The sequence below is a fragment of the Streptomyces sp. NPDC037410 genome, from assembly GCF_055602235.1.
Genome location: NZ_JBVJWR010000009.1, coordinates 219165 through 264699, shown reverse-complemented (window position 1 = coordinate 264699; position 45535 = coordinate 219165). Strand labels below are relative to the sequence as shown.

Annotated in this window: 41 protein-coding genes, 1 tRNA gene and 1 pseudogene (1 of these 43 running past the window's edge); 13 read left to right on the top strand and 30 right to left on the bottom strand. The window is 71.7% G+C overall.

Annotated elements, in window-relative coordinates; genetic code table 11:
• Nucleotides 1–136 precede the first annotated feature (136 nt).
• From ACZ7HT_RS17895 to sigE, 5 genes are all read right to left on the bottom strand, one after another.
• On the bottom strand, nt 137–742 hold the full coding sequence (locus ACZ7HT_RS17895; RefSeq protein WP_471166357.1) for a hypothetical protein: 606 nt from the start codon (nt 740–742) through the stop codon (nt 137–139).
• 73 nt (nt 743–815) lie between these two features.
• The gene (locus ACZ7HT_RS17890) at nt 816–1277 is read right to left on the bottom strand and encodes a sec-independent translocase (RefSeq protein ID WP_471166355.1); all 462 of its coding nucleotides are present in this window, start codon (nt 1275–1277) and stop codon (nt 816–818) included.
• 91 nt (nt 1278–1368) lie between these two features.
• A complete protein-coding gene (locus tag ACZ7HT_RS17885; protein ID WP_471166497.1) occupies nt 1369–3162 on the bottom strand; it encodes a S1C family serine protease in 1794 nt (597 codons plus the stop codon).
• A gap of 282 nt (nt 3163–3444) precedes the next feature.
• Nucleotides 3445–4353, bottom strand: a complete 909-nt coding sequence (locus tag ACZ7HT_RS17880; RefSeq protein ID WP_471166352.1) for an anti-sigma factor family protein — start codon at nt 4351–4353, stop codon at nt 3445–3447.
• Nucleotides 4350–5108, bottom strand: a complete 759-nt coding sequence (sigE, locus tag ACZ7HT_RS17875) for an RNA polymerase sigma factor SigE (protein WP_352028124.1) — start codon at nt 5106–5108, stop codon at nt 4350–4352. The genes ACZ7HT_RS17880 and sigE overlap by 4 nt, the downstream gene beginning before the upstream one ends.
• A 141-nt stretch (nt 5109–5249) precedes the next feature.
• Here sigE and ACZ7HT_RS17870 point away from each other — a divergent pair, with 141 nt between their 5' ends.
• Nucleotides 5250–5915, top strand: a complete 666-nt coding sequence (locus ACZ7HT_RS17870; RefSeq protein ID WP_453220927.1) for an O-methyltransferase — start codon at nt 5250–5252, stop codon at nt 5913–5915.
• A 189-nt stretch (nt 5916–6104) separates the two neighbouring features.
• Here the strand turns inward: ACZ7HT_RS17870 and ACZ7HT_RS17865 are convergent, their stop codons facing one another.
• Nucleotides 6105–6272 (bottom strand): DUF3117 domain-containing protein, encoded by a 168-nt coding sequence (locus tag ACZ7HT_RS17865; RefSeq protein ID WP_009997451.1) that lies wholly within the window; start codon nt 6270–6272, stop codon nt 6105–6107.
• A gap of 333 nt (nt 6273–6605) precedes the next feature.
• Here ACZ7HT_RS17865 and chcB point away from each other — a divergent pair, with 333 nt between their 5' ends.
• From chcB to ACZ7HT_RS17850, 3 genes are all read left to right on the top strand, one after another.
• Entirely contained in the window at nt 6606–7409 is an 804-nt protein-coding gene (gene chcB / locus ACZ7HT_RS17860; RefSeq protein WP_471166349.1) for a 2-cyclohexenylcarbonyl CoA isomerase, read from the top strand.
• A gap of 84 nt (nt 7410–7493) precedes the next feature.
• Complete coding sequence (locus ACZ7HT_RS17855) at nt 7494–8738, top strand: FG-GAP-like repeat-containing protein (RefSeq protein WP_471166346.1); 1245 nt, start codon at nt 7494–7496, stop codon at nt 8736–8738.
• 29 nt (nt 8739–8767) lie between these two features.
• Nucleotides 8768–9994 (top strand): FG-GAP-like repeat-containing protein, encoded by a 1227-nt coding sequence (locus ACZ7HT_RS17850; RefSeq protein WP_471166343.1) that lies wholly within the window; start codon nt 8768–8770, stop codon nt 9992–9994.
• 72 nt (nt 9995–10066) lie between these two features.
• Here ACZ7HT_RS17850 and ACZ7HT_RS17845 read toward each other — a convergent pair whose 3' ends face one another.
• Together ACZ7HT_RS17845 and ACZ7HT_RS17840 are read right to left on the bottom strand one after the other, a co-directional pair.
• The gene (locus ACZ7HT_RS17845; RefSeq protein WP_471166340.1) at nt 10067–10651 is read right to left on the bottom strand and encodes a DNA-3-methyladenine glycosylase I; all 585 of its coding nucleotides are present in this window, start codon (nt 10649–10651) and stop codon (nt 10067–10069) included.
• Complete coding sequence (locus ACZ7HT_RS17840) at nt 10648–10974, bottom strand: hypothetical protein (protein ID WP_471166338.1); 327 nt, start codon at nt 10972–10974, stop codon at nt 10648–10650. Before ACZ7HT_RS17840 ends, ACZ7HT_RS17845 begins: the two co-directional genes overlap by 4 nt.
• Nucleotides 10975–11076: 102 nt before the next feature.
• Here ACZ7HT_RS17840 and folP point away from each other — a divergent pair, with 102 nt between their 5' ends.
• Entirely contained in the window at nt 11077–11937 is an 861-nt protein-coding gene (folP, locus tag ACZ7HT_RS17835) for a dihydropteroate synthase (protein WP_471166334.1), read from the top strand.
• 69 nt (nt 11938–12006) lie between these two features.
• Here the strand turns inward: folP and ACZ7HT_RS17830 are convergent, their stop codons facing one another.
• Together ACZ7HT_RS17830 and dapE are read right to left on the bottom strand one after the other, a co-directional pair.
• Nucleotides 12007–12756, bottom strand: coding sequence for an LOG family protein (locus ACZ7HT_RS17830; RefSeq protein ID WP_471166331.1), 750 nt, complete (start codon nt 12754–12756; stop codon nt 12007–12009).
• A gap of 75 nt (nt 12757–12831) precedes the next feature.
• Nucleotides 12832–13935 carry a succinyl-diaminopimelate desuccinylase gene (dapE, locus tag ACZ7HT_RS17825; protein ID WP_471166328.1) on the bottom strand — a complete coding sequence of 368 codons (1104 nt, stop codon included), beginning with the start codon at nt 13933–13935 and terminating at the stop codon, nt 12832–12834.
• Nucleotides 13936–13964: 29 nt separating this feature from the next.
• Between dapE and ACZ7HT_RS17820 the strand changes: the two genes are divergently transcribed.
• Together ACZ7HT_RS17820 and ACZ7HT_RS17815 are read left to right on the top strand one after the other, a co-directional pair.
• Entirely contained in the window at nt 13965–14915 is a 951-nt protein-coding gene (locus ACZ7HT_RS17820) for a hypothetical protein (RefSeq protein ID WP_471166326.1), read from the top strand.
• A gap of 347 nt (nt 14916–15262) precedes the next feature.
• A complete protein-coding gene (locus ACZ7HT_RS17815) occupies nt 15263–15724 on the top strand; it encodes an ATP-binding protein (protein ID WP_471166324.1) in 462 nt (153 codons plus the stop codon).
• A 65-nt stretch (nt 15725–15789) separates the two neighbouring features.
• Here ACZ7HT_RS17815 and dapC read toward each other — a convergent pair whose 3' ends face one another.
• Together dapC and fdxA are read right to left on the bottom strand one after the other, a co-directional pair.
• Nucleotides 15790–16887 carry a succinyldiaminopimelate transaminase gene (dapC, locus tag ACZ7HT_RS17810; RefSeq protein ID WP_471166322.1) on the bottom strand — a complete coding sequence of 366 codons (1098 nt, stop codon included), beginning with the start codon at nt 16885–16887 and terminating at the stop codon, nt 15790–15792.
• 82 nt (nt 16888–16969) lie between these two features.
• A complete protein-coding gene (fdxA, locus tag ACZ7HT_RS17805) occupies nt 16970–17290 on the bottom strand; it encodes a ferredoxin (protein WP_015035968.1) in 321 nt (106 codons plus the stop codon).
• 112 nt (nt 17291–17402) lie between these two features.
• On the opposite strand from fdxA, the gene ACZ7HT_RS17800 reads away from it, so the two are divergent.
• Nucleotides 17403–18410: a GNAT family N-acetyltransferase gene (locus ACZ7HT_RS17800; protein WP_471166319.1), complete on the top strand. Its 1008-nt coding sequence runs from the start codon at nt 17403–17405 to the stop codon at nt 18408–18410.
• Nucleotides 18411–18517: 107 nt separating this feature from the next.
• Nucleotides 18518–19444 carry a transglutaminase family protein gene (locus tag ACZ7HT_RS17795; RefSeq protein WP_471166495.1) on the top strand — a complete coding sequence of 309 codons (927 nt, stop codon included), beginning with the start codon at nt 18518–18520 and terminating at the stop codon, nt 19442–19444.
• A gap of 15 nt (nt 19445–19459) precedes the next feature.
• Here the strand turns inward: ACZ7HT_RS17795 and ACZ7HT_RS17790 are convergent.
• From ACZ7HT_RS17790 to ACZ7HT_RS17770, 5 genes are all read right to left on the bottom strand, one after another.
• Nucleotides 19460–19534: transfer RNA gene (locus tag ACZ7HT_RS17790), tRNA-Leu, on the bottom strand.
• Nucleotides 19535–19699: 165 nt separating this feature from the next.
• Nucleotides 19700–21940 carry a peptidoglycan binding domain-containing protein gene (locus tag ACZ7HT_RS17785; RefSeq protein ID WP_471166316.1) on the bottom strand — a complete coding sequence of 747 codons (2241 nt, stop codon included), beginning with the start codon at nt 21938–21940 and terminating at the stop codon, nt 19700–19702.
• Between the two features lie 176 nt (nt 21941–22116).
• Entirely contained in the window at nt 22117–22512 is a 396-nt protein-coding gene (locus tag ACZ7HT_RS17780; RefSeq protein ID WP_471166313.1) for a DUF6113 family protein, read from the bottom strand.
• Nucleotides 22509–23399, bottom strand: coding sequence for an N-acetyl-1-D-myo-inositol-2-amino-2-deoxy-alpha-D-glucopyranoside deacetylase (gene mshB, locus ACZ7HT_RS17775; protein WP_471166310.1), 891 nt, complete (start codon nt 23397–23399; stop codon nt 22509–22511). The genes ACZ7HT_RS17780 and mshB overlap by 4 nt, the downstream gene beginning before the upstream one ends.
• A 35-nt stretch (nt 23400–23434) precedes the next feature.
• Nucleotides 23435–23629, bottom strand: a complete 195-nt coding sequence (locus ACZ7HT_RS17770) for a hypothetical protein (RefSeq protein WP_015035959.1) — start codon at nt 23627–23629, stop codon at nt 23435–23437.
• Between the two features lie 177 nt (nt 23630–23806).
• Here ACZ7HT_RS17770 and ACZ7HT_RS17765 point away from each other — a divergent pair, with 177 nt between their 5' ends.
• Nucleotides 23807–25984 (top strand): S9 family peptidase, encoded by a 2178-nt coding sequence (locus ACZ7HT_RS17765; protein WP_471166307.1) that lies wholly within the window; start codon nt 23807–23809, stop codon nt 25982–25984.
• Between the two features lies 1 nt (nt 25985).
• Here ACZ7HT_RS17765 and ACZ7HT_RS17760 read toward each other — a convergent pair whose 3' ends face one another.
• The 11 genes from ACZ7HT_RS17760 to ACZ7HT_RS17710 all read right to left on the bottom strand — a co-directional run bounded on the left by ACZ7HT_RS17760 (nt 25986) and on the right by ACZ7HT_RS17710 (nt 38922).
• Complete coding sequence (locus tag ACZ7HT_RS17760; protein ID WP_471166305.1) at nt 25986–26924, bottom strand: hypothetical protein; 939 nt, start codon at nt 26922–26924, stop codon at nt 25986–25988.
• A 179-nt stretch (nt 26925–27103) separates the two neighbouring features.
• The gene (locus ACZ7HT_RS17755) at nt 27104–28201 is read right to left on the bottom strand and encodes an ABC transporter ATP-binding protein (RefSeq protein ID WP_471166303.1); all 1098 of its coding nucleotides are present in this window, start codon (nt 28199–28201) and stop codon (nt 27104–27106) included.
• Complete coding sequence (locus ACZ7HT_RS17750) at nt 28194–29177, bottom strand: ABC transporter ATP-binding protein (protein WP_471166301.1); 984 nt, start codon at nt 29175–29177, stop codon at nt 28194–28196. The genes ACZ7HT_RS17755 and ACZ7HT_RS17750 overlap by 8 nt, the downstream gene beginning before the upstream one ends.
• A 6-nt stretch (nt 29178–29183) precedes the next feature.
• On the bottom strand, nt 29184–30203 hold the full coding sequence (locus ACZ7HT_RS17745; protein ID WP_471166298.1) for an ABC transporter permease: 1020 nt from the start codon (nt 30201–30203) through the stop codon (nt 29184–29186).
• Complete coding sequence (locus ACZ7HT_RS17740; RefSeq protein ID WP_471166295.1) at nt 30196–31119, bottom strand: ABC transporter permease; 924 nt, start codon at nt 31117–31119, stop codon at nt 30196–30198. The genes ACZ7HT_RS17745 and ACZ7HT_RS17740 overlap by 8 nt, the downstream gene beginning before the upstream one ends.
• Nucleotides 31120–31211: 92 nt before the next feature.
• Nucleotides 31212–32840, bottom strand: coding sequence for a peptide ABC transporter substrate-binding protein (locus ACZ7HT_RS17735; protein WP_471166292.1), 1629 nt, complete (start codon nt 32838–32840; stop codon nt 31212–31214).
• Between the two features lie 191 nt (nt 32841–33031).
• Nucleotides 33032–34150 carry an ABC transporter ATP-binding protein gene (locus ACZ7HT_RS17730; RefSeq protein ID WP_471166290.1) on the bottom strand — a complete coding sequence of 373 codons (1119 nt, stop codon included), beginning with the start codon at nt 34148–34150 and terminating at the stop codon, nt 33032–33034.
• Entirely contained in the window at nt 34143–35198 is a 1056-nt protein-coding gene (locus ACZ7HT_RS17725) for an ABC transporter ATP-binding protein (protein WP_471166287.1), read from the bottom strand. Before ACZ7HT_RS17725 ends, ACZ7HT_RS17730 begins: the two co-directional genes overlap by 8 nt.
• Before the next feature lie 17 nt (nt 35199–35215).
• Complete coding sequence (locus ACZ7HT_RS17720) at nt 35216–36139, bottom strand: ABC transporter permease (RefSeq protein ID WP_471166285.1); 924 nt, start codon at nt 36137–36139, stop codon at nt 35216–35218.
• Nucleotides 36140–36170: 31 nt separating this feature from the next.
• Nucleotides 36171–37094: an ABC transporter permease gene (locus ACZ7HT_RS17715; RefSeq protein ID WP_471166282.1), complete on the bottom strand. Its 924-nt coding sequence runs from the start codon at nt 37092–37094 to the stop codon at nt 36171–36173.
• A gap of 181 nt (nt 37095–37275) precedes the next feature.
• Entirely contained in the window at nt 37276–38922 is a 1647-nt protein-coding gene (locus ACZ7HT_RS17710; RefSeq protein WP_471166279.1) for a peptide ABC transporter substrate-binding protein, read from the bottom strand.
• Nucleotides 38923–39455: 533 nt separating this feature from the next.
• Between ACZ7HT_RS17710 and ACZ7HT_RS17705 the strand changes: the two genes are divergently transcribed.
• A complete protein-coding gene (locus ACZ7HT_RS17705; RefSeq protein WP_471166276.1) occupies nt 39456–40040 on the top strand; it encodes a hypothetical protein in 585 nt (194 codons plus the stop codon).
• Nucleotides 40041–40195: 155 nt separating this feature from the next.
• Here the strand turns inward: ACZ7HT_RS17705 and typA are convergent, their stop codons facing one another.
• Together typA and ACZ7HT_RS17695 are read right to left on the bottom strand one after the other, a co-directional pair.
• Complete coding sequence (gene typA, locus ACZ7HT_RS17700) at nt 40196–42097, bottom strand: translational GTPase TypA (RefSeq protein WP_471166274.1); 1902 nt, start codon at nt 42095–42097, stop codon at nt 40196–40198.
• 273 nt (nt 42098–42370) lie between these two features.
• Nucleotides 42371–44776: an ABC transporter family substrate-binding protein gene (locus ACZ7HT_RS17695; protein ID WP_471166272.1), complete on the bottom strand. Its 2406-nt coding sequence runs from the start codon at nt 44774–44776 to the stop codon at nt 42371–42373.
• A 200-nt stretch (nt 44777–44976) separates the two neighbouring features.
• Between ACZ7HT_RS17695 and ACZ7HT_RS17690 the strand changes: the two genes are divergently transcribed.
• Both ACZ7HT_RS17690 and ACZ7HT_RS17685 read left to right on the top strand, forming a co-directional pair.
• Nucleotides 44977–45204 carry a hypothetical protein gene (locus ACZ7HT_RS17690; RefSeq protein ID WP_471166269.1) on the top strand — a complete coding sequence of 76 codons (228 nt, stop codon included), beginning with the start codon at nt 44977–44979 and terminating at the stop codon, nt 45202–45204.
• Between the two features lie 16 nt (nt 45205–45220).
• A pseudogene (locus ACZ7HT_RS17685) lies at nt 45221–45535 on the top strand (hypothetical protein) (its annotated part continues 429 nt past the right edge of the window); the annotation flags it as partial.

The window sequence follows — 45535 nt, the reverse complement described above, 5'->3', positions numbered from 1 at the left end:
CTTCGGACAGCTGGGGGAAAGTCGGGATGCCCACGATCGGGCTTGGTCGGGAGGGAACGGGGCAACAACCCAGAAAAAAGGTTCTGGGAAAAAACGGGGAAGGGCCCCCCCCGGGGGGGGCCCCCCTTCCGCGTGTCTAGGCGCCGTAAGCGCCGAGGTCCTTCACGGCCGCGAACCCGAGCCCGTACGCGCTCATCCCCCGCCCGTACGCCCCGATGTGCACGTCCCCCGCGGACCCGGCGAGGACCCAGCCGAACTCGGACTCCCGGTAGTGGAACGGCACCGGCACCCCGTCCACGGGCAGCGAGAGGATCGTCCAGGCCGGCCCGTCGAGGTCGTCGGCGAGCTCGAAGGCCGTCTCGGTCTGCTGGTCCAGCCAGTGGTCGCGCAGCGCGTGGTCGAGCGAGGCGGGCCAGGTGTGGGCGAGGAGCCCGGAGCCGGCCAGCCAGGCGGCGGAGGAGACCGTGGTGGCGTCCAGGACGCCGGTGCCGTCCCCGCTGCGGCGCACGGGGTTCGCCGCGACCGTCACGACGACGGCGAAGCGCTCCCTCTCCGCGGCGCCGGCCTCGGACTTTATCGACGGCTCGTCACCATGGCCCACCGAGCCGTGCTGGACGGTGCCGTCCGCCGCCGTACCGATCTGCATCAGCCGGCGCGGGCCGGTGAACGCCTCGTCCAGCCCGTACCAGGCGAAGGGTGCGCGCAGAAAGCCATCGGCTTCCACCCGACTCGTCGTCTTCATTCGGCCGCCTCCTCGTTCCGTCAACAGAGGGAGGATAGCCACCAGGGAGGAGTGGGTCGGTGACAGGCCGTCGTCAGGTGGCGTCCGAGTCGTACGGAGGACGCTCGGCAGCGCCCGGATCATCCCGCTTGTCCTGCTTCTTGAGCAGGTCCGGGGAGGCGGAGCCGTTGACCGCGGCGGACGCGGCCGAGGGCGCGGGCGCGGTCTCGCGGCCGTGGACGGCGTCGGCGACCTCGTTCATCTCCTTCTTGAGGTCGAACGTGCCGCGCAGCTCCTTGAGGTCCTTGAGGTCCTCGTTGTTCTCCAGCTGCTTGCGGAGGAACGTCTTGGGGTTGAGGTCCTCGAACTCGAAGTCCTTGAACTCCGGACCCAGCTCGCTGCGGATGTCCTGCTTCGCACTGTCGGAGAACTCGCGGACCTTCCGGATGAAGCGCGAGACGTCCTGGATCACCTTCGGGAGCTTGTCCGGCCCGAAGACGAGCACGGCGAGGACGACGAGCGTCACCAGCTCGAGTGCGCCTATGTCGCTGAACACCTAGTAGCTCCTTCACGCCGGTCCAGGGCCCGGTCCACGGTACCCGCCCAAACTGTCGGGCGGGTACCTCGGGGCGTCCGCCACATGGCGCTCAGTCGCCCTGGGAGGATCCGAGCGTCAACGTCTTTGTCAGCACTTTGCCGTCGCGGCTCAGGGTGAGCTCCAGCCTGTCGCCGGGGCGGTGGGCGCGGATCTTCACGATGAGCTCCTCGCCGCTGTGCACGCGCTGGCCGTCGACCCGGGTGATGACGTCCCCCGGCCGCAGTCCGGCCTTGGCGGCCGGGCCGCCGGCGGTGACGGAGGCGGAGCCGTCCTTGCCCTTCTCGCCGACGCGGGCGCCGTCGCCGTTGAACTGCATGTCGAGGCTCACACCGATGACGGGGTGGGTGGCCTTGCCGGTGTTGATGAGCTCCTCGGCGACGCGCTTGCCCTGGTTGATCGGTATGGCGAAGCCGAGACCGATGGAGCCGGGCTGGCTCGCGCCGCCGCCCTCGCCCTCGCCGGAACCGCCGCCGGCGGCGCGGATCGCGCTGTTGATGCCGATGACCTGGGCCTTGGAGTCGAGCAGCGGGCCGCCGGAGTTGCCGGGGTTGATGGGGGCGTCGGTCTGCAGCGCGTCGACGTAGCTGACGTCGCTGCCGTCGCCCTTCTCGCCGCCGGCGGTGATCGGGCGCTCCTTGGCGCTGATGATGCCGGAGGTGACGGTGTTGGACAGGTCGAAGGGGGCGCCGATGGCGACGACGGGGTCGCCGACGCGGACGTTGTCGGAGTTGCCGAGCGGGAGCGCCTTGAGGCCGGAGACGCCGGTGACCTGGACGACGGCCAGGTCGTAGCCGGTGTCCTTGCCGATGAGCTTGGCGCGGGCGGTCTCGCCGCTGGCGAAGGTCACCGAGATGTCGCCGGAGGACGCGGCGCCGTCGACGACGTGGTTGTTGGTGAGGATGTGGCCCTTGTCGTCGAGGACGAAGCCGGTGCCGGTGCCGGAGGAGCCGTTGCCCCTGACGTGCAGGGTGACGACGCCGGGCAGGGCGCTGGCGGCGATCCCGGCGACGCTGTCGGGGGCGCGGCCGGTGTCCCCGGCGTCGGCCTGCGGCAGCTCGACGGTGGTCAGCCCGCCGTTCCGCTCGACGTACGCGCCGATGCCGCCGCCGATGACGCCGGTGACGAGGGCGAAGACGAGCGCCCCGGCGAGCGCGAGCCCCTTGCGGGACTTCTTCGCGGGCACGGGCGCGGCACCAGGGGCGCCCCAGGGGTCGTACTGCGCCCAGGGCGCGGCGGCGACGACCTGCGGCTGCGGGTGTGCCTGCGGCTGCGGCTGCGGCTGGACGTGCGCCTGCGGGTGCGGGTTCGCCTGAGGCGGTACGGAGGCGGCCGGGCGCTGCACGGGCGGCGCGGGCGCCCAGGGCCCCGGCTCGCCGTACGGCGGCGTGCGGTACTCGTCAGGCGTGTGCAGCGGCTGCCGCGCGGGCGCGTGGGCCTCGGCCCCGACGGCCACGGGGGCCGGCTCCGCCGGGGGTACGACGGCGGGCGCGGGCGCGGCGGCCGGCTCCGCCGGGGACGTGACGGGGGCCGCAGGTGTGGCGTCGGCCGCGTGAGCGGGTGCGGGTGCGGGCGCGGATGCTGGCACTGGCGCGGGTGCGGGCTTCGTCATGTCCACGGTCGGCGCGGGCGCGTCGGTCCCGACGGGTGCGGCGCCGGGCTCCACCGGGGATGCGGCGTCAGCCGTCGCGGGTACGGCGGCGTCAGCCGTCGCGGGTACGGCGGCGTCAGCCGTCGCGGGTACGGCGGCGTCAGCCGTCGCGGGTACGGGAGCGTCAGCCGTCGCGGGCGCCGGTTCCGCCGCAGGTGCGGCGGCGGACGGCGGCGTCGGCGTGGACTTCGTCATGTCGACGGCGGGAGCCTGCGGCTCGGCGTCCACGGCCGCGGGCTCCGCGGCCCGAGGCGCCGTCTGCGGCGCGGCGTCCGCCACGGGAGCCTCCGGGGACGGCTGCGGCGCGGGCAGCGGGAAGTCGCCGTCGGCCTCGTCGGGTATGCGTGCCGCCTCCGGTGTGCTCGAAGGCCGGCTCCACCAGTTCGGCTTCCCGTTGTTCATGCTCTCCCCGCAACCGCTGACCCGTCCGCGCCCCTGGGTCGGGCGCCCTGCCCCTGGATTCAACCAGGTCGCGGGTCAGCGGTGGGAGCCGAGCGGTCCGGTCGTCGGGCTCGCCATCGGGCTGGGCCCGGGGGCGAAGGCCAGTTCGAGGACCGGGGCCGTCGGCCGGATGAACGGCGAGAGCGCGAGGAGCGACTGCCGGGCCTCGTTCCGGAGGTGTACGGCCGAGACCTGCGCGGCGTCGAACCGCACCGCGTCCGACGGGACCGTGTCCTGGACCGCGGCGACGACCGGGCCCTGTGGAACCGCGGCCGGGGCCACCGCGGCGAACGGCTCGGCGTCGCCGACGGACTGGGCGCCCGAACGCTCGCCGGAACGCGTGCCGCGCCCGGACGCGACGCCCGGGCCGCCGCCGGTCGCGGTGGTCCGCAGCGGCGTGACCGCGGTGCCGGTGCCCTGGCCGCCGCGCGCGCTCGCGCTCACCGAGGCGTCGAGGGGCAGGGTGCCGCCGAGGGCGATCGCCGCGAACGACACGGCGCTGGCCGCGGCGAACGCGAAGCGCCGCCCCCGGCCGGAGGTCCCGGCGGGGCGGTAGCCGACGCTGTGGATGCCGAAGGCCGCCCCGGGCGTGCCGGGGCTCGGGGTGACGACGGCGGCGGTGGCGAAGCCGTCCGACTTCACTCCGCCCGCGCCGAGGAGCTCTTCGAGGGGTCCGCGCGGCCCGCCGGGCTCACCGGGTCCCCCGGGAAGGCCCTGGAGCCGGGCGAGGAAGCCCTCGGAGGGCGGTGGAGGGGCCGCGGAGGCGAACACGCTCTTCAGCGTGCGCTGGGCGTCCGCCTCGGCCCTGCAGCGGGCGCAGGTCGCGAGGTGGGCGAGGACCCGATCGCGGGCGTCGTGGCCGAGTTCGCCGTCGACGAGCGCGGCCAGCCGGTCCCCGAGGTGGTGTTCCGCGGGGGTCGGTGACGGTGGACGTGTACCGCTCACGCTGTCGACGCCTCCCATCCGACGGAGGCGAGGGCACGCTCCGCCCGGGCCTCGGGCGAGCGGTGCTTGAGCGCCTTGCGCAGGTGGGAGCGGCCGCGGTGGATGCGGCTGCGGACGGTGCCGAGCTTCACCCCGAGGGTCGCGGCGATCTCCTCGTACGAGAGGCCTTCGATGTCGCAGAGGACGACCGCCGCGCGGAACTCGGGCGCGAGGGTGTCGAGGGCCTGCTGCACGTCGGCGTCGAAGTGCGTGTCGTTGAACGCCTGCTGCGGCGAGGGCTCGCGGCTGGGCAGCCGCTCGGCCGCGTCGTCGGCGAGCGCGTCGAAGCGGATGCGCTGCTTGCGGCGGACCATGTCGAGGAAGAGGTTGGTGGTGATGCGGTGCAGCCAGCCCTCGAAGGTGCCCGGGGTGTACGTCGACAACGAGCGGAAGACGCGGACGAAGACCTCCTGGGTCAGGTCCTCGGCGTCGTGCTGGTTGCCCGTCAGGCGGTAGGCGAGGCGGTAGACCCGGCCACTGTGCGTGCTGACGATCTCCTCCCAGGTGGGAGGGGTCCACGCCTGCGATTCCGCGTCCGATGCGAAGGTCGCGGTGGTGGGAGCGGAGTCGGTGGTGCGGAAACGGTCAGCGGTGTCGGTCACGGATTTCGGCTCACCCGCCGACCTGAGAAGACGCCGAAGCACTCCTCCCCGATCCACAGGCGCAGCCGCACCTCCCCTGTCGGCTCTGGTGGTGTCCAGTGGAGCCCCTACCATAGCCACCCCGCCCGTTAGCTCCGGATAAGAATCTTTACGCGAATTTGGAACCGGCTCGCCCGGTGTCCTCCTCCCCGTCCTTCCCCTGGTGAACGCCCGGTCCCATCTGCGGGTTCCCACTGACAGCGGATACAGTCACCGTTGCGTCAACTACGGGGACAGGAGAGGGCCATTACCGCCAACCGGTCGACGAGCTGGTCGTTCGCCGACGCCTTCGTCGCCGAGGACGAAGCCCTGCGCTGGGCCCGTGAGCGGGCCCGGGAGGCAGGGCTGCCCTCGGTGTCCCCGGGCACCGGTGGGGCGCTGCGCCTGCTCGCGGCGACTGCGGACGCCAAGGCGGTGGCGGAGATCGGCACGGGCACGGGCGTGTCCGGCATCTATCTGCTGCTCGGGATGCGGCCGGACGGCGTGCTGACGACGGTGGACCTCCAGCCGGAGCGGCAGCAGCTGGCCAAGACGGCGTTCCGGGCGGCGGGCTTCGCGGGCAACCGGGCCCGTTTCATCCCCGGGCGCGCCCTGGACGTGCTGCCGCGGCTCGCGGACGGCGGGTACGACCTGGTGTTCTGCGACGGCGACCGGCTCGAGTACTTGGACTATCTCGCTGAATCGTTGCGCCTGCTGCGACCGGGGGGTCTCGTCTGCTTCGAGGGCGTCTTCGCGGACGGCCGCACGGTCGATTCGGGCGCCCAGCCGGCGGAGGTCCAGCGGATCCGGGAGCTGCTGCGCGCGGTGCGGGAGAGCCAGGAGCTCGTGCCCTCGCTGCTGCCGGTGGGCGACGGCCTGCTCTGCGCGGTACGCCGCGGCTGACGGCGACCCGCCGACGGCTCCCCGGCCGTAATGCCTCGGACCACCCCGCCACCCCTGGCCGTACCGCCTCGGACCACGTGGCCGATCCGGACCGTACCGCCGACCGGGGCCGTACCGGCTCCGGAGACACCGCTGCCCCGGGACGGCGGACCGTACCGGGGCAGCGCTCAGGAATCGTGGAGAAGAGGGTCAGCCGACGACCTTCTTGAGGGCGTCGCCCAGCGCCTCGGCCTCGTCCGGGGTCAGCTCGACGACAAGCCGACCGCCGCCTTCGAGCGGAACGCGCATGACGATGCCCCGCCCCTCCTTGGTCACCTCGAGCGGGCCGTCACCCGTCCGCGGCTTCATGGCCGCCATGCTTGTTCCCCTTCCTGAAACCAGCTCATCGTCAGCCGGGCAGCTCCATGATGTGGAGCACGCGTCACCGGCTTCGAACACATTGCTTCCAGGTCATTATCCCGCATGGCAGGACCCGATGACCAACATCGCTCGGCATCGCTTGCGCAACGCGCTCTCTCAAAACCCCACATTTCGGGGATCGGCCTGCGATACTGCGCCGCTCGACGTCGGACGGAGTCCCTCCGATCTCCCTCTGATCCTCTTCGAACTTTGACGCAGCTCACATGGGCGGCACGGGTGATCTCCGCCATGCTGGGCGGGTCAACCACGCAATGAGGCGAAGGGATCCCGATGGCCGACACGGTGCTGTACGAGGTGAGCGACGGGCTCGCCACCATCACGCTCAACCGGCCCGAGGCCATGAACGCGCTGAACGTGGCGACGAAGGTCGCCCTCCGTGACGCCGCGGAGACGGCCGCGGCCGACCCGGCCGTACGGGCGGTGCTGCTGACGGCGTCCGGCGACCGGGCGTTCTGCGTGGGCCAGGACCTGAAGGAGCACATCGGGCTGCTCGCGGCGGACCAGGAGTCCGGCACGAGCGAGACCATGAACACGGTCCGTGACCACTACAACCCGATCGTGCGCGCGCTCACCGGCATGCGCAAGCCGGTCGTCGCGGGCGTGAACGGCGTCGCCGCCGGGGCCGGCTTCGGCTTCGCGCTCGCCGCCGACTACCGGGTCGTCGCGGAGACGGCCTCCTTCAGCACCGCCTTCGCGGGCGTCGCGCTCACCGCCGACTCGGGCGTGTCGTGGACGCTGCCTCGGCTCATCGGCGCGAGCCGGGCCTCCGACCTGCTGCTCTTCCCGCGCTCGATCTCCGCGCAGGAGGCGTACGAGCTGGGCATCGTGAACCGCCTGGTCCCGGCCGCCGACCTGGCCGCCGAGGCGGAGAAGGTGGCGCGGAAGCTCGCGGAGGGCCCGACCGTGGCGTACGCGGCGCTGAAGGAGTCCCTCGCCTTCGGCGCCGACCACTCCCTCACGGAGGCCCTCGGCAAGGAGGAGGAGCTGCAGAACCTGGCGGGCGCCTCGGAGGACCACACGATCGCGGTCCGCGCGTTCATCGCCAAGGAGAAGCCGCGGTACCTGGGCCGCTGACCAGCCCCGGAACCCGTTCGTACGGAGGGTGGGCGGGTCTATAGGATCCGCTCACCACTTGTACGCACATACCTGGGGGGTTCCGTGCGTCCTTCTCCTTCCGCGCGCCTTCTTCGCGGCGCGCTCACGGCGGGCACGGCCTTGGGCCTCTCCGCCACCGTCCTGTCCTCGCCCGCGCTGGCGGCGGACGGCAGGGACCGGTGTCCCGACAACGCCGTCTGCGGCTTCAGCCAGCCGCGGTACCAGGGCGACATGATCGTGATCCGGAAGCCCATGGCGTCCCTCGGCGCCTGGGACAACCGCATCCGGTCCTTCACCGTGCGGCTCAACGGGTACTCCGACGCGGTCTGCTTCTTCCCGCGGCCGGGGCTCGACCCCGAGGGTTCCACGCACTTCTACGGGTCGGAGTCCTTCGACGAGAGCGCCTACCCGGAGCTCGACCGGGCGGTCAGCTCCGTGGACGTCGGCCCCGAGGCGGACGACTTCTGCGGCTCCGAGAGCCGCTATCCGGTCCTCTACGACAACCCGCGGCCGCGTCCCGCCACGCTCCCGGCGTCCGGCGACTTCGGCGACCTGAACCACGACGGGTACGCCGACGTCGCCTCGCGCAACCTCGTCGGCCAGCTGTGGACGTCCCACGCCTACACGAGCCCCGGCCGGAACGTGCTCGTCGGCGGCGGCTGGGACGGCATGACCAAGCTGACCCGGCACGGCGACTACGACGGCGACCGCAACGAGGACGTCCTCGCCCGCGACAAGGCCGGCGTCCTGTGGCTCTACCCCGGCAACGGCCAGGGCTGGTTCAAGCCCCGCGTCAGGATCGGCGGCGGCTGGAACAGCATGCGGGACCTCGCCGCGGCCGGTGACCTCACCGGCGACGGCAAGGCCGACCTGCTCGCCTCCGACGGCGACGGCGTCCTGTGGACGTACCCGGGCAACGGGCGCGGCTGGTTCGGCGCCCGCAAGAAGGTCGGCGGCGGCTGGAAGGCCGTCAACGAGCTCGTCGGCGCCGGCGACATGAACTCCGACAAGAAGGCCGATCTGGTCGCCCGCGACAGCGCGGGCAGGCTCTGGCTCTACCCGGGCAACGGCCGCGGCTGGTTCAGCGCGCGGGGGCTCATCGGCACCGGCGGCTGGAACAGCCACGCCGAGCTGGCCGGTCTCGGCGACGTCACCGGCGACGGCCGCCCCGACGTGGTGGCGCACGCCCGCGGCAGGGAGTCCTACGAGGGCCGGGTCCGGCTCCTCGTCTACCCCGGCACCGCCGACGGGCACCTCCTCGCGCCCCGGGACCTCGGCAGTCTCCGGTCCGCCGCCTTCGCCTTCTGACTCTCCTCTTCGTGAACGGATTCCGATCCATGATCCGCAGCAACCGGGGCCGTCGCGCCCTGGCCGCCGCCGTCACCACGGCGGCCTCCCTCACGACCCTGATGACCACCGCTCCCCCGGCCTCCGCCGGCGAGGAGCGCTGCCCGTCCGGGCGGATGTGCGTCTTCCAGTACCGCGACTTCAAGGGCGAGATGAAGATCATCTCGTCCAGCCAGCCCACTCTCGGCGCCTGGGACAACACGATCTCGAGCGTCGTCAACCACTCCGCGCTGCACGCCGTGCTCAACGTCGACGCGAACTACCGGGACGGCGACTCCCTGGTCATGGACCCGCACAACGGCGGGGTCAGCTTCGACGGCTCGGTCATGGGCCAGCTCGACAACAGGATCAGCTCGATCCGCGTGGCGACCACCGCATGGGAGGCCAGCAGCGGCGTCGCATGGATGGACTGGTGGCCGCAGCAGAAGCGTCCCGCCGGACTTCCCGCCGCCGCGCAGTTCGGCGACCTGAACAACGACTCCCGGCCCGACCTCCTGGAGCGGGCCGACGACGGCCGGCTGTGGTACCTCCACGGCTACTCCGCCAGCTGGGAGACCGCGCCCAAGGGCGTGCTGATCGGCGGCGGCTGGAACGCCATGACGCAGATCGTCCGCCACGGCGACTACAACGGCGACCGCAACGAGGACGTCTTCGCGCGCGACCGGTCCGGCGTCCTGTGGTTCTACCCGGGCAACGGCCGCGGCTCCTTCAAGCCCCGCGTGAAGATCGGCAGCGGCTGGAACACCATGAAGGAGATCAAGGCCGTCGGCGACATCACCGGTGACGGCCGCCGCGACCTGGTCGCCCGGGACACCGCCGGTGTCCTGTGGACGTACCCGGGCAACGGCCACGGCTGGTTCGGCGCCCGCAAGAAGGTCGGCGGCGGCTGGAACGCCATGAACCGGCTCGTGGCGCCCGGCGACATGACCGGCGACGGCACGTCCGACCTGGTCGCCCGGGACGGCTCGCGCGGCCTCTGGCTCTACCCGGGCAACGGCCGCGGCGCGTTCGGCGCCCGCACCAAGCTGCCGTACGCCTGGCCGTCGGACGCCCCCGTCTTCTCCGTCGGCGACGTGACCGGCGACGGCAAGTCCGACCTGATGCGGCCGATCGACTGGAACCAGCTCTACATCTACCCCGGCAACGGCCGCGGCGGCATCGGAGGCCCCCAGGCCGACATGGGCTGGGACACCGCCGAGCGGGTCCACGTCTTCTGACGGACGCGCGCCCGGGGCACCCCAAGGGTCGCCCCGGGCCGGTGGTCGCCCCGGGCTAGGGGTCGCCCCGGGTCAGTGGTCGCCCCGGGCCACACAGCCCTTCAAGTGGTCGTCGACCAGACCGCAGGCCTGCATCAGGGCGTACGCCGTGGTGGGGCCGATGAAGCGGAGGCCGCGCTTCTTGAGGGCCTTGGACAGGGCCGTCGACTCGTCCGTGACCGCCGGGACCTCCGCGAGCGTGCGCGGCGCCGAGCGGGTCGCCGGGTCCGGGGCGTACGACCAGATGAGCGCGTCGAGCTCGCCCGGCGACCAGCCGGCGAGCAGCTTGGCGTTGGCCAGGGTCGCGTCGACCTTGGCGCGGTTGCGGATGATGCCCTCGTCGGCGAGGAGCCGCTCGCGGTCCGCCTCGCCGAACGCGGCGACCGAGGCGATCTCGAAGCCGGCGAAGGCGCGCCGGAAGCCCTCGCGGCGGCGCAGGATCGTGATCCACGACAGGCCCGACTGGAAGGCCTCCAGGCAGAGCCGCTCGAACAGCGCGTCGTCGCCGTGGACCGGGCGGCCCCACTCCTCGTCGTGGTACGCGACGTAGTCCTCGGTCGACAGGCCCCAGGGGCAGCGCAGCCGCCCGTCGGGCCCGGGGATCGCCCCGCCCGTCACTTCTCGCCGCCCTCGGTGCCCGCGTCACCGCCGGGGGCCGCGAGCGCCTCCTCGAGCTCGGCGATCCGGGCGTCGCGCTCCGCGAGCTCGGCGCCGAGCCGTACGAGGACGTCGTCCACGTCGGCCATCCGGTAGCCGCGCGCCGCGACGGGGAGGCGCAGCGCCTCGACGTCGGCGCGGTCCACCGGGCGGGCGGCCGGAAGCGGGTCGACGAGCTGCTCGGGCGCCACCTCGGGCAGCACCTCGCCGTCGCCGCCGCCGACCACGGCGAGGGTCACCGCGGCCACGACCACGACCATCGTGATGAGCAGAAACCAGAACACTGCGCGCCTCTCCCCGGAGTGGAAAACGTCCCGTGCCGATCGTGCCATGCGCCACCGACGGTTAGGGTCGCAGGCGAACGGACGCGAGGGAGGATAAAAGGGATGCTGCGCTTGGGACGGCGTGAATTCGGGCCGCACGAGCCGGTGATCATGGCGATCGTGAACCGGACGCCGGACTCCTTCTACGACCAGGGCGCCACCTTCCGCGACGAGCCGGCGCTCACGCGGGTGGAGCAGGCCGTGGCGGAGGGGGCGGCGATCATCGACATCGGCGGGGTGAAGGCGGGCCCCGGCGAGGAGGTGACGGCCGAGGAGGAGGCGCGGCGCACGGTCGGCTTCGTCGCCGAGGTCCGCAGGCGCCACCCCGATGTGGTGATCAGCGTCGACACCTGGCGGGCGGACGTCGGCGAGGCGGTCTGCGAGGCCGGGGCGGACGTCCTGAACGACGCCTGGGGCGGCGTGGACCCGCGGCTCGCCGAGGTGGCCGCGAAGTACGGCGCGGGGCTCGTCTGCACGCACGCGGGCGGCGCGGAGCCGCGGACGCGGCCGCACCGGGTGGAGTACGAGGACGTGATGGCCGACATCCTGCGCGTCACGGTGGGCCTCGCGGAGCGCGCGGCCGCGCTGGGGGTGCGGCGGGACGGGATCATGATCGACCCCGGTCACGACTTCGGGAAGAACACCCGGCACAGCCTGGAGGCGACGCGACGCCTCGGCGAGATGACGGAGACGGGGTGGCCGGTGCTCGTGTCCCTGTCGAACAAGGACTTCGTGGGCGAGACGCTCGACCGGCCGGTCAAGGAGCGGGTCCTCGGGACCTTGGCGACGACTGCCGTGTCGGCGTGGCTGGGGGCGCGGGTGTACCGGGTGCACGAGGTCGCGGAGACGCGTCAGGTCCTGGACATGGTGGCGTCCATCGCCGGTCACCGCGCGCCCGCCGTGGCCCGGCGCGGGCTGGCGTAGCCCCGCGTCCGCCGGCCGGTGGCCGGTTGTGCGCCGCGGGTGGGCACAACCGACCGGGCCGTCAGGCCGCTACCGTCCGACCTCCTTGGTGACGAGCGCCACCGCCTCCTCCACGTCGTCCGTGACGTGGAAGAGGAGGAGGTCGCGTTCGCTCGCCTTGCCGCCCGCGACGACCGAGTCGCGCAGCCAGTCGACCAGGCCCTTCCAGTACGCCGTGCCGAAGAGCACGATCGGGAAGCGGGTGACCTTGCGGGTCTGGACCAGGGTGAGCGCCTCGAAGAGCTCGTCGAGGGTGCCGAGGCCGCCGGGCAGGACGACGAAGCCCTGCGCGTACTTCACGAACATCGTCTTGCGGACGAAGAAGTAGCGGAAGTTCACGCCGATGTCGACGTGCGGGTTGAGCCCCTGCTCGAAGGGGAGCTCGATGCCGAGGCCGACCGAGACGCCCTTGGCCTCCCTGGCCCCCTTGTTGGCCGCCTCCATGGCGCCGGGACCGCCGCCCGTGATGACCGCGAAGCCGGCCTCGACGAGCGCCCGGCCGATCCGTACGCCCGCCTCGTACTCCGGAGAGTCCGCCTTCGTACGGGCCGAGCCGAAGACGCTGATCGCGCTCGGCAGTTCGGCGAGGGCGCCGAAGCCCTCGACGAACTCGGACTGGATGCGCATGACCCGCCAGGGGTCGGTGTGCACCCACTCCGAGTCGCCCTCGGTGTCGAGCAGCCGCTGGTCCGTGGTGCCCGGCTGGACCTGGTCCCTGCGCCTGAGCACCGGTCCGAGCCGCTGCTCCTCCGGCTTCGTCTCCCCCTCAGGGATACCCATGGCCTGCTCCCTCCGTCGAACCGACGATCTTCTCGTGGGGTCAGCGTAGGACCAGAGAGGTGACGAAATGCGAAATTACGGGAGACGGGCGGTCAGCCAGTCGCGGAGCCGGGCCTCGCAGTGGTGGACCTTGTCGACGTGGATGTGCTCATCGCGCTTGTGCGCGTACAGGGCGTCACCGGGGCCGTAGTTGACGGCGGGCACGCCGAGGGCGCTGAAGCGGGCGACGTCGGTCCAGCCGAACTTGGGCTGGGCGCTGCCGCCGACGGCCTTCATGAAGGCCTCGGCCGCGGGGTGGGAGAGGCCGGGCAGGGCGCCGGGGCTCTCGTCGTCGACGACGAACTCGGCGATGTCGATGCCGTCGAAGAACGCGCGGACGTACGCGAGGGCCTCGGCCGGGGAGCGGTCGGGGGCGTACCGGAAGTTGACGGTGACGGCGCAGGCGTCGGGGATGACGTTGGTGGCGACGCCGCCCTCGATCCGGACGGCGTTGAGGCCCTCGTGGTACTGGAGGCCGTCGATGACCGGCTTGCGCGGCTGGTAGGCGGCGAGGCGGTCGAGGATCGGGGCGGCGGTGTGGATGGCGTTGGAGCCCATCCACGCGCGCGCGGAGTGGGCGCGCTCGCCGGCGGTGCGCAGGATGACGCGCAGGGTGCCCTGGCAGCCGCCCTCGACCTGGCCGTCGGAGGGTTCGAGGAGGACGGCGAAGTCGCCTTCCAGCCAGTCGGGGTGCGCGGCGGCGACCTTGCCGAGGCCGTTGAGGTCGGCGGCGACCTCCTCGTTGTCGTAGAAGACGAAGGTGAGGTCGCGGTTGGGCTCGGGGACGGTGGCGGCGATGCGGAGCTGGACGGCGACCCCGGACTTCATGTCGGAGGTGCCGCAGCCCCAGAGGATGCCGTCCTCGTCGAGCCGCGAGGGCACGTTGTCGGCGATCGGCACGGTGTCGATGTGGCCGGCGAGGACGACGCGCTCGCCGCGGCCGAGGTGCGTCCGGGCGACGACGTTGTTGCCGTACCGGTCGACGGTGAGGTGCGGCAGGAGGCGCAGGGCCCGCTCGATCGCGTCCGCGAGCGGCTGCTCGGTCCCGCTGACGGAGGGGAAGTCGACGAGGGCGGCGGTGAGCGCGGCCCCGTCCAGGGAGAGGTCGAGGGTGCCGTCGAGCGGGGTGATGTCAGCCATGTGCCGACCCTAACGCGGCCTCCAGTACGGTGGGCCCCGTGTCCGAGCCCACCCGCCCCCGCCGTCGCGGCCGCCTCGCCCGTACGGCGGCCGCCTTCGCCGCGCTCCTCGGCCTCGCCTCGTACGTGGCCGTCCACCAGCTGACGGGGAGCACGGGGACGCCCCGGTGCAGTGTGGGCGGTGGGGACAACCGCTACGAGTTCACTCCGGAGCAGGCGTCCAACGCGGCGATGATCGCGGCGGTGGGCACGACGCGGGGGCTGCCGGAGCGGGCGGTGACGATCGCGCTCGCGACGGCCCTCCAGGAGTCCGCGCTGCGGAACATCGAGGGCGGCGACCGGGACTCGCTGGGGCTCTTCCAGCAGCGGCCCTCGCAGGGCTGGGGGACGCCGGAGCAGATCATGGACCCGGTGTACGCCTCGGGGAGGTTCTACGAGGGCCTGGAGAAGGTCCCGGGGTACTCGCGGCTGCCGCTGACGGTGGCGGCGCAGAAGGTGCAGCGGAGCGGTTTCCCGCAGGCGTACGCGAAGCACGAGCCGGACGCGGCGCTGCTGTCGGCCGCGCTGACGGGCCGGTCGCCGGCGGCGCTGTCCTGTACGGCGAGCACGGCGAAGGGCCGGCCGGGCGATCCGGCGCAGGTGCGGCACGAGCTGGTGCGGGCCTTCGGCGAGAAGACGGCGCCGGAGGCGGTCACGGGCGGTCCCGGCGCGGGCCGTTCGGCGTCGGAGCCGCCGGTGCTCGTGGTCCCGGTCCGGGCGGCGACGGGCGCGGGGAGCGCGCCGGGGGCCGGTTCGGACGAGCGGCGCGGCTGGGAGCTGGCGCAGTGGGCGGTGGCGTGCGCGGACACGCTGCGCATCACGGAGGTCGCGTTCGGGGACCGCGTGTGGCGGGCGGGCGAGGCGGACGGCGCCTGGTCGAAGCCCTCGGGCACGCCGTCGGCGGACGCCGCGTCGGTACGGATGCGGTTGGCGCAGCAGTAACGGGGCGGGCGGCATCCGCTCCCCGTACGGCGCCGCCAAAGGCAGCCACCCCGGCCGATCACCTGTACGGCCCTTCACCCGTGAGTGTCGCGGCCCGTGTCCGGCCGGGAAGGAATTCGCGCGGCTTTCGGGGCACGTTTCCCACACGTCACCCCTCCCCCTCGTCCCCCTTGCGGCACAAGGGAAGTGACGGTTCGGCAGCGCACCCCGCAATGACACGTTCGTCCGTTTTCCTCCCCACCCGACAATACGACGCATTACCAACTCTTTACCTTCGGCCGCCGCAACCTCCCCCGCCCCGGGGCCGGTTGTCACCGCGTAATCGTCGTCTTCGCCGAAGGAGCACCATGTCCCTCTCCCTGACCCGCCGGATCGCCCGCGCCGCCCTCATCGTCGCGGCCGGAGCAGCCCCCGTGGTCGGTGCGGCCGGCTCCGCGAGCGCCCTGGCGCCGGGCCTCGCGCCGACCGGCGCCCTCGGCGGCGTGACCGCCCTGGACGCCGCCGGCGCGGGGAGCGCCGTCGACAGCGCCTCGCAGACCGCGACCGGCGTGGTCGGCGAGACCGGCGGCAAGGCCGTCGGGACGGCCGTCCCGGCCGCCGGCAAGACCCTCGGCACGGCCGGCAAGACCGCCACCCCCGCCGTGCAGGACGTCGCCGGCAAGACGGCCGGCAGCACCGCCGAGGTCGTCGGCCAGACCGCCGGCGCCGCCGCCGAGAGCACCGAGGCCCCCACCGGCGGCGCCCTCGGCGGCGGCCTGGGCGGCCTGCCGACCGGCCAGACCCTGGGCGGCCTGCCGATCGGCGGCTGATCCGCGTCACGACGCACGGAGGGCCCGGGGAGCACCTGCTCCCCGGGCCCTCCGGCGCATGTCCGTCAGCCCAGGCGCTTGACCGCGGCCTCGACCCGCTCGTCCGTCGCCGTGAACGCCACCCGCACGAACCGCTCCCCGGCCTCGCCGTAGAAGTCGCCGGGCGCCACCAGGATGCCCTTCTCCGCCAGGTACGCCACCGTCTCCCAGCACGGCTCGTCCCGGGTCGCCCACAGGTACAGGCTGGCCTCGCTGTGCTCGATCCGGAAGCCGTGCGCCTCCAGGGCCGCCCGCAGCGCCGTCCGGCGGGCCGCGTACCGCTCCCGCTGCTCGGCCACGTGCGCGTCGTCGCCGAGCGCCACGACCGTCGCCGCCTGCACCGGGGCGGCGGTCATCATGCCGCCGTGCTTGCGGATCTGCAGCAGCTCGCCCAGGACCGCCGCGTCGCCCGCGATGAACGCGGCCCGGTAGCCGGCCAGGTTGGAGCGCTTGGACAGCGAGTGGACCGCGACGATCCCCTCGTACGAACCGCCGCAGACGTCCGGGTGCAGGACCGAGACCGGGTCGGCCTCCCAGCCCAGCTCCAGGTAGCACTCGTCGGAGAAGACGAGGACGCCGTGCTCGCGCGCCCAGGCCACGATCCGGGTCAGCTCGTCCTTGGCGAGGACCTTGCCCGTCGGGTTGGACGGGGAGTTGAGCCAGAGGAGCTTCACCGCGGCCGGGTCGAGGTCGGCGATCGGGTCGTCGTAGACGACGGGCGTCGCGCCGCAGAGCCGCGCGCCGACCTCGTACGTCGGGTACGCGAGCCGCGGGTAGGCGACGACGTCGCCCGCGCCGAGCCCCAGCTGCGTCGGCAGCCAGGCCACCAGCTCCTTGGAGCCGACGACGGGGAGCACGTTCTCGTGGGCGAAGTCCACGGCGCCCAGGCGTCGCTCGCACCAGCCGGTGAGCGCGTCCCGCAGTTCCTTCGTGCCCCACACCGTGGGATAGCCCGGCGAGTCCGCGGCCGCGACCAGGGCCTCCCGGATCAGCGCGGGGACCGGGTCCACGGGCGTGCCGACGGACAGGTCCACGATTCCGTCCGGGTGCGTCAGGGCCGTCTTCTTGTACGGCTCCAGCTTGTCCCAGGGGAAGACGGGCAGGCGCGAAGAGACTGCGCTCACGGGTTGGCTCACTTCCTCGTACGTACGGAAAACGCTTCGGTCCCGTACAGCGGCGAGGCCGTACGGGACCGAGGTCGAACAATCAGCCGTTCTGCGGAGGCAGGGCGGCGATGAAGGGGTGGTCACGCTCGATCTCGCCGAGCTTGGAGGCACCACCGGGCGAACCGAGCTCGTCGAAGAACTCGACGTTCGCCTTGTAGTAGTCCTTCCACTCCTCCGGGGTGTCGTCCTCGTAGAAGATCGCCTCCACCGGACAGACCGGCTCACAGGCCCCGCAGTCGACGCACTCGTCCGGGTGGATGTACAAGGACCGCTTGCCCTCGTAGATGCAGTCGACGGGGCACTCCTCGATGCACGCCTTGTCCTTGACGTCGACACAAGGCTGCGCGATGACGTAGGTCACGCTGTCGTTCCTCCTCGATAGGGCTGGTCTGCGCGGGAGCGCGGCGTCGTCGATGCCCGCACCTAGTATCTCCGTTCTTGAGGGCGATCCGAACAGGAGGGGCGGAGAAGCTGTGGAAATCACTGGCGGAGGGCGCCTTGACGTGCGACTTACCAGCGCTGACGTGGGAAAACGTGTCTCCGTTCGGTACGTGACAGACTCGGCGGAACCGGGCGAGAAGTACACCGACGCGGTCGGGGTTCTCACATCATGGGATGCCGGTGTGTTGCTGATCACACGAAGGAGCGGCGAGAGCGTCCGGATCGCGGAATCCGCGCTCGCCGCGGGCAAGGTCGTGCCCGCCGCCCCGGCCCGCCGACGCGGCCCCTCGGCCACTTTCGCGGAGCTCGCCCGCGCCACCGCGCGCGCGTGGCAGCCGGTCGAGAGCGAGCCCCTGGGCGAGTGGACGCTCCGCGCGGCCGACGGATTCACCCGCCGCGCCAACTCGGCCCTCCCGCTCGGTGATCCCGGGCTGCCGGTCGCCGAGGCCCTGACGCACGTACGCGCGTGGTACGCGGCCCGGAAGCTCCCCGCGTACATCCAGACCGCCACCGGCGCCGAGGGCACCCAGGAGCTGCTGTGCGCCGCCCTGGACCGGCACGGCTGGCGCCGCGAGGTCTCCGCCGAGGTCCGGATCGCGGCGCTCGCCCCGATCGGCGACCTGGACGCCGACGTCTCCGCCGTACGGCTCTCCCGGACGGCCGACGAGCCGTGGCTGCGCCGCTACCAGCGCTTCTCCGGTGAAGATCGGCTCGCGGTGGTCCGCTCGGTCCTCGCTTCCGGTCCGAGTGTGTGGTTCGCGTCCGTCGCGGGCACGGGAGAGGTACCGGCGGCGATCGGACGCTGTGTGGTCGACGGCCGCTGGGCCGGCTTCATGGCGGTCGAGGTCGACCCCGGCCGACGGCGCCGGGGCCTGGCGACGTCCGTCATGACGGCGCTCGCCCGGCAGGCGCTCGACGAGGGCGCGTCGGCGGCCTGGCTCCAGGTGGAGACGGACAACGACGGCGCTCGGGCCCTGTACGACGGCATGGGCTTCGCGCCCCACCACCACTACCACCACTACCGATGGGCGGAGGCGTGACGGAGGACGTACCACCACGGGGCGAATCGGACGGGCCGGAGGGGCCGGAGGGGTCGGACGGGCCGGAGGGGTCGGACGGGCCGGAGGGGTCGAGCGGGCCGGACCGACTGGACGGACCGGAGGGACGGAGCCGACCGGGTGGGCCGGACGCACCGCACAGGCCGAGCGGCCCGGACGGACCGGACGGGCCCGGAGGCGCGTCCGAGGAGCCGGGTCGGGAGGACTGGCGGCGGGAGTTCGCCGAGGAGGCCCGGGCCGAGCGGCCCGACCTCGCCCGGCTCTGCCTCCTGATCGGCGCGGTCGCCGACCCCGCCGTCACCCGGCGGGACCTGGACGAGGCCGAGATCGAACTCGACCGGCTCGCCGGCCTCGTCCCGTACGGGACCCGGATCACCGGCGACTGGGCGACCGAGCTCGCCGCGCTCCTGGGCCGCCACGAGGGATTCGAGGGCGTGCCCGCCGACTACCAGCGCCTGGAGTCCTCACTCCTGCACGAGGTGCTCCGGCGCCGCCGGGGCCTGCCCATCCTGCTCTCCGTCGTCTGGATGGAGGTCGCCCGCAGGGCCGGCGCCCCCGTGTACGGGCTCGGGCTGCCCGGCCACTTCGTCGTCGGCTTCGGGGACCCGGCCGACCTGAACCTCGCCGACCCGTTCGCGGGCGGCCGGTCCATGACCGGCGCGGACGCCGAGCTCCTCGTGGCGAGCGCGACGGGCGAGGCGCTCGACCGCTCGATGCTCCGCCCCGCCGAGCCCGGCGCGATCGCCCTCCGGATCCTGAACAACATCCGCGCCTGGGCGGCCCCCCGCCCCGAACGCTCCGACGTGGCCCTGTGGGCGGTGGAACTCGCCCTGCTGCTCCCCTCGCACCCGGCGAGACTCCGCTACGAACGCGCCGAACTGCTCGTCCAGCGCGGGGAGTTCCTCACGGGAGCGGTGGAGATGGAGGCGTACGCGCAGGTGATGGACGCGGTGGACCCGGAGTCGGCGACGACGATCAGGCGCCGGGCACAGGCGGCAAGGGCGCTGCTGAACTAGCGGGTGAGGTGAGGGGGCGGGGCGACCGGATTCGAACCGGCGTCCTCCGAGATGCTGTCGCGGCGCACTACCTCTGTGCTACGGCCCCGCCCTTGCGGGAGACCTTACGGGAGCCCGGATCAGGGACGCGACCCCTTGTTCGGCGCCCGACGTCGCCTCACGCTTCACCCCCGCGCCCCCGGCGACGTACCCGCCCGAACCCGCGAGCCCCCGTCCCGGGAGGGGACGGGGGCTCGTGGGCCGGGGCAGGGGCTGTCAGCCCTCGCCCGTGAGGTTGATCGTCTTCGTGCGTTCCGCGAGGGTCTTGCCCAGCAGGGCGTCCCGCATCGCGAAGGCCACGTCGTCGGCGGAGATCTCGTGCTTCGCGCCGTCGCCCTTGGTGATCATGACGCCCTTGAAGGCTCCGTCGAGCAGCCGGTCGATCGCCTTCTTGTCGTAGACCTCGACCAGCCGGCCGTCGACGGCCTTCATCGAGAGGATCTGCGGCAGCGACCGGGCCGGGCCGAAGTCGATGTGCCTGCCGCCCGCCTGGATCCTGATCAGACCCGACATCGCGGGCGTCGCGAACTCCTTCATCGCCCGGTCCAGCTCGGCCTTCGTGACCGTCGGACGGCGCGTCGTGACCGGCAGCTCGACCAGCTTGTTCTGGCCCGTCTCCACCTGGGCGCGGAAGGCGTCCTGGACGGAGATCATCGAGCGCTGGACGTCCAGGCCCTTCCCGGGCTTGCCCTCGACCGGCGTCACCTTGTTCGGGGCGAACAGGATCGTGCCCTCCGTCGCCGAGGCGGACGTGCCCGCCAGGTCGGTCAGGGCGACCGCGAGCTTCTCCTTGTCCACCGGGAACACCGGCTTCGCGACCCGCTCGCCGCCGAAGAGGGAGCCGATCACCGAGACCGGGTTGTAGTCGCTGCCCGCCGCCGCCCGGACGGTCTCCTGGCTGTCGAGCGCCAGGCCCGCCTTGTCCGGGGCCAGCTGGACCTGCTTGCCGCCCACGCCGAGCTGCAGCGGCGCGGTGGCCCGCTTGCCGAGCGCCGCGTCCAGCTTCTCGACGGCCTCCTCCTTCGTACCGCCGCCGATGTCCACGCCGAGCACCGTCGTGCCCTTCGGGACGTCGGAGTGGTTGAGGAGCAGTCCGGCGCCGTACGCGACTCCGGCGAGGCCCAGGACGCCGACGGCGGCGAGGACCAGCTTCGAGCGGCCCTTCTTCGCCGGCGCGCGGCCGGCCGGGGGCGCCTGGCGCGGCGCCGGCGCGGGGGCCGGGGTCGCGCGCTCCTCGATGCGCGGGGTCAGGTTCGGGCGGGCCGCCGTCGGCGGGACCACCGGGATGCCGCTGGTGAGCGTGTCCCCGGAGACGTGGGCACCCTGCCCCGTGTCGCCCTGTCCCGGCCTCGGCGCCGGTGCGGGCTGCTGCGGCGTCAGGATCGCCGTGTCGTCGGACATGCGGGGTGCGCCGCCGCCCGCGAACGGGGTGCCCGCGCCCGGGCTTCCGCCGAAGGGGCGGGGGGCGGTGGCGGGGCCGCCGCCGAAGGAGGCGGTGCCGGTGACCGGGCCCGTGGTGGGGCCGGTCGGGGCCGCCGGGGAACCAGCCGGGGGACCGGCCGGGGAGCCACCGGGTGCGCCCTGAGCGCCCCGGCCGCGCTGCCCGGCGGGGCCGCCCGGGCCGCGCCGGCCCGCGGGACCGCCCGGAGCACCCGGAGCACCCGGAGCACCCGGAGCACCCGGAGCACCCGGACCGCGGTACGCGGGCGTGCCCGCGGCGGGGGTGCCGTTGTACATCGGGGTGCCCTCGGCCGGGGTCCCGTCGTACCTCGGCGTGCCGCCCGCGGGCGTGCCGTCGTACCTCGGCGTGCCGCCCGCCGGTGTGCCGTTCTCGTAGAGCGGGTTGCCCGGCGGGGTCTGGGCGGTCGCCGTGACCGGGCGGCTCGACGGGGTCGTGCCGACCGTCGGGACGCCCGAGGTCGCCGAGCCCGCGAAGCCCGTGCCCTGGGCGTCCGGTCCGGCGGGCGCCGGGGCGGGCTTGGCCGCCGGCGCGGGGGCCGGCGAAGGCGTGGGTGCGGGCGCGGGGGCCGGTGCGGGGGCCGCCTTGCGGGGGGCGAACCAGTCGCTCGTCTCCTTCGCCTTCGGCGGCTCCGGGGCCTCCTCGGCCGCCCGCGGAGGTTCGGGGGCGGCGACGGCCACCGGCTCCGGCTCGGGCTCCACCACGGGCTCCGGGTCCGGGGCGGCCGTCTCGCTGACCGGCTTGCGGACCACGACCGGCGGAATCGGACGCGAACCCGGGATGTTGATCCGGATCCGGGTCGTCAGTGTCGTCTCGGTCTTGGGCTCCTCCGGCGGCGCGGGCGCGGCGGCGGTCTCCTCCGGCGCGTCCTGCGTGGGGTGGAGCGACGGATACTGGCGGGATCCGTACGGCGGTGTACCGGAGGGGTACGCGGCTCCTCCGCGCCCCTGGGCGCCGGAGGACGAACTGTCAGTCTCTCGACCAGTTTCACGACTCAAAGCAGGATCTCCCGGTTGGCTCCACCGCCCGCTCTTGCTGATGCTCGTGTTGACCCGGGCGGTTCGGCGGCGCGCACCACCATACTGAACGCCGCCGACTCGTACCCGACCCCCGGGCACAGGACGACGGGCAATCCGGCCGAAGTCAGGGCGTCCCCGGCGTCAAGTCGTGCTGTTCACGGGGCCGGTCGCGGCAGCCGGGGCAGAGTGGCGCACATCACAGCGATCGCCATGCCTCCGAAGAGGAAGATCAGCTCGCCCGTGCCTCCGCCGAACACCCCGTCGCCCTCGGGGCGTCCGACGCTGAGCAGGACGACGGCGACGAGCCAGCCGCCGGCGGCGGAGGCGACGCCGACCTGGGTGCCGGCGGCGCGCAGCCCTCCGTAGAAGAGGCCGGTGGTGGCGAGGAGGGCGAGGAGCAAGCCGCCGGGGAACCAGGCCGCTTGGACGAGGGATCCGGCGAGGCCGACGAGGGCGCCGAGGACGAACAGGACGCCGTACCAGACGTATCGTGCGGCCGGGGAGGGCATCGGGGACGGGGCCGGAGCCGGGGTCCGCTTCACCGTGCTCATTCCGCCACCCCCGCGAAGAGGTCCGTCTCGCGCTCGCCCTCGGGGGCGCCGGGGGTGCCCTGGACGAGTTCGTAGTACTCGGTGGTGAAGATCGGCTGGCCGAGGTCGTTGGAGAGGGCGAAGAAGGGACCGTCGACGGCGACTTGGGTGGCGTGCGCGGCCATCGCGGCGGTCTTGCGGGCCGTGCACGCGGGGTCGGCGGCGATCTCGGCGGTGATCCGGTCCTCGTCGACGACGCCGGGGACGTCGTCGACGGCGGCGACGGCCGGGAAGGCGGAGCCCTCGGCGTGGAGCCGGGCGAAGGCGGCCTCGGCGACGGGGCGCGGGACGCGGTTCCAGTAGATCTTGGCGATCGTGTGGGCCGGGCCGAGGTCGGGGCGGTACGAGGGGTCCGCGGCGAGTTCGGCGGCGCGGGTGGCGACCCGGTGGGCCTGGATGTGGTCGGGGTGGCCGTAGCCGCCGTCGGGGTCGTAGGTGACGAGGACCTGCGGGCGGGTCTCGCGGATCACCTCGACGAGGTGGGGCGCGGCGGTGTCGACCTCGGTGCTCCAGAAGGCGCCGGGGCGCTCGTTCTGTTCGGCGCCCATCATTCCGGAGTCGCGGAAGCGTCCGGGGCCGCCGAGGAAGCGGTGGTCGGTGACGCCCAGCTCGGTCATGGCGGCGGCGAGTTCGCCGACGCGGTGGGGGCCGAGCCGGTCCTCCCGGTCGGGGGCCAGGTGGGCGAGGCCGGGCGGGATGACCTCGCCCTCCTCGCCGAGCGTGCAGGTGACGAGGGTGACGAGGGCGCCCTCGGCCGCGTACCTGGCCATGGTGGCGCCGTTGTTGATCGACTCGTCGTCCGGGTGGGCGTGCACGAGCAGCAGACGGCGGGCGGGGAGATCGGACATGCCCCCCACCCTACGAGGTCAGCCCCGGTGCGAGGTCAGAACTTGAGGCCGCCGATCATGCCCGCCACGTTCGTGGTGAGGGTGCTGATGGACGGGGCGATGGAGGAGCTCGCCAGGTAGAAGCCCAGGAGCGCGCAGACCGCCGCATGTCCAGCCTTCAGCCCGGATTTCCGGATCAGCAGGAAGACGACGATCGCCAGCAGCACCACCACGGAGATCGAGAGTGCCACGGCGGTTCACCTCCACCTTCGGTCGGATATTCGAGCGGTTCGGTCGATCAGCATGTGCCAGAGGGCATGCCAGTCCGATGCATACCCACCTAGCGCTACGGATCATAACTATCCGTGCGGCCGCATCGATCGGCGGACGGAGGCACGAGGGGGGCGCACGGCGCTAGTTTCAGCCGTATGACCTTGTCTTCGCAGCAGTCGGCCACACCCTCGGCCGGGCTCTCCTTCCCCCGTCAGCACGCCCGGACCCAGCGGTTCACCCTGGGGGTCCCGCGTGGCTTCTCGGTCTCCCCGGACGGGGAGCGCGTGGTGTTCGTCAGATCCGGTTCCGGGACGGACCGTTCCCACCGGCTCTGGGTGCTCGACCTGCCGCGGGACGGCGAGCCCGGGGAGCGGGTGGCCGCCGATCCGGCGGCGCTGCTGGCGGGCGCGGAGGAGGAGTTGTCGCCGCAGGAGCGGGCGCGCCGGGAGCGGAGCCGGGAGGGCTCGGCGGGGATCGTGGCGTACGCGGTGGACGGGGCCGTGGAGTTGGCGGCGTTCGCGCTGTCGGGGCGGCTGTTCGCGGCGGAGCTGCGGGCGGGGACGGCGCGGGAGCTGGCGGTGCCGGGGCCGGTGATCGACCCGCGTCCGTCGCCGGACGGGCGGTCCGTGGCGTACGTGGCGGAGGGCGCCCTGCGGGTGGTGGGCGCGGACGGTTCGGGCGACCGTGCGCTGGCCGTCCCGGAGGACGAGCACGTGTCCTACGGATTGGCCGAATTCATCGCCTCGGAGGAGATGAGTCGGGAGCGCGGTCACTGGTGGTCGCCCGACTCGGACCGGCTGCTCGTGGCGCGGGCGGACGACCGGGCGGTGGGGCGCTGGTGGATCGCGGACCCGGCGCATCCGGAGCGGGAGCCGCAGCGGGTGGCGTACCCGGCGGCGGGGACGGCCAACGCGGAGGTGCGGCTGTTCGTCCTCGGTCTCGACGGGTCCCGTACGGAGGTGGTGTGGGACCGGGAGCGGTATCCGTATCTGGCGCGGGTGCACTGGTCGGCGGCCGGGGCGCCGCTGCTGCTCGTGCAGGCGCGGGACCAGCGGGAGCAGCTGTTCCTGGCGGTGGACCCGGAGTCGGGGAAGACGTCCGGGGTGCGGACGGAGACGGACCCGGTGTGGCTGGAGCTGCCGCAGGGCGCGCCGGCGTGGGGGCCGGGCGGCGGGCTCGTCCGGGTCACGGACGAGGGCGGGGCGCGGGTCCTCGCGGTCGGCGAGGAGGCGTGGACGGACGCGGGGCTGCACATCCGGTCGGTGCTCGACGTCGGGGCGGACGACGTGCTGGTGTCGGCGTCGGCGGGTGAGGCCGCGGCGGAGACGGAGACCGGCGAGATCCATGTGTACCGGGTGGCCGGCGGGGGCGCGGAGCGGCTGCCGCGGCTCACGCGGCTGTCGGAGGGCGTTGGTGTGCACGGCGCGGTGCGCTCGGGGGCGGTGACCGTCCTGGTGTCGGCGCGGCCGGAGGCGCCGGGGAGCGTGGCGCGGGTGCTGCGGGACGGCGTGCAGGTCGCGGTGGTGGCCTCGTACGCCCAGCGGCCGGTGATCTCCGCGCGGGTGCGGTTGACGGAGGCGGGGGCGCGGCGGATCCCGTGCGCGGTGCTGCTGCCCTCGGGGTACGAGGAGGGGGACGGGCCGCTGCCGGTCCTGATGGATCCGTACGGCGGTCCGCACGGGCAGCGGGTGCTCGCCGCGCACAATCCGCATCTGACCTCGCAGTGGTTCGCCGACCAGGGCTTCGCGGTGGTCGTGGCGGACGGGCGGGGCATGCCGGGCCGCTCCCCGGCCTGGGAGAAGTCGGTCGCGCGGGACTTCGGGGTGACGCTCGACGACCAGGTGGACGCGCTCCTGGGCCTCGCCGGGAGCTTCCCGCTCGATCTGGACCGGGTGGCGATCCGGGGCTGGTCGTACGGCGGTTATCTGGCGGCGCGGGCGGTGCTCCAGCGGCCCGACGTGTTCCGCGCGGCCGTGGTCGGGGCGCCGGTGACGGACTGGCGGCTGTACGACACGCACTACACGGAGCGGTACCTGGGCACCCCGCAGGACGATCCGGAGGTGTACGCGGCGCAGTCGCTGCTGACCGACGAAGGTCTTTCGGCGCCGGAGGAGCCGGCCCGGCCGATGATGGTCGTGCACGGTCTCGCCGACGACAACGTGGTGGTGGGGCACGCGCTGCGGCTCTCCTCGGCGCTGCTCGCGGCGGGCCGGCCGCACGAGGTGCTGCCGCTGTCCGGGGTGACGCACATGACGCCGCAGGAGCAGGTGGCGGAGAACCTGCTGCTGCTCCAGGTGGAGTTCCTGAAGCGGTCCCTCGGCGTCACGAGCTGAGTCACCAGCCGGGCGGTGTCGGGTGGGGCGGGGCCGGGGGCCGCGCCCCGGCCGCCGGGTGGGGCGCGGGCGCGGCGTCGGGGGCGCCGCGCCCGGCCAGGAGCACGAGCACCGCGAGTCCTGCGAGCAGTTCGAAGACGGAGGTGAGGACGTCCGTCGCGTCCAGGGTGGTGAGGTCGCCGAGCCGGACGAGGGTCTCGTACCGGACGGCGCGGGCGACCCCGCCGAGGCCTCCGGCCGTCAGGATGACGGCGGAGAGGAGCCCGAAGGCCCGGGCGTGGCGGGCCCGGAGGAGGCAGGAGAGGGCGGCCGTGCCGTACAGGGCGGCGGCGATCAGGGACAGCCAGCCGGGCGGGGGCGCGAGGGCGGGTTTGACGATGGAGCGGCCGCCGGTGAACCGGTCGACGGTGGTCTCCAGGGGCAGCTCGCCGGCCCAGTACAGCTCCCAGAGGGTCAGGAAGAGGGCGGCGGCCGCGAGGAGGATCCCGGCGGTGACGGCGGGGCCGGTGCGGGGGCGGGTGGGCCGCTGCTCGTACGGGGCGTCCGCCGGGCAGCGGCCGACGGCGGCGGTGAGGACGAGTCCGGCGGCGAGGGCCAGTTCGAGGAGGGCGGTGACGAGGGCTCCGCTGCCGGCCGCCCAGAGTCCGGGGAGGCGCAGGGCGAGGGTGGCGACGCCGGCGGCGGCGAGGGCGGAGGCCGCGTGCCGGGAGCGGAGGGCGGCGAGGACGGTGGCGGTGTAGGCGGCGAGGAGTACGGGGTCGAGCAGGGAGGTGGTGGACCGCCCCCGTATCAGGAAGTGGTGGTCCCCGGCCCAGTACCAGGCGAGGTCGGCGGGCGAGCCGAGCGAGGCGAGGTCCTGGAGGATCCACACGGCGGCGATGAGGGCGAGCGCGGCGCAGAGCGCGGCGCCGGTGAGACGTGCCGGGCGTGTCACAGTCACGAGCCCGATACTCACGGTCGCGAACGGCGGAAACAAGCGGTTCCGCGTGAACAGGACGCGGCGACCGGCCGGAGGCGACATGGCGTGCCCCCGGCCGGCTCACGGCACCCGCACGGCCGTACGGGATCCAACATCCAATATCCGTATATCGGATCCAATTCCGCGGAGTTGCCCGCGCGTTACGGCTCCCCAGGGCCCACAGGCCCCTCTGGCTCCTCGGGCCCCTCTGGCTCCTCGGGCCCCTCGGGCCCCTCCGGCGGGACCACCTGCTTCTCCTCCGCGAAGTGGCAGGCCGAGTCGTGCTTGGCCGGGGTGTCCGTGAGGCGGAAGACGGCCGGGACGGCGAGGAGCGGGACCTCCAGGGTGCAGCGTTCCTGGGCCTTCCAGCAGCGGGTGCGGAAGCGGCAGCCGGAGGGGATGTTGGCCGGGGAGGGCACGTCTCCGGCCAGGAGGATCCGCTCGCGGTGGGCGCGCGCCTCGGGGTCGGGGACGGGCACGGCGGAGAGCAGCGCCTGGGTGTAGGGGTGGGTGGGGTGGTCGTAGATCTGGGCGTCGGTGCCGATCTCGACGATCCGGCCGAGGTACATGACGCCGACGCGGTCGGAGATGTGCCGGACGATCGAGAGGTCGTGGGCGATGAAGACGTACGACAGGGAGAACTCGGTCTGGAGCCGGTCGAGGAGGTTGATCACCTGCGCCTGGACGGAGACGTCGAGCGCGGAGACCGGTTCGTCGGCGACGATGACCTCGGGCCGGAGGGCGAGGCCGCGGGCGATGCCGATGCGCTGGCGCTGGCCGCCGGAGAACTGGTGCGGATAGCGGTTGATGTACTCGGGGTTGAGGCCGACGACGTCCAGGAGGTCCTGGACCTTGCGGCGCCGGTCGCCCTTGGGTGCGACCTCGGGGTGGATCTCGTACGGCTCGCCGATGATGTCGCCGACGGTCATGCGCGGGTTGAGCGAGGTGTACGGGTCCTGGAAGACCATCTGGATGTTGCGGCGGACGGCCTTGAGGGCCCGCGCGGACAGCTTGGTGATGTCCTCGCCCTTGTACCGGATGGTTCCGGAGGTGGGCCGTTCCAGGTTGACCAGCATCTTGGCGACGGTGGACTTGCCGCAGCCTGATTCGCCGACGATGCCGAGGGTCTCGCCGGCCACGAGGTCGAAGTCGACCCCGTCGACGGCCCTGACGGCGCCGACCTGCTTCTTGAAGAGGATGCCCTGGGTCAGCGGGTAGTGCTTGTGGAGGTCCCGGACTTCGAGAATCGCCTCAGCCATGGAGGCACTCCTTCCAGAAGTGGCAGGCGCTGGCGCGCGGCACCGGGGACTCGGTCACGTCGTACAGCGGGGGCACGTCGGTGCGGCAGCGGTCCCGTGCGAGCGGGCAGCGCGGGTTGAAGGAGCAGCCGGACGGGATGGCGAGGAGGTTGGGCGGGAGGCCCTTGATCGCGTAGAGCTCCTGGCCCTTCTGGTCGAGGCGCGGGATGGAGTCGAGCAGGCCCCGGGTGTAGGGGTGGGCGGGGGCCTTGTAGATCTCGTGGACGGGGGCCTGTTCGACGATCTTCCCGGCGTACATGACGGCGATCTTGTCGGCGACGTCGGCGACGACGCCGAGGTCGTGGGTGATGAGGATGAGGCCCATGTTGAGCTCGCGCTGGAGCTCGGCGAGGAGGTCCATGACCTGGGCCTGGACGGTGACGTCGAGGGCGGTGGTGGGCTCGTCGGCGATGATCAGTTCGGGTTCGAGGGCGAGCGCCATCGCGATCATGATGCGCTGGCGCATGCCGCCGGAGAACTGGTGGGGGTACTGGCCGACGCGTTCCTTGGCGGCGGGGATGCGGACCCGGTCCATCAGCTCGACGGCCTTGGCCCTGGAGTCCTTGCGCGACATCCCCTTGTGGACCTGGAACATCTCGCCGAGCTGGTCGCCGACGCTGATGACGGGGTTGAGGGAGGACAGTGCGTCCTGGAAGATCATCGCCATCTTGGCGCCGCGGATCTTGCGCCGCTCCTCCTCCTTGAGCTTCAGGAGGTCCTGGCCCTGGAAGAGGATCTCGCCGCCGCTGATCTTCCCGGGCGGGATGTCGAGGATGCCCATGACGGCCTGGGCGGTGACGGACTTGCCGGAGCCGGACTCGCCGAGGACGGCGAGGGTCTCCCCCGCGTCGACGGAGTAGTTGACGCCGTTGACCGCCTTGGCCACCCCGTCCCGGGTGTGGAACTCCACGTGCAGGTCGCGCACTTCGAGCAGCATGGGTCCCTACCTCAGCTTCGGGTCGAGGGCGTCGCGCACCGCGTCGCCGAGCATGATGAAGGCGAGCACGGTGATCGCGAGCGCACCGGCCGGCCAGAGCAGCATGTGGGGCGCGTTGCGGATGTACTGCGACGCCGAGGAGATGTCGATGCCCCAGGAGACGGTCGGCGGCTTCAGGCCGACTCCGAGGTACGACAGGGTCGCCTCCAGGGAGATGTACGTGCCGAGGGCGATGGTGGCGACGACGATCACGGGGGCGACGGCGTTCGGCGTGATGTGCCGGAGCATCATCCGGGAGTTGGAGGCGCCGAGCGCGCGGGCGGCCTGGACGTAGTCGTTCTGTTTGGCGGTGATGACGGAGCCGCGCGCGATGCGGGAGACCTGCGGCCAGCCGAGCAGCACCATGAAGCCGATGACGGGCCAGACGGTGGCGCTGGTGACCACGGACAGGAGCACGAGGCCGCCGAGGACGACGGGGATGGCGAAGAAGACGTCGGTGAGGCGGGAGAGGACGCCGTCCCAGGCGCCGCCGTAGAAGCCGGCGAGGCCGCCGAGGATGCTGCCGAGGACGGCGACGCCGAGGGTGGCCAGGACGCCGACGGTCACGGACGTCCGTGCCCCGTAGACGGTGCGGGTGTAGACGTCGCAGCCCTGGCCGTTGAAGCCGAAGGGGTGGCCGGGCTGGGAGCCTTCCTGCGCCTTGGACAGGTCGCAGTCGAGCGGGTCTCCTGAGGCGATCAGCTGGGGCCAGATGGAGATGATCACCAGGAAGATGATGACGAGCGCGGAGATGATGAAGATCGGGTTGCGGCGCAGGTCGTGCCAGGCGTCGGACCAGAGGGAACGCGGCTTCTTGTCGGGGCCGGCGTCGGGGGCGGTGTCGGGGCCGTTCTCAAGGTTCTTCTCCAGCGTCTCGGCCTCCTGCGTGCCGAGGTCGGCGGCGCCTCCGGCTCCGGTCGAGGCGATGGCGCGCCCTTCCTCTCCGTACGACTCCAGGGGCTCGAAGGGCTCAAGGGGCTCAGGCATAGCGGATCCTCGGGTCAAGGACGGCGTACAGGAGGTCGACCAGGAGGTTGGCGAACAGGAACACCAGGACGAGGATGGTCACGAAGCCGACGACGGTCTGGGTGTTCTGGCGGACGATGCCCTGGTAGAGCTGGTAGCCGACGCCGTGGATGTTGAAGATCCGTTCGGTGACGATGGCGCCGCCCATGAGGGCGCCGATGTCGGCGCCGATGAAGGTCACCACGGGGATGAGGCTGTTGCGCAGCAGGTGACGGGTGACGACCCGGCGGCGGGGCAGGCCCTTGGCGACGGCGGTGCGGACGTAGTCGGCGCGCTTGTTCTCGGCGATGGAGGTTCGGGTGAGCCGGGTGACGTACGCGAGCGAGACGGACGCGAGGACGAGGCCGGGGACGATCAGTTCGTTGAAGGGCGCCTCGGGCGAGACGGCCGGTGAGATCCAGCCCCATTCGACGCCGAGGAGCAGCTGGAGCAGCAGACCGGTGACGAAGGTCGGGATGGAGAGGACGACCAGGGTCAGCAGCAGCACGGAGGTGTCGACGGGGTGGCCGCGCTTGAGGCCGGTGACGACGCCCAGGGTGATGCCGATGACGATCTCGAAGAGGATCGCGACGATGGTGAGCCGGATGGTGACCGGGAAGGCGGTGGCCATCAGCTCGGTGACGGGCTGGCCGTTGAAGGCGGTGCCGAAGTCCCCGGTGAAGACGTTGCCCATGTAGGTCAGGTATTGCTGCCAGACCGGCTTGTCGAGGCCGTACTCCTTCTGCAGCTGGGCGGTGGTCGCCGGGTCGCAGGCCCGGTCGCCGCAGAGGCCGGCGATGGGGTCGCCCATCACGTTCACCATCAGGAAGATCAACAGCGTGGCGCCGAAGAAGACCGGGATCATCTGCAGCAGCCGCCGGATCACGTATCGACCCACGGAGGCCTCCAGGAAGGGTGGGTTGCGGGACGGCGTACGGCCCGGCGCGGGGATCCGCGGCCCGGGCCGTACACCGCCGTACTGCTACGACGTCACTTGACCTTGATCTGGTCGTAGACCGGGACGCTGAAGGGGTTCAGGGTCACGTTCTCGACCCGGTCCGAGTAGCCGGCGCTGCCGTTCTGGTACCAGAGCGGGATGGCGCCCATGTCGTCGCGGAGGACTCCCTCGGCCTGCTGGAAGAGGCCGACGGCCTTGGCGGTGTCGGCCTCGGCGTTGGCCTGGTTCACCAGCTTGTCGAACTCCGGGTTGGAGTACTTGCCGTCGTTGGAGGAGGCGTTGGTGTAGTACAGCGGCTGGAGGAAGTTCTGGATGAGCGGGTAGTCCATCTGCCAGCCGGCGCGGAACGGGCCGGTCATCTTCGACTGCGTGACCTGGTTGCGGTAGTCGGCGAAGGTGCCGATCGGGTTGCCGACGCAGGCCTTGTTGTTGCCGAGCGCGTTGTTGATGGAGTTGCAGACGGCGTCCACCCACTCCTTGTGGGAGCCGGTGTCGGCGTTGTACGAGATCTTCATCGTGCCGCCGGGGATGCCGCCGCCCTCGGCGACGAGCTTCTTGGCCTGGGCTGCGTCGTACGTGCAGAAGTCGCCGCAGACGTCCTTGAAGCCGCCCTCCTCGCCGAGCACCGGGGAGGTCCAGTCGACGGCGGGGGTGCGGGTCTTCTGGAAGATCGTCTCGGTGATCTGGGGGCGGTTGATCGCCATGGAGAGGCCCTGCCGGAGCTTCTCCTGGCCCGGCTTGTTCCACGCGGGGTCGTAGAACGGGAAGGAGAGGGTCTGGATGATGCCGGCGGGGACGTTGATGTACCGGCCGCCGAGGTCGGCCTGGACGTTCTTGAGCTGGGAGGCGGGCACGTCGTCGACGAGGTCGAGGTTGCCGGCCGTCAGGTCCGTGTAGGCGGTGTTGTTGTCGGTGTAGACCTTGAGGTCGATGCCGCCGTTCTGGGCCTTGTCGGGGCCGGGGTAGGAGTCCCAGCGCTTGAGCGACATCTGGGAGCCCTTGGTGTACGAGTCGACCGTGTAGGGGCCGTTGCCGACGGGCTTGGAGAGCCAGCCGGCGTGGTCGCTGTAGAAGGCCTGGGGAAGCGGCGAGAAGGCCGCGTAGCCGAGGGTGATGGGCCAGGTGGAGAACTTCTGGGTGAGCTTGACCGTGAAGGTCTGGGGGCCGGTCACCTTGAGGCCGGACATGGTCTCGGCGGTGGCCTCGCCCTTCTCGGGGTGGACCTGGTCGTAGCCCTCGATCTGGCCGAAGAAGTACGCGTTCTTCTGATTGTTCTTCAGGCTGGCGCCGTAGTTCCAGGCGTCGACGAAGGACTTCGCGGTGACCTTCTCGCCGTTGGAGAAGGTCCAGCCGTCCTTGACGGTGATGGCGAAGTTCTGCGAGTCCGTGGTGTCGATCTTCTCGGCGAGCATGTCCTTGGCCGCGCCGGTCTTCGGGTCGTACTGCTTGAGCCCGCGGAAGATCATGGAGAGGACCTTGCCGCCCTGGACCTCGTTGGTGTTGGCGGGCTCCAGTGGGTTCTGCGGGTCGCCCCACGAGGAACTCACGACGCCGTCGGCCCCTCCCCCGCCACCGCCGCTGTCGCCGCCGCCACAGGCCGTGGCCGCGAGGGCGACGGCGGTGGCCAGTGCGGCCCACTTGGCGTGCGTGGCTCCGCGCATGGAGTGCCTCCCGTAACGTTTTCCGAGACTTAGGCCCCCATATCACCGCAACCCGGACAGGGCCGCATCTTGGCGACAGCCGTCCGGGTTGCCCCTCCCGCGGGAGGGGACGGGTCCGGACCGGACCCCGAACGCCGAAGGCCCCCGGCACCCTTGCGGGGGCCGGGGGCCTCGTCGGGCTCCTGGTCGGGTCAGCCGGCCGGAACGACCTGCTTCTCCTCGGCGAAGTGGCACGCCGAGAAGTGGGCCGCCGGGGTGTCCTCGCCCTTGAAGCGCTGCGGGACCGCGAGGACCGGCGCCTCCTGCGCGCACTTGTCCTGCGCCTTCCAGCAGCGGGTGCGGAAGCTGCAGCCCGACGGCGGGTTGGCCGGCGAGGGGACGTCACCGGTGAGGATGATCCGCTCGCGGTGCGCGCGGGCCTCCGGGTCCGGCACCGGCACCGCGGAGAGCAGCGCCTGGGTGTACGGGTGCGTCGGGTGCTCGTAGATCTGCTCGTCCGTACCGATCTCGGCCATCTTGCCGAGGTACATGACGCCGACGCGGTCGGAGATGTGCCGGACGATCGACAGGTCGTGCGCGATGAAGACGTACGACAGGTTGAACTCGTCCTGGAGCTTCGCCATCAGGTTGATGACCTGCGCCTGGACGGAGACGTCCAGGGCCGAGACCGGCTCGTCGCAGATGATGATCTCCGGGTTGAGCGCGAGGCCGCGGGCGATGCCGATGCGCTGGCGCTGACCGCCGGAGAACTGGTGCGGGTACCGGTTGATGTACTCCGGGTTCAGACCGACGACGTCGAGCAGCTCCTGCACCCTGCGGCGCCGGTCGCCCTTCGGGGCCACCTCGGGGTGGATGTCGAAGGGCTCGCCGATGATGTCGCCGACCGTCATGCGCGGGTTCAGCGAGGTGTACGGGTCCTGGAACACCATCTGGATGTTGCGGCGGACGGCCTTCAGCGCGCGCCCGGACAGCTTGGTGATGTCCTGGCCCTTGTAGAAGACCTCGCCGGCGGTGGCGCTCTCCAGGAGCATCAGCACCTTGGCGACGGTGGACTTGCCGCAGCCGGACTCGCCGACGATGCCCAGGGTCTCGCCCTGGTGCAGGTCGAAGGAGACGCCGTCGACGGCCTTGACCGCGCCGACCTGCCGCTTGAAGAGGATGCCCTGCGTCAGCGGGAAGTGCTTGACCAGGTTGCGGACCTGGAGGATCGGCTCCCCCCGGTCCACCTTGCGGTCGATGGCGGCCTCGATCGCGGCCGCGTCCCCGCCGCCGTCCACGGCGGCCTCGTCCTTCTTGATGGGCTCAGCCATGGATCTGCTCCTTCCAGAAATGGCAGGCGCTGACACGGCCGACCAGCTCGGTGCCGTCCTGTTCGCTCACCGGCACGAGGGGCGGCAGCTCGGTACGGCAGATGTCCTGCGCCTTGGGGCAGCGCGGGCTGAAGGCACAGCCGGCCGGCGGCTTCAGCAGGTTGGGCGGCAGACCCTTGATCGCGTAGAGCTCCTGGCCCTTCTGGTCCAGGCGCGGGATCGAGTCCAGCAGACCGCGGGTGTACGGGTGGGCCGGGCGCCCGTACAGCTCGTGCACCGGCGCCTGCTCGACGATGCGGCCCGCGTACATGACCGCGATCTTGTCCGCGACGTCGGCGACGACACCGAGGTCGTGCGTGATCAGGATCAGGCCCATCTGGTACTCGGCCTGGAGCTCCGCGAGGAGGTCCATGACCTGCGCCTGGACGGTCACGTCGAGGGCGGTGGTGGGCTCGTCCGCGATGATCAGGTCCGGCTCCAGGGCCAGCGCCATCGCGATCATGATGCGCTGACGCATACCGCCGGAGAACTGGTGCGGGTAGTCGCCGACCCTGCTCGCGGCGGCCGGGATCTTCACCCGGTCCATCAGCTCGATGGCCTTGGCCTTCGCGTCCTTCTTGGACATGCCCTGGTGGACGCGGAACATCTCGCCGAGCTGGTTGCCGACGGAGAAGACCGGGTTCAGCGCGGAGAGCGCGTCCTGGAAGATCATCGCCATCTTGGGGCCGCGCAGCTTGCGCCGCTCGGCCTCCGGGAGCTGGAGGATGTCCTGCCCCTGGAAGAGGATCTCGCCCTTGGCGACCCGCCCGGGAGGCGAGTCGAGGATGCCCATGATCGCCTGGGCGGTCACGGACTTGCCGGAGCCGGACTCGCCGAGGACGGCGAGGGTCTCGCCGGCCTTGACGCTGTAGTTGACGCCGTTGACGGCCTTGACGATGCCTTCACGGGTCTTGAACTCGACGTGCAGGTCCCGTACTTCGAGCACCGGCGTCTCGTCGTCCGCGCCGCGCTGTGCGGGCACGTCGGCGGTGACGTGGGAAGTAGTCATGGTGTGGTGCCGCCCTCTCAGCGCAGCTTCGGGTCAAGGGCGTCACGCAGCCCGTCACCGACGAAAACGAAACCAAGGACCGTCAGGACGATCGCGATGGACGGGTAGACCCACAGGTAGTCCTTGACCCCGAGGAAGTCACGGCCCGCGGAGAGCATGTTGCCCCACTCCGCGACCTCCGGGCTGACGCCGACGCCCAGGAAGGACAGGGCGGCCTCGGCCACGATCGCACCGCCGACGCTGAAGGCGGCGTAGGCCATGACGGCGGCGATCGAGTTGGGGATGATGTGCCGGATGATGATCCGGGCGGTGCCGGCGCCGAGGGCTCGGGCAGCCAGCACGTAGTCCGCCTCACGGACCGACAGGATCGAGCTGCGCAGCAGTCGGGAGACCGTCGGCCAGGAGAAGACCGCCAGCGAGATGACGACCGGGGCGACGCCGCGGCCCATCACGATGATGATGACGATGGCGCCGATCAGCAGCGGGAAGGCGAAGAACACGTCGGCGATGCGCATCAGCACCGAGTCGACGGCCTTGCCGAAGTAGCCGGCCAGGGCGCCGATGACGATGCCGATGAGGCACGCCAGGAAGATCGAGGCGAGGCCGATGATGACGGCGATCCGGGCGCCGTAGATGATGCGGGACAGCTGGTCGCGCCCGAGCGCGTCGGTGCCCAGCAGGTGCTCCCCGCCCGGGGCGGCCAGCGTGTTCGCGAGGTCCTGGTGCAGCGGGTCGTACGGTGCGAGCAGGGGTGCGAGCGCGGCAGCGAGGAAGAGCGTGCAGACGATGACCAGGCCGACGATCGCCAGCTTGTTGGCCATGAAGCGGTGGCGGATCTCGCCCCACTGCGTGATCCGCTTGATCGCGGGCTCGGCATCCGCCGGCGCGGCCGCCGTTCGAGCGGTCCCCGCCCCCGCGTCGCTCTTGGTGAGCTCGGTCATGGGTGTGACTCCTAGAAGGGGCTGCCTGGGATCAGGCGAGACGGATACGCGGGTCGAGAACCGCGTACAACAGGTCGACGATCAGGTTGAGCAGAACGAACACGGCGACACCGAAGGTCACTACGCCGATGATGATCGGGTTGTTCTGCTGCTGGACCGCCTGGACAAGGGCGAGGCCGATGCCGTCCCAGTTGAAGATCGCCTCGGTGATCAGGGCGCCACCCAGGAGCGTGCCGAACGAGATACCCAGGTACGTGACCACAGGGATGATCGAGTTGCGCATGACGTGCTTGAAGAGCACGGTCCGGCGGGGCAGACCCTTGGCGACCGCCGTCTTGACGTAGTCGGCGCGCAGCACTTCGAGCATGGTGCCGCGCATGAGCCTGGCGACCAGGGCCGCGTCGAGGATGGCCAGCGTGAAGGCGGGCAGGATCATGGCGTTGAACGAGCCGTCGGAGATCAGCGGGAACCAGCCCAGGTCCACGACGAAGAACTTCTGCAGCACCATGCCGATCACGAACGACGGGAAGCCGACCGCGAACGTGGTGAGCAGCGTGATCAACACGTCCCAGAACGAGTACCTGAACAGCGCGGCGATCAGGCCGGCCAGCACACCGATCACGACGTCGATGATGATGGCGGCGATGGCGAGCTTGGTGGTGTTCACCAGCTTCGGCTGCAGGATCTCGGTCACCGGACGGCGCTGGGTGAAGTCCTCACCGAGGTCGCCCTGCGCCAGGTTCTTGACGAAGTTCCCGTACTGAACGGGGAGGGGGTCGTTCAGGCCGTAGCGCTCTCTGAGCTCTGCCACCACGGCCGGGTCGCGGGCCTTGTCGCCGCCGAGGGAACCCACAGGGTCGCCGGGCAGGATGAACAGGGTGGCGAAGAGAACGATGGTCGCACCGAAGAGGACGACGATCATCTGCCCGAGTCGGCGGATCACATATCTGCCCACGATGCCTCCTTCACATACTGAGCGTGGGGGTGGGCGGCCGCGTCATCCGATCGGGAGAGCGGCCGCATCCGGGCGCCGAGGAAATGGAAGACAGGGGCGCGCCCGGGACCCGGCGAAGGCCGTGGGGGAGAAGAAGTGACTCCGCCCCCACGGCCTTCGCCTACCTGCCAAGAGGAGGCTCTTACTTCTTGAGCGAGATCTCCGCGAGGGTCGGGTCCTCGAAGAAGTCCATCTTGACGTTGTCGAACTTCTTGGTGTTCACCAGACGGTACTGGGTGCGCTGCCACAGCGGGATGACACCCTGGTCGGTGTCGATCGCCAGCTTCTCGGCCTGCTTGTAGAGGCCGGCGCGCTTGGCGTCGTCCTTCTCCATGCGGGCCTGGTCCAGGAGCTCGTCGAACTTCGGGTTCGAGTAGCGGCTGCGGTTGTCGCCCTGCGCCTTGCCGGTCGCCGGGTCCTCACCGATGCCCGCGGTGCTCAGCAGCGGGGCGAGGAAGTTGTCCGCGGTCGGGTAGTCGGCGGTCCACGCCGAACGCCACAGACCGGAGGTCTTCTTCTCCTGCTGGGTGGCCAGGGCCTCCTTGAACGGCTTGCCGTCCAGCTTGACCTCGACGCCGAGGACGTCCTTCAGCTGCTGCGCGACGGCCTGGACCCACTCTTCGTGGCCCGCACCGGTGTTGTAGCCGAAGTTGACGACGGTGCCCGGCTTCAGGCCGCCCTTGGCGGCGAACTCCTTGGCCTTGGCCTTGTCCTGCTTGACACAGGTGGTGCAGACACCGGCCTGGTACTCGTTGGCGAAGGACGGCGGCAGGAAGGCCGTGGCCGGCTTCTGCATGCCCTGGAAGACGGACTTGGCGATGGCCTCGCGGTCGATCGCGTAGGAGATCGCCTTGCGCGCGTCCGCGTTGTTGAAGGGCGCGTTCTGGTTGAAGACGACCAGGTAGTTGATGCCGGAGAAGTCGGCCGAGTACCACTCGCCCTGCGGCTCGTACTTGGCCTTGGCGACCGGCTGCTGCGGCGTGGGCATACGGGCGTAGTCGAACTCGCCCGACTGGAAGCCGGTGTACTCGAGCTGGGCGCCGTTGGCCGGGTTCAGGATCTTGAACTCGACACCGTCCAGCTTGGCCTTCTCCAGGCCGTAAGCGTCGTTGCGAACGAGGCTGATGGACTGGTTGTGGTTCCAGGTGCCCTTCATCTTGAAGGCGCCGTTGCCGATCGGGGCGTCGTTGAACGCCTTGTTGTCACCGGCGCCGGCGACCTTCGGGACCGGGCTGAAGACCGCGTGGGCGGTCTTCTTGTCGAACTCGAAGTCGGCCTTGTCCAGCTCGACCTTCAGGGTGTTGGCGTCCGGGGCCGACAGACCGGCGAACTTGTCGGACTTGCCGCTCTTGAGGGCGTCGTAGCCCTTGATGCCGGCCATGTGGTACGAGACGTCCGAGGCGGAGGCCTTGGCCGCGACGCGGGTCCAGCCGCGGATGAACGACTCGGCGTCGACGACCTCACCGTTGGTGAACTTCGTGCCGGCCTTGATCTTGAAGACCCAGGTCTTGCCGTCCGCGGACGTGCCGGACTCGGCGAGCTTCGGGATCAGCTTGCCGTCGACGGAGACGTCGTAGAGCTGGGTGAACAGGGCGCGGGCGATGACCATGCCCTCGGACTCCTGCGCGTTCACCGGGTCGATGGCGGTGGGCTCGGTGATGCCCAGGCGGAACACGCCGCCGCCCTTGGCGTCGCTGCCCTTGTTGTCGTTGCCCCCGCCACAGGCGGTCGCAGCCAGGGCGACGACGATCGCGCCCACTACCCACTTGGCGCTCTTGGCACCGCGCATGGGTTCCTCCTCATGAGTCCACTTGTCACTTAAAGAGGGGCACTCCACGGTTCCGCCGACACCCCTGACGGCAGGAACACAAGTGCCCGAGTGTGCTCGTGAGTCGGCACTCCCCACAGCGCTTGACCCATTGACCCGAGCTCAACGGAGCCAACTATTGAGTACGTCCGGGCTGTAAACCACACTTAAGTGGTCTCGTTTTGACAACATCATCAAGGCCATGGGGACCGAAATCCGGACAAAGCAAGCACAGACAGACACGCCCGAAACGGACTGTTGACGCATGTACCGGAGAGTGACGTCCGAAAGTCGGACACCTTTGCGGGAAAACGGGCTTGACTCGGCCGGCCCTTCCGCCCCGGTGCCCGCGGCGGACCGGAAAACGGAGGCGTCAGCTCAACTCCCTTGTGAAGCTCAGAACTTGCTCAAAACCCTGTCGCATCCGCCTCGTGAGCCGCAAGACTCCCATTCGACCCGCTGACCACGGGGTGCACCGAAGCACTGACTATGCGTCACCACACGAGGGGAACACCATGCGTAACAAGATCACGGCTGGAGTCCTGGCCACCTGCGTCTCGGCGGCCACCCTGGCGCTGCTTCCGGCCGGCACCGCGCAGGCCGCCGACCCGATCTGCAGCCCGGGCGCCCAGAAGCTCACGTGGTCCACGGTGAGCAAGTCGCCGACCATCACCCACCGTCGGGCCGTCGAGAACTACACCGGCGGCGTCGTCACCAAGACCGTCAGCGCCGAGGTCGCGAAGACGCTCACGGCCTCCGTGACCGCCACCGCGGGCGCCGAGATCAGCGGCACCGTCGGCGTGGCCAGCCTCGGCGCCAAGGTGGGCCTGGAGCTCAAGGCCGAGGGCTCGCGGACCAAGACCACCTCCGAGTCCATCACCTACCGCCTCACCCAGCAGGGCAAGTACATCCTGTACGCGGGCACCACCCAGGCCACGGGGTACTACACGCAGTACCGTTGCGACCGCGGCACCCGCTGGATCACCACCGGCAACTACGGCAAGGCCATGAGCTTCACCGTCGCCACCGAGGGCGGCGTGCGCTGCGGCACCGCCGTCCCGGCCGGCAGCATGGCCGCGGCCGCCAAGCGCTACTGCTGACCCGGGCCGTCGGTCCGACCCGCACGTGACCCGCGCCGGACCGACCACCCGGCGCGGGGTGCCACCCGGGGGAACGCGCACAGACAGCCGAACGCCCGGCCGGAGGATTCCGGCCGGGCGTTCGGCTGTCACGCCGGGGTGCCGCTACGGCTGGCTCAGCCGTTCTTCGCGCGGGAAGACGCACGGCCACGCGCGTTCTGGTCCAGGATGACCTTGCGGATGCGCACGGCCTCCGGGGTGACCTCGACGCACTCGTCGTCGCGGCAGAACTCCAGGGACTGCTCCAGGGAGAGCTTCCGCGGCGGGACGATCGCCTCGAAGGAGTCGGCGGAGGCGGAGCGCATGTTGGTGAGCTTCTTCTCCTTGGTGATGTTCACGTCCATGTCGTCGGAGCGCGAGTTCTCGCCGACGATCATGCCCTCGTACACCTCGGTGCCGGGGTCGGTGAACAGGACGCCGCGCTCCTGGAGGTTGGTCATCGCGAAGGCGGTGACCGCACCGGCGCGGTCGGCGACCAGCGAGCCGTTGTTACGGGTCGTCAGCTGGCCGAACCACGGCTCGTGGCCCTCGTGGATCGAGTGGGCGATGCCCGTACCGCGGGTGTTGGTGAGGAACTCCGTACGGAAGCCGATGAGGCCACGGGACGGAACGACGAACTCCATGCGGACCCAGCCGGAGCCGTGGTTCGCCATGTTGTCCATACGGCCCTTGCGGACACCCATGAGCTGCGTGACCGCGCCCATGTGCTCCTCGGGGACGTCGACCGTGAGGCGCTCGACGGGCTCGTGGACCTTGCCGTCGACCTCCTTGGTGACGACCTGCGGCTTGCCGATGGTGAGCTCGAAGCCCTCGCGGCGCATCTGCTCGACCAGGATGGCGAGCGCGAGCTCACCACGGCCCTGGACCTCCCAGGCGTCGGGACGCTCGGTGTCGAGGACGCGGAGCGAGACGTTGCCGATGAGCTCGCGGTCCAGACGGTCCTTGACCTGGCGGGCGGTGACCTTGCGCTGCTTGACCGCGGACTTGGCGTCCGCGCCCTTGCCGGTGCCACCGCGGCCGACGAGCGGCGAGGTGTTCGTACCGATGGTCATGGAGATGGCCGGCTGGTCGACCGTGATCAGCGGGAGCGCGATCGGGTTCTCCGGGTCGGCCAGGGTCTCGCCGATCATGATGTCGGGGATACCGGCGACGGCGCAGATGTCACCGGGGCCGGCGACCTCGGCGGGCTTGCGGGTGAGCGCCTCGGTCATCATCAGCTCGGTGATGCGGACGTTGGAGATCGTGCCGTCCCGCTTGATCCACGCGACCGTCTGGCCCTTGCGCAGCTCGCCCTGCTCGACGCGGAGCAGCGCGATGCGGCCGAGGAAGTTGTCGGCGTCCAGGTTGGTGACGTGGGCCTGGAGGGGGGCCTCCTCGTCGTACACCGGGGCCGGGACGTGCTCCAGGATGGCGGAGAAGAACGGCTCCAGGTTGTCGCTGTCCGCGGGAACGGTGCCGTTCTCCGGCTTGGTCAGCGAGGCGACGCCGTCACGGCCGCAGGCGTAGACGATCGGGAACTCGATCTGGTCCTCGTCCGCGTCCAGGTCCAGGAAGAGGTCGTAGGTCTCGTTGACGACCTCGTCGATCCGGGCGTCCGGGCGGTCCGTCTTGTTGATGCAGAGGATGACGGGCTTGCGCTGCTGGAGGGCCTTGCGCAGCACGAAGCGGGTCTGCGGGAGCGGACCCTCGGAGGCGTCCACGAGGAGGACGACCGCGTCGACCATCGACAGACCGCGCTCGACCTCGCCACCGAAGTCGGCGTGGCCCGGGGTGTCGATGATGTTGATCGTGATGGGCGCCCCGCCGTCCTTGGGGTGATACTTCACCGCCGTGTTCTTGGCGAGGATCGTGATGCCCTTCTCACGCTCCAGGTCGTTCGAGTCCATCATGCGGTCGTCGAGCTGCTGGTGGGCGGCGAAGGCACCGGCCTGCTTGAGCATGGCGTCGACGATGGTCGTCTTGCCGTGGTCGACGTGGGCGACGATGGCGACGTTACGGATGTCGTGGCGCGTGGGCATGGGTGCTTGCGCTTCTCTCGGATCGTGGGATGCGGCGTCAGTTCCTCGTACGCCCGCCGGGCGGACGCGCCACGGCTATGTCCTATGGTACGGGGCCGTCGCGCAAGGGGCTTCCCCGGCCAAGATCCGAGTGGTAGGTCTGAGGGTTCTCAAGGGTGTGGGGGGCCGTGCTGGGGGTCGTGCGACCGGGTCAAAGGGCCGACGCGATCCTGCCCGCCGGGATCACCGGCGGGCAAGGAAATTGAGCGGCTTCTGAGGTTGTGACCTGCGGTTTCAGTGGTTTCGCTCGGTACCCTTGGTCGTTTCGGGCTTCTTGAACCCGATGTCCTGGTAGCGGGGAGCGGCGAGGCCCCAGGCCCCGGCGTTCACGAGGTCGGCCTTCGCGGCGACGAGCTGGGGGCGCTGGTAGAGGGGGATGGAGCCGGCCGCGGCCCAGATCCGGGCGTCGGCCTGGCGGACGAGCTCGCGGGCCTCGTCCTCGTCGAGGGTCCCCGCCGCCTGGTCGAACAGCTGGTCGATCCGGTCGGTGCCGACCCGGGAGTAGTTCTGCTCGACCAGGAGCGAGCCGTCCGAGGCCGGCTCGGGCTTGGCGAAGATCGGCCGGGCGTCGGTCGCAGGGAAGGCGGAGGCGGGCCAGGAGTAGAGGGCCAGGTCGTAGTCGCCCGAGGCCACGTGGTCCTTGAAGAAGCTGTCGTCGGAGACCTTGGTCACCTCGGTACGGATCCCCACCGCGTCGAGCATCCGGACGATCCGGTCCCCGACCGCCCGCAGCGACTCGGAGCCCGGCCCGGACGGCAGGACGAAGCGGAGGCTGAGCGCCTTGCCGTCCTTGCCGAGGGCCTTGGCCTGGGCGGCGTCGGGGGCCGTCACGGGGGCGGCGGTGCCGCGCGGGGCGTAGGCCCCGGCCACGCCCTTGTCCGGCTTGGCGGCCGACTGGGCGGCGCGGGCGGCGGAGCCGGTGCCGGTGTCGAGGGCCTCGGCGCGGGCGAGGAGCGCGGCGCTCTGGCCGGCGGCGTCGGGGGCCGGGGCGAGGACGGTGCCGCCGTTCCCGGGGCCGTTCGCTCCGGCGGCGGGGGCGGCGGGGCGGTCGCCGGGCCGGTCGTCGGCGTCTCCGGGCTTGTCGTCGCCGACGATGTAGAGGCCCTCGTCGGAGGCGGTGTCGCTCGCCTGCTTCTTGGCGTCGGTGGAGCCCTCGTCCTTCTTCTCCGTCTTCTCCGCCTTCTTCTTCTCGGTCTCCTTCTTCTCCGACTCGCTGCCCGCCTTGGTACCGGGGGGCTTGCGCAGCGCGCCGCCCGGGACCCAGCCCGCGTCGGCGAGGAGCGCCTGCGCCTCCTTGGTGTCCTGGCCGCCGAGCGCGTCGCTGCTGTCCGCGTAGGCCGCCTGGCCCGCGAGGGCGAGGTGGCTGCCGGGGGGCTTGGCGGGGAGGCCGAGCGGCTTGAGCACGGATTCGGCGAGTTCCTGGCGGTTGATGGCGCGGGCCACCGCGCGCCGGACCCGCTCGTCGGCCAGCGGGCCGGACTCGCCGTTCAGCGAGAGCTGGGTGTAGGCGGGCTCCAGGGACTTGCGGACCACGTACTTCGCCAGGGCGGCCTGGGCGTTCGCGTACCGGTCGACCGCCTCCTGGTTCTTCTTGCGGGCGGCCTTGGCGTCCGCGGCCTTCTCGTCGTCGGAGCCGTGGGCGAGGGCCCAGGACTTGAGGGCCTTGGAGGGGGTGATCGCGGAGCCGGGGCCGTGGGCGGCCTGGGCGCCGTTCCGGCCGGCCTGGGCGTCCCGGACGGCGAGGGCGATCCGCTCGGCGGCGGACCGGTCGATCTCGGCCAGGTCGAGGCTGCCGGCGGCGAGCGCGGCGGTCCGGTCGGCCCGGGGGACGGCCTTGAGGACGAGGCTGTCGAGCTTGGCCTGCCGGCCCCACCAGCGGGGGTTGCGGGTGAGGGTGACGTCGCCGCCCTTCCGGTCGATCGCCTTCAGCAGGAACGGTCCTGCCGTGGCCTTGAGGCTGGTGCGCGCCCCGTCGTTGAAGGCGTTCGGGGAGCCCATCACCTGCTTGGGGTAGAGGGGCGTGAAGAGGGACTGCCAGTCGGCGTAGGGCTTGGCGAAGGTGACCCGTACCTCCAGGTCGTTCTTGCCCCGCTCGATCTTCTCGATCCGCTCGTAGCCGGAGTTGCGGGCGGTCCAGTACGCGGTGTCCCGGCCGCTCAGCGCGCGCCACTGGGCCACGAAGTCGGCGGCCCCGATCTCGCGTCCGTCGCTCCACACCGCCTGCTGGTTGAGCTTGTAGAGGACGACCTGCTTGGGCTCGGTCTCGACGACCTGCGCGGACTCCAGGTAGTCGGGGTTGAGCCGGGGCCGGCCCCGCTCGTCGAGCGTGTAGAGGGCGGGGAGCACGGCTCCGGCGATGCGCGAGGTGGTGCCGTCGGCGTCGGCCTGGAAGCTGTTGAGCGTGGTGGGCAGCGCGTCGACCGCCCAGCGCAGGGTGCCGCCGTCGGCGACCCGGTCGCGCGCCGCGGGCGCGTTGTCCTGGGCCGCCGCGGGGGTCTCGTCGGCCTCGTCGCCGGAGCTGCAGCCGGCGAGGACGGTGACGGCGAGGACCGCGCTGGTGAGGGTGGCGACGGAGCGGAGCGTGCGGGAGCGGGGGCTCCGTGAGCATGTCCTCCCGCGAGGGGCGCCGATCTGGGACATGACTTGTACCCCTTCGTCCAGATTTATGCCATTTGGAGATGATCAGACCTATTGCTCATACACTGAAAAGGACAGATCGGATCCGGCCACGGCGACACGGCGGCACGGCGGGCAAACCCCACTCGTGCGGCCCAACCACCCGTGCACACGACTTCCCAAGCGGGATGTGACGCGCGACACTCACGAAGGTGAGGGCAACCATGTCCGTTCAGGACGATCTGGCGGCCGTCAAGCGCCGCTTGCAGGACCTGGAACACACGGTCGAGGAACTGGAACGCCGCGTCGGGACGGAGCGGGGCGCGCCTTCCGCACCGACGACCGGCCGTGCGGAGAGCATGGTGACCATCCCCGACACCCCGTACGACGCCGAGAAGTGGACCGACGTCGACGACGAAGGCCTGGGAGCACGCGACCACCACGCGCCGTAGAGCCGAGGAGGCCCGGTTGGCCACAGGTACGGAACCCCCGACGAGTCACCGAGCGGCGACGGGGGTGCGCTCCCCGGGGCGCGCCTCCATCGCCGCCCGCCATCTGCGCACCGACCGCTGGTGGCTCTCCCCCGCCGCCACCGCCGCCGGACTGCTCGCCTTCGTCGCGTACTCGACGTGGCGGGCCTTCGCGAACGCCCACTACTACGCGGCGCCCTATGTCTCCCCGTTCTACTCGCCCTGCCTCGCGGACAACTGCGTCCCCATGCGCGGCGGGCCGAACTGGGCGCTCTTCGGCAGCTGGTGGGGCCTCTCCCCCGCCCTGCTCATC

Coding starts and splice junctions, on each gene's coding strand:
- ACZ7HT_RS17765 (WP_471166307.1), top strand. CDS start 23,807: ATGACCTTGTCTTCGCAGCAGTCGGCCACACCCTCGGCCGGGCTCTCC.
- ACZ7HT_RS17705 (WP_471166276.1), top strand. CDS start 39,456: ATGCGTAACAAGATCACGGCTGGAGTCCTGGCCACCTGCGTCTCGGCG.
- ACZ7HT_RS17815 (WP_471166324.1), top strand. CDS start 15,263: ATGTCCCTCTCCCTGACCCGCCGGATCGCCCGCGCCGCCCTCATCGTC.
- ACZ7HT_RS17730 (WP_471166290.1), bottom strand. CDS start 34,150: ATGGCTGAGCCCATCAAGAAGGACGAGGCCGCCGTGGACGGCGGCGGG.
- ACZ7HT_RS17725 (WP_471166287.1), bottom strand. CDS start 35,198: ATGACTACTTCCCACGTCACCGCCGACGTGCCCGCACAGCGCGGCGCG.
- ACZ7HT_RS17695 (WP_471166272.1), bottom strand. CDS start 44,776: ATGTCCCAGATCGGCGCCCCTCGCGGGAGGACATGCTCACGGAGCCCC.
- ACZ7HT_RS17895 (WP_471166357.1), bottom strand. CDS start 742: ATGAAGACGACGAGTCGGGTGGAAGCCGATGGCTTTCTGCGCGCACCC.
- ACZ7HT_RS17710 (WP_471166279.1), bottom strand. CDS start 38,922: ATGCGCGGTGCCAAGAGCGCCAAGTGGGTAGTGGGCGCGATCGTCGTC.
- mshB (WP_471166310.1), bottom strand. CDS start 23,399: ATGTCCGATCTCCCCGCCCGCCGTCTGCTGCTCGTGCACGCCCACCCG.
- ACZ7HT_RS17720 (WP_471166285.1), bottom strand. CDS start 36,139: ATGACCGAGCTCACCAAGAGCGACGCGGGGGCGGGGACCGCTCGAACG.
- ACZ7HT_RS17735 (WP_471166292.1), bottom strand. CDS start 32,840: ATGCGCGGAGCCACGCACGCCAAGTGGGCCGCACTGGCCACCGCCGTC.
- ACZ7HT_RS17745 (WP_471166298.1), bottom strand. CDS start 30,203: ATGCCTGAGCCCCTTGAGCCCTTCGAGCCCCTGGAGTCGTACGGAGAG.
- ACZ7HT_RS17885 (WP_471166497.1), bottom strand. CDS start 3,162: ATGACGAAGTCCACGCCGACGCCGCCGTCCGCCGCCGCACCTGCGGCG.
- folP (WP_471166334.1), top strand. CDS start 11,077: ATGCTGCGCTTGGGACGGCGTGAATTCGGGCCGCACGAGCCGGTGATC.
- ACZ7HT_RS17690 (WP_471166269.1), top strand. CDS start 44,977: ATGTCCGTTCAGGACGATCTGGCGGCCGTCAAGCGCCGCTTGCAGGAC.
- ACZ7HT_RS17865 (WP_009997451.1), bottom strand. CDS start 6,272: ATGGCGGCCATGAAGCCGCGGACGGGTGACGGCCCGCTCGAGGTGACC.
- typA (WP_471166274.1), bottom strand. CDS start 42,097: ATGCCCACGCGCCACGACATCCGTAACGTCGCCATCGTCGCCCACGTC.
- ACZ7HT_RS17755 (WP_471166303.1), bottom strand. CDS start 28,201: ATGGCTGAGGCGATTCTCGAAGTCCGGGACCTCCACAAGCACTACCCG.
- ACZ7HT_RS17830 (WP_471166331.1), bottom strand. CDS start 12,756: ATGGGTATCCCTGAGGGGGAGACGAAGCCGGAGGAGCAGCGGCTCGGA.
- ACZ7HT_RS17850 (WP_471166343.1), top strand. CDS start 8,768: ATGATCCGCAGCAACCGGGGCCGTCGCGCCCTGGCCGCCGCCGTCACC.
- ACZ7HT_RS17750 (WP_471166301.1), bottom strand. CDS start 29,177: ATGCTGCTCGAAGTGCGCGACCTGCACGTGGAGTTCCACACCCGGGAC.
- ACZ7HT_RS17780 (WP_471166313.1), bottom strand. CDS start 22,512: ATGAGCACGGTGAAGCGGACCCCGGCTCCGGCCCCGTCCCCGATGCCC.
- chcB (WP_471166349.1), top strand. CDS start 6,606: ATGGCCGACACGGTGCTGTACGAGGTGAGCGACGGGCTCGCCACCATC.
- dapE (WP_471166328.1), bottom strand. CDS start 13,935: ATGGCTGACATCACCCCGCTCGACGGCACCCTCGACCTCTCCCTGGAC.
- sigE (WP_352028124.1), bottom strand. CDS start 5,108: ATGGTAGGGGCTCCACTGGACACCACCAGAGCCGACAGGGGAGGTGCG.